This window comes from Nocardia paucivorans NBRC 100373 (genome assembly GCF_000308675.1).
GTDB lineage: Bacteria > Actinomycetota > Actinomycetes > Mycobacteriales > Mycobacteriaceae > Nocardia > Nocardia paucivorans.
In genome coordinates, this window is sequence record NZ_BAGE01000127.1 from 57672 (window position 1) to 101480 (window position 43809).

Here is a 43809-nt window from a genome sequence, read left to right on the forward strand (position 1 = left end):
CCGGGTCTCCCTACCGGATTCGACGTGGTCGAGGGGGTGGTCGTCCGATGGCGCGACGAAACGGGAGGATTTGTTATCCATGCGGATAACATTATCCACATGGATAATGTTCGACAAGGCCGTGAGCTGTCGCGGTCTCGGGTTGTATTCGTTCTCGGTGCTCCTCCGCTTCCGAAGCTCGGGAGGCCGGGGTGGATTCGTCGCTCGGACCGGATCGAAGGACGAGATGGGCCGGTTGTCGTCGACCTTCGACAGCAGGACACGCGCACTGCCGGCGGGTGCTTCTCATGGCCGCCTCGCCGCATCGGTGGGTCGAGTGGACGGTGCGCGGCGCGTGGTCGGACCTGTGACGTGCGGGGCGCGGGAAACGATCAGGGTTCGATCAGGCCGACCCGAATGGCGTAGCGGGTCAGTGCCAGCCGATCGCGCAAACCCAGTTTCTGCAGGATATTGGCGCGATGTCGGTCGACGGTCTTGACGCTGATGTACAAGGTATCGGCGATATCCCGCGCGGAGTATCCCTCGGCGATGAGTTTGAGTACCTCTTCCTCGCGGGGGGTGAGAATACTGTCCGGGGGTGCGTCACCGGACTGGGCGCGGTGCAACCATTCCCGGATCAACGAGGTCACCGCGCCCGGGTAGAGAAACGGCTCTCCTCGCAATGTTGCTCGGCACGCCTCGAGCAGATCCCGGTCGGCCACGGATTTGAGCACATAACCGGAAGCGCCGGCCTTGAGGGATTCGAAGAAATACTGCTCGTTGTCGTACATCGACAACATCAGCACCCGAACCTCGGGATGCTCCCGATTGATCTCCCGGGCCGCCTGGATACCCGTCATCCGTGGCATGGCGATATCCATTACCACCAGATCGACCGGTATCTCGGTCACCTGCCGAACGGCGTCGTAACCGTTGGCGGCCTCGGCGACCACGGTGAGATCGGGTTCGGCGTCGATGATCATCCGCAGTCCCGCGCGGACCAGCGTGTGATCATCGGCCAACAGAATACGAGCGGGCGATGCCGGACTGGTCATGGTCGGCTCCGTTGATCTTCTCGCGGTACGGTCAATTCCACGACGGTGCCGCGGCCGGGTGGTGAGTCGATGGTGAGGACGGCGTCGATGAGCAGCGCCCGTTCCCGCATCCCGCGGATACCGGCCCCATCGGTGACGACACCACCGCAGCCGTCGTCACTCACCCGCAGGACGAGTCGGTTTTCCCCGAAGCGCAGCAGCAACCGGGCATGGTGGGCGTGGGCATGGCGGACGACATTGGTCAGCGCCTCCTGGGCGACGCGATAACAGACCAGCTCGATATTCGGCGCCAAGCGGGGCAGGGTGCGGTCGATATCGCGGGTGATCTCGAGGCCGCCGGTGGCGGAGAACTCGCTGCACAGCTCGCTCAGGGCGCTGGGCAGTCCGAGGTCGTCGAGGATATCGGGTCGTAGCCGGCGCGCGATACCGCGAACTTCGTCCATACAGGCCCGTACGGTCTCCTGCGCATTGCACAGATCGTCGATCGCCTCGGCGGGAGCCTTGTCGAGGGCACGTTTCATCGACAGCAGTGCCACGGTGAGGCTTTGGCCGATCTCGTCGTGCAACTCCCGGGCGATACGCCGGCGTTCGCTTTCCTGAGCGGCCAGCGCCGAGGCGCTGGCGGTGGTCCGCTCGGACTCGAGCCGATCGACCATGGCGTTGAAGGTATCGATCAGATGAGCCATATCCCCTTGAACGGGACTGGCCAGACGTCCGTTGCGCCGCAGCAGATCCACCCGCTGCATCGAGGAGATCAGCGCCCCCAACGGAGCCAGACTCGAGCGCAGCAGCAGCGCGTTCGCGGTCAGGATCACCGCCAAACCGATCACCAACACCGGGATTTCGGCAGTTCGCACCCGGGCGGAAACCGTTGCCGGAGAAAGCGCCAACACCAGTGTTCCGAGAGTGAACACCAACCCGTTTATCAGAAAAATCCGCCGGAACAACATATCGGCCGGTGTTCGGGTATGCCATCCGAGGAGCCCGCCACTGTTCGCGGAACGGTCCATCCTGACAGTCTGGCCGCCGAACCCGATGGTGTCCATGAGGCCCGACCCTCATTTTCGGTGTCGGTCACTACACACCGCACTCCACCGGAAATGGGTGTCCGCGCCGATGGTGGGTTCCGGCGGCACGGACCAGACTGATAATCGCAACGGTTTCGAGCAGGTCGCGGGAGGAGTTCGGGTATGGACATCGACCGCAGGACGGTTCCCGGTCGGGGCGTTCTCCACCATTTCCGGACTCGCGGGGGCGGGCATTTCGCTCTGTTCACCGGTGCCGACCACGCCCGGCTCTACATTTACGACGAGCAGTCGCGCGATGACGACGAACAGCCGCGCGACGAACCGGCCTTGACCATCCCCTTGGACCCCGACGAGGCCGACCAGGTGGCCGATCTTCTGTACAGCGTCCCGTTACGGGATCGGGTGACGCGCCTGGAGCGCCGCGTGGATCGCCTGTGCGCCGAACGAGGTCGCTCATGAGCACCACCCGCCTCCTGTACGCGTACCGGGATACTGATATGCAAGCACGCGATATCGTGATCCAACTTCCGACCGTCCACGTCGACGACCCCGTCGCCAAGGCCATGCGGTTGATGGTGGTGAACCGTCTGCCGGGGATGATCGTCGTCGACGCCGCCGACCATCCGGTCGCCGTGCTGCCCGGCACCCAGGTGCTGCGCCTGGCCATTCCCAGCTCCTACCAGGACGATCCCGCCCTGGTGCGTACCATCGACGAACTTCATGCCGAGTTGTTCTGGCACGAGCCCGGTCGGTGGACGGTCGGTGACTGCCTGCCCGAGCGGGCCACCACCCCGGCCACCATCGGCCCCGACGCCACCCTGCTCGAAATCGCCGCCCTCATGGCGCAGAAGCACAGCCCGCTCGTCGCCGTGGTCGACTCCGAGCGCCGCCTGCTCGGTGCCGTCACTCTCGAACGTCTGCTCATCAGCCTGGCCATTGCCGGAAACAACGACTGAACGAGCCGGATCGGGTGATGATGAGCCAGATAGCCGCGCTGACAATTTTCGTCGGCGCGTTCTGGTTCATCGCCACCGAACGCGCGAACAAGGTCGCCACGGTCCTGGTCGCGGCCGCGCTGATGGCGGTGACCGGGCTGATTCCCGGCGAAGAAGTCTTCTACAACGCCCATGTCGGCATCGACTGGAATGTCATCTTCCTGCTGCTGGGCATGATGATCATCGTCGGCGTGATCAAACAGACCGGGTTGTTCGACTATCTCGCCATCTGGGCCGCCAAACGGTCGAGAGGCCACCCGTTCCGGCTGATGGTCATGCTCATGACCATCACGGCGATCGCCTCGCCCATCCTCGACAATGTCACCATCATCCTGCTGGTCGCACCCGTCACCGTCGTCGTCTGTGACCGGCTGCGTATTCCGGCGCAGCCATTCCTCATCGCCGAGGTGCTCGCCGCCAATATCGGCGGCGCCGCGACGCTGGTCGGCGATCCGCCCAACATCATCATCGGTAGCCGCGCCGGACTGAGCTTCAACGATTTCCTCCTGCACATGGCACCGGCGGTGGCCGTCATCTTCGTATTGTTCGTGGTGTTCACTCGGCTGCTGTTCCGGCGGCACCTGCGTGGTACCTCCGAACACGTCGACACCGTCATGGCCCTTCAGGAACATCGCGCCATCACCGACCCGCGTCTGCTGATCCGTTCCCTGCTCATCCTGACCGCTGTGGTGATCGGTTTCGCGTTCCACACCGTGCTGCACCTGGCCCCGTCCATCGTCGCCCTCCTCGGTGCGGGTGCCATGCTGTTGATGTCCGACCTGGACGTCGGAGAAGTGCTGCGCGAAGTCGAATGGAACACCCTGGTCTTCTTCATGGGTTTGTTCGTCATGGTCGCCGGTCTCGTGCACACCGGGGTCATCGACGCCATGGGTGCCGCCGCGGTGCGCCTCCTGGGGGACAGTCCGCTGCTCACCTCGGCCGTGCTGGTATTCGGCTCGGCGGTGGTCGCCTCCTTCATCGACAACATCCCCTATACGACGACCATGGCGCCCGTCGTCGAGGAACTCGTCGCCCAGACCTCGGACCCCACGACCGGCCGGGCACTGTGGTGGTCGTTCGCCTTCGGCGCCGACTTCTCCGGCAACGGCACCGCTGTGGCCGCCGGCGCGAATGTCGTGGCACTCGGACTCGCCCGTCGCGCGGGCCACCCGATCACGTTCTGGCAGTTCACCAAATACGGTGTTGTCGTCACGGCCCTGTCCAGCCTGCTCGCCTGGCTCTACATCTGGGTCCGGTACTTCTGAACGCGACGTCCGATTCTCGCCGGACTCCGCCGGCGGACCCTGTTGTGATGGATGGCGTAACAGTTCCCACGAAAGGAATCGCTTCGTGAAGATCGCGCTCGTCACCGGCGCCAACCGAGGGATCGGGTCGGCCACGGCCCACCGCCTGGCCCGCGACGGCGATCATGTCGTCGTCGTCGCCGCACGCAATGCCGAGGCCGCGGCGGAAGCCGCCGATCGGTTCGTTCGGGAAGGGTATTCGGCGAGCGGTCTGGCCATGGACGTCACCGACACGGCCCGCGTCCGGGCCGCCGCGAAGGAGGTCGGCGAACGATTCGGTCGCCTCGATGTCCTGATCAACAACGCCGGTATCCTGCCCGAGGCCGCCGACCCCGGTCCGCGGGAGATCGTCGATGTGGAGATGTTCCGGCGGACCTACGCCACCAATGTATTCGGACCGGTCGCCGTGGTGGAGGCGTTCCTGCCGCTGCTGCGCAAGAGTGCGGCGGGGCGGATCGTCAATATCTCGAGCACGATGGGGTCACTGGCCGACCAGAGCAACCCGGAATCGCCGTACTATTCGACGCTCGTTCCGGCGTATCAGTCGTCCAAGGCGGCCTTGAACAACCTCACCATCGCCCTGGCGAAGGCCCTCGCCGATACCCCGATCAAGGTCACCTCGGTCTGTCCCGGCTGGGTGCAGACCGATCTGGCGCCGGGCAATCGCGACCACGCGCCCACCACACCCGAAGCGGCGGCCGAGGTGATCCACCGGGCGGCAACCCTGCCCGATTCCGCACCGTCGGGGACCTTCGTCGACGCCGCGGGAAGCGTGCCGTGGTGATCTCCGGTATCCGATCCGGGCGCGATCGACCGCACAGTATTACAACGTTTTTGTCCCTACGGTAGAGCCGTCCGCCTCCGTTCGTCCTCCCTACGGCTGTCCAGGAGTCCGGCGGCACGTTCGGCGATGGCGGTGCCGACCTCGGCGGTGGTGGCCGCGCCGCCGAGGTCGGGAGTGCGGATATCGCCCTCGGCGAGAACCTCGCAGACGGCGCGGTCGACCGCGGCGGCGGCGCCGGACTCACCGAGGTGTTCCAGCATCATCGCGGCGGCGAGGATCTGCGCGACGGGATCGGCGATGCCCCGGCCGGCGATATCGGGAGCGCTGCCGTGTACGGCCTCGAACATCGACGGGGCGTCGCGGTGTGGGTTGATATTGCCGGAGGGGGCCAGACCGAGGCCGCCGGTGACGGCGGCGGCGAGGTCGGAGAGGATATCGCCGAACAGATTCGAGCCGACGATCACATCGAGACGGTCGGGGTGCAGAACGATTTCGGCGGCCAGCGCGTCCACATGCATCTGCCGGGTGCGCACATCGGGATAATCGACGGCCACACGATCGAAGACGCTGTCCCAATACGGCATCGAGTGAATGAGGCCGTTCGACTTGGTGGCCGAGCACAGACGTCCGGTGCGCTCCCGGGCCCGTTCGAAGGCGTAGCGGATGATGCGCTCACAGCCGGTCCGGGTGAACACCGACTCCTGCACCACGAACTCCTCGGGACGGCCCCGATTGTGGACGCCGCCGATCTCGGAGTACTCGCCCTCGGCGTTCTCCCGCACGATGAGCAGGTCGAGGTCTTCGGCGGTGCGGTCGCGCAGTGCCGATTCGGTGCCGGGAAGCAGCCGCACCGGTCGCAGATTCACGTATTGGCCGAATGCGCGGCGCAACGGAATCAACAGACCCCACAGCGAGATATGGTCGGGCACGCCGGGGAAACCCACGGCCCCCAACAGGATTGCGTCGAATCCGGCGAGTCGTTCGATCCCGTCCGGCGGCATCATCGATCCGGTGCGCAGATACTGCTCGCAAGACCAGTCGAATTCGGTCCACTCGATACCCGGTAGCACCGCGTCGAGCACCTTGACCGCCTCGACGGTCACCTCGACGCCGATCCCGTCGCCGGGGATGGTCGCTATGCGGTGGGTGCTCACAGTCCGACTCCGATGTACTTGGTTTCCAGGAACTCGTCGATACCGGTGAAGCCGCCCTCGCGGCCGAGTCCGGACTCCTTGACTCCGCCGAACGGCGCGGCCGGGTTGGACACCACGCCCTGGTTCAGTCCGACCATGCCGGTCTCGAGCGCCTCGCAGACGCGCAGCCCGCGTCGCAGGTTCTCGGTGAACACATAACCCACCAGGCCGTAGGGGGTGTTGTTGGCGCGTGCCACGGCCTCGTCCTCGGTGTCGAAGGCGGTGAGGGCGGCGACCGGTCCGAAGATCTCGGTGTGGCACATGCGCGCATCGTCCGGCACATCGACGAGGACCGTCGCCGGATAGAAATTCCCCGGTCCCTCGACAGGCGCGCCGCCGAGCAGTACCCGCGCCCCGCGCGCCCGTGCATCGGCCACCAGAGCGGACACCTTCGCCACGGCGTCGGCATCGATCAACGGGCCCACCACGACACCCGGTTCGGTGCCGCGGCCCAGCGGCAGCGCCTCCATACGCGCCGCCAGTCGTTCGGCGAACTCGTCGAAGACGCCACGTTGCACGAAGATCCGATTGGCCGCCGTGCACGCCTGCCCGATATTGCGCATTTTCGCCGCCGACGCGCCTTCCACGGCCGCGTCGAGATCGGCGTCCTCGAAAACGAGGAAGGGGGCATTGCCGCCCAGTTCCATGGAGGTGCGCATAACCGTCCGCGCGCACTGTTCCAGCAGTTGTTTGCCGACGGCCGTGGACCCGGTGAACGACAGTTTGCGTGAGCGTTCGTCGTGGATCAGCGGTGTCATCAGCGAGCCGGGGTCGGAGGTGGTGACAACGTTCACCACCCCCGCAGGCACCCCGGCGTCGTGCAGGATCTCGGCCAGCGCCAGTGTGCACAGTGGAGTCTGCTCGGCGGGTTTCACCACACAGGTGCATCCGGCGGCCAGCGCCGGGCCGATCTTGCGGGTTCCCATCGCCATCGGGAAGTTCCACGGAGTGATGAGCAGGCTCGGGCCCACCGGTTGGCGGGTCACCAGGAACCGCGACCCACCGGCCGGCGCGGTCATGTATCCGCCGTCGAGGCGTACGGCCTCTTCGGCGAACCAGCGGAAGAATTCCGCGGCATAGGCGATCTCCCCCCGCGCCTCGGCCAGTGGTTTGCCCATTTCCAAGGTCGCGATCAACGCCAATCGATCGGCGTCGTCGAGCAGCATGTGGTGCGCGCGCATGAGGATGTCGCTGCGTTCGCGCGGTGGGGTGCGCGCCCAGTCGGTCTGTGCGCTCGCGGCCGCGGCGAGTGCCGCCAACCCGTCCTCCGGTCCGGCGTCGGCCACCTCGCACAACGGTTGTCCGGTGGCCGGGTCGACCACCGGCATGGTTCGCGCCGTCGCATGCCAACGCCCGTCGATATAGAGCCGGGTGGGCACGCTGTCGACAGCGTCACGTTCGGCCGGTGTGTGTGCGGTTACCGTGAGCATGGTGTTCCTCCCTACCGGCGGACGGCGTGCCCGGTTCACCGCATGCTAACCAAATTGTCGACAATCCTACAATAGCTGCGGTGTGGATCCGGCCGCTCGATGAGCAGCCATATCGCCGGAGGGGATCGGATACCCCGCGCGGTGATCGTCGGACGGTGGAGGGTACGCGGATGGGGTCATATCGGCCAACGAGCGCGCACGACCCCATCGGGGTCGGGTAGCGCACCCTCGAGCAGTGGTGGTTTGTCCTCGGAAAAGTCCATCGGAAGCGCCGTTGCCGCGCGTGCTCCCGTCAGTCGCGCGGACAGTTGGGCGCGGTCCTCGTCGTCGACCCAGAGGTCGACGATGCGGCCCTCGTGATCTTCTCGAACGAGTGTGGCCGTCTCCCCCTCCGGAAATTCTTCGAGGACGGCCGACAGATCGGTGGACAGCTCCGGCCATACCCGTAGGAGGGAACGGGGCGTGAGTGCGGTGCGGACGGCCTCGATATTGTCCGGCACGAGGCGATGCCAGCGCGAGACGTCGCCGATATAGGTCTCCTGCAGTATCACCGATCCGTGTCGGGTGGCGAGATCGGCCACTTCGGCCCAGAACGCATTATCGGCGGGACGCTTCACGACGGGCTCGTCGAAACAGGGATCGTACGGTGAGGACTCCCGCGGCCGTGGAAACAATCCGAGCGCCCGAGTGCGCTGCACCGCCCGCGTGCAGGGTCGGTCACTGCCGATATACATGTACTGGTCGTATCCGATATGGATGAAGAACCTTCCCTCCACCTCCAATCGGCACCAGGCGCCATTGTCCCGAAGCATGACGCGCACGAGTTCCAGGCCCGTGTCCAGCGGCACCCATGCGCCGTCGTGGTAACCGGTGAGATCCGGCGGGAACAATCCGTGCAACCCGTGCCCCTCGATCGGCGCCTCCAGGCCGAAGTTGATCGGGCCGGCGACCTGGGGGTCGCGGATTTCGAGTCGGGTCACCCCGGTGTCCTCCGCGAAATACCGTGCGGCGGTGAGATAGGCCGCTTCCACCTCGCCGTGGTCGCTGAGGGTGTTCTCGGAGCCGTGGTAGGAGCCGCACTCGTCGCGATCGGCCGGATCATATTTGGTCACGTCATAGACGAAGGGGAGCACTTCACGACATTACAGCGTCCGAGCGTTCCGGTGGCCACTCGAATCGGACGGCCACGGAACGCTCGACTTCCGGTGTGCGAGTGAGCGTGTCGCTGTGGGCCGTGACATGGCGCGAGGGTTCCCGCCTCTCGGGATTCCGGGTCGTCTCCCGTGAAGTGCGCCTACGGTTCGGCATCGCTCACGGCGGGTGGCGCGGATTCGGAGCGGGTGTGTGGGCGCAGTCCTTCGAGAAGGATATGGAGACAGCGCGCGTTCAGGCGTTCGGCGGCCGGTCCGTTCGGTATCGCGGTCGGCTGCGGCCGAGCGGTCGCGAGTGTGAGCAGATCCGCGCCCGTCGGATTCGCGCGTACGACACCTTCGGTCCTGGCCCGGTCGAGTATCGCTCCGACGACGCGGGTGGCACGTCGGCGTTCCTGTCGGAACTCCGCATCATCGCGCGCGTTCTCGAGCAGATGCGGGAGCAGGATCGGCGCCGGGTCGCCGAGGCGGAGTTCGTATATTCGCCGAAGCACTCTGGTCGGGCGGTGACGACCGTCCGGCTCTTCCGACATCGCCGCCTCGGCCTCGGCCGCGCCGCGGATCATGTTCTGGAACGCGATCCCTTTCAGGAGGGCGAACCGATCGGGGGAAGTGTCGGTAGAGCGTGCCGATACCCACGCCGGCCGCAGCGGCGATCTCCTCCATCGGAGCCTGACCGCCGCGCGCCAGGAGGAGCTCGCGTCCGGCCTGAAGTATCCGGTCGTGGTTGCGGGCGGCATCGCTGCGCATCTCGCCTCCTCGGGCGTTGTATCCGACCACATCTTCCCGAGAAACGAGCGGAGTGGATACCCCGCTTCTCGGGGTGCGTCGAGCCGCGATGTCGTCGACGTGGCCGAGGAGTGACCGGCCGCCGAGGTGCGTTCGCCTACGTGTCGAGGTCGGACATGTCCAGCACGAACCGATAGTGAACATCGCCGGCGGCGAGGCGGTCCAGGGCGGTTTCGACCTTGCTCGACGGAAGTGTTTCGACATCGGCCGTAATGCCGTGCTCGGCGCAGAACCGGAGCATCTCTGCCGTCTGCTGTAACCCTCCCGTGCCGGAGGAGGTGAGCTTCTTACGGCCGGCCCCCAGTTCCCGGAGCTCCGGCCCGGTCTGTAGCGGGTAGCCGAGAACGCACAGGGTTCCGTCGAGGTCCAGCATGTCGATGAGCGGTGAGAGTTCGTGCTCGACCGAGATGGTGTCGAGAACGAGGTCGAAGCGACCTCGTGCGGCAGTGACCTGGGTGTCGTCGGTGGTCACGAGCAGTCCGGTCGCCCCCAGGCTCCGAGCGTCCTGTTCCTTGTCCGCGCTGCGGCTGAGGACGGTGACCTCGGCTCCCAGTGCCGCGGCGAACTTGACCGCGATATGGCCGAGCCCGCCGAGGCCTGCGACGGCGACGCGACTGCCCGGGCCGACGGCGGCGGCCCGCAGGGGCTCCCAGACGCTGATACCGGCGCACATGAGTGGCGCCGCAGCGGCCGGGTCGAGTTCGTCGGGCAGGTGGAAGGCGAACTTCTCGCGCAGGACGTACTCGCGGCTGTAGGCGCCCTTCGTACGGGTGCCGTCGATGCGGTCGATGCCGCCGTAGGTGTTGGTCGGGCGGTCGTAGCAGTAGTTCTCCTGTCCGGCCAGGCACATGGCGCATTCCCCGCACGAGTCGACGATCGTGCCGATGGCCACCCGCTCGCCTACGGCGAAGCGGGTGACGGCCTCGCCCGTGGCCACGACGACGCCGGTGGCCTCGTGTCCGGGGACGAGGTCCTCCTCCCCGAGCAGGCCGTGGATGCGGTGCAGGTCGCTGTGGCAGACACCGCAGTAGCCGATTCGCACGGCGATGTCGTCGGGTCGCAGATCGCGTCGCTCGATGGTGACGCGGGTCAGTGCATTGCCGGTGGGGTCGAGGCTCTGCCAGCCGATCGTGGTCCTCATATGTGGGTCCCTCCCATCAAAACGGAATCTGAATTCACCTTAACACGATGCGGAATAGAGATTCCGTTTTGGCTACACTGGTGCCGATGAGTCCGCGAACCAGCCCTTCGAGTGCTTCTCGCGCCCCACGTCGAGACGCGCTGCGCAATGACGCGATCATCATCAATGCCGCGCGAGCGGTTTTCGCCGAACAGGGACCGCAGGCGGGCATGGAGGCCATCGCTTCCCGCGCCGGTCTCGGTGTCGGCACGATCTACCGGCGGTTCGCGGGCAAGGACGAGCTCCTCGACGCCATAGCGCGGCTCTTCGTCGAGGAGATGGATCAGGCCGCCACGGCCGCACTCGAAGATCCCGACCCCGCCGCCGGTCTCGAGCGGTTTCTGGATTTCGTGGGGACCTTCAATACGGAGAAGCGACGATACGCAGGTTCCCTGACCGACCGGATTCCCGGTGACGACCCCACGAGGGTGCGGACGGAGGATCGAGTTCGACAGCTCGCGCAGAAGGCGGTCGAGGCGGGGTATCTCGCACCGGATGTGACCGTGGACGACCTCTTGGCGCTCATCGCCGCGATACGCGGGGTGGTCGCCGCTTCACTGGACGGAGACAACACTTCGTGGCGTCGTTTCGTTCGTATCCATCTCGCCGGGCTTCGCGCCGGTTGATCTGCGGGAGGACCTCGGGAATGCGTGGGTCGATGCCATTCGCCCGGCTCGCCTCCCGCGAGGTCACGACGGTCGCCGACCCGGGTTCCGGTAGTTCGGCGATGGCGTGCACCGGACAGTCCGGTAGCGCCCGCACGACCGCGTCCCGGCCGCCGCGGTGCGTACCCTCCCACCGGCCTTGGCGGAAACCCCAGAGATGGTCGTCTGGGCGGGGCGGCGCCGTTGGTCGGCTGTCCCGTGCACGTGGCGGGATACGAACCCGACTACCGGACGTCGCCACGTCTCGGCGGACACGGCGGCCTCCGTCCCACCTGACACCCCGACTCGGAGACGAGGCGCTCGGGGCCCAATGGTTTTCGTCGAGTCGCGATCACGGATGGATCTGCTCTCCCGGTGATCGTCGGTTACGTTGGTTTCGGGTCTCGGATCAAGCCGTGAGCGGCCGGCGCAGTATGGGGCGGAGCGTCGTGGCTGGATCTACTGGCGTCACCGATCCGAGGCCGCCGGCGTCGGTTCGGGCGTCCTGAGTGAGATGGATTCGCTGCTATCCCCTCCTATCGGCATGTCGTCGAGGGAACCCGGTCCCGACAGACGCTGAGGATCGATCGGGCGGTCGGCGAAAACGGTGACCCGGTGGTGACCGTGGTGCGCGCCGATCGAGAGGGCCCGCGCCGACCGGTGCCGTGCCGCACCCCGTATCGGCTACGGCGTCGGTAGGCGGCCGAAGAAATGGACTATCGGCCGGCCGGACGGTAGACGCTGCCGGAAACATCGGGCACCAGGCCGCTGGTATCGATGAAATCGGTCAACCGGTAGTTCGGCGTATGCACGGATATCCCACTGAATTCGGCATCCACCACCACCTGTAGCCGACCGAGGGGAACGAAGATGTGCTCGTCCTGGTCCACCTTGACCGTATTCACCTCACACCGGTCCAGCTCGATTGCGAACCGCACCGTTTTTCCGACCTGGCGCAGCGCATGGATGCGCGCATACTCGAAATCGCTGTGCTCGCCGTCGAAAAGATAGGGTTCGATCGGCTCGCCGAACTCGCTGCATTCGGCATACGAGCCTTCGAGCTCCCGCCACGACGACACCTCGAACGGAATCGACTCGATATTGAATGCCACCGAGGATTCCCCGTCCGGCCACCCACTGAAGTAGACATTCCACGTCAGTTCCGGCGCACCGGTCGCCCTGTCCTCTGACAGACTCCCCCGCCACAGCGCATTGGAGAACGGTAGGAATTCCCAAGACGAGTACTGTTCACAGGCCGATGCATCCATCCGTCCAGCATAGTGATCGACACGAAACCGAAACGGCCACGGTGGTATTCGTCTCCGCCGGCCCGTATCGTGTTCCTCGGGTCGCATGTGCTTCGGCCGTGGAACCACATCTCGACGGAGTTCACGGCAATGGCGCCGATGCGGACGCATGACGTTCGGAATGTCGCTCGGTCGGGTCGGACCGAAGTGCGTTCCGCTCACGATGAAGAAAAGTGTTCTTCACGGCAGGCCGACCTACCTAGGCTGCGTGGGCCCGGTCCGACCTGTCCGTTCATGAGGAAGAATTTGTCGTGTCTGCTCAGGATCCTGTTCGTCCGCTCCATTTCGCCGCTTTCGTCATGAATACGACGAGCCACATCGTCCAGGGGACGTGGCGCCGCCCGTCGTCGCGGTCGGTGGACTTCAACGATCTGGACCACTGGGTGAACCTCGCCGAAACGCTCGAGCGCGGAAAGTTCGATGCGATCTTCTTCGCCGACGTCGTGGGCCTCTACGCGCCCTACCGGGGGGACGATCGGAAGTACTTCGAGGCGGGGCTGCAGGTGCCGAGCAACGACCCGAGCGTATTGGCCAGTGCGCTCGCCTACGCCACGGAGCACCTCGGGATCGCGTTCACCGCGAGCATCCTGCAGGAACACCCCTTCAACTTCGCGCGTCGGATTTCGACGCTCGACCATGCGTCCAAGGGTCGCGTCGCGTGGAATATCGTCACCAACTACCTGCCCAACGCCAGCCGTAACTTCGGGTTGGAAGGACTCACCGCCCACGACGAACGCTATGCGTGGGCCGACGAGTACGTCGACGTCACCTACAAGCTGTGGGAGGGCAGTTGGGAGGACGACGCGCTGCTACAGGACCGTGAGCGTGGCATCCACGCCGACTACGACAAGGTCCACCGCATCAACCATGAGGGCAAGCGCTATCGGGTCGAGGGGCCGCACCTGGTGTCGCCGAGCCCGCAGCGGACCCCGCTGCTCTTCCAGGCCGGAGCCTCCGAGGCGGGCCGGAACTTCGCCGCGCGGAACGCCGAGGCGGTGTTCGTCACGCCACCGAACCGCGAGGCCGCTCGTCGCGATACGACCGATATCCGCAACCGTGCGGTGGCTGCGGGGCGTCGCGCCGACGACCTGAAGTTCTTCCAGGGGCTGTATGTCGTGCCGGCATCGACCGAGGCCGAAGCGAAACGCCGCGCCGCCGAACTCGACGAGTGGATCGACTACGACGGTCATCTCGCCCACCTGTCGGGTGGAATGGGTCTCGACTTCGGGCACGACGACCTGGACACCCCGGTGGGGGAGATCGAGACCGAAGGCGTTCGGTCCGCGATCGGCTGGATCAACGACCTCGTCACCGATCGTCCGGCCACCCTGCGCGACGTCGCCCACTACACCGCGACCAGCCTGCGTATCGTCGGCACCCCGGAGCGGATAGCCGACGAGTTCGCCGCCTGGCAGGCCAGTGGTATCGACGGCATCAACCTGATGAACTACGAGATCCCCGGTTCCTACGAGGACTTCGTCGATCACGTGATCCCGACACTGCGGAAACGGGGCCTCATCCAGAGCGAGTACACCCCGGGCACGCTCCGGCAGAAGATCTTCGGCAGGGGAGACCGCCTGCCCGAGCGTCATCCCGCGGCGCGATACCGGGGTGCCTTCGGCTCGAAGACCGCCGAACCGTCGCTCGCCGGCGCGGTCGACTGACGATCACGCCCGGACCGCCTGCCACGGACGTACCGACAGCAGCGCCGGTACGTCCGTGGTTTTCCTACCGCGGCTCCAATAGTCCCAGCAGTGTTTCGCGTCGCCGGGTGAGTCGGTCGACCGCGGCGTCGATTGCCCGCACCTCCCGACGCAGGATGTCGTCGACTTCCGTGCAGAGCTCGACCCGTGGTTCGTCACCGTGCACGCAGGGCAGCAAAGACCTGATCGTCTCGGTGTTCAGGCCGGCCTCGAGCAGGAGCCGGATTCTGCGGACCACCTCGACGGCCTCATCGCTGTAGTCGCGGTAACCGTTGGAGCGGCGGGTCGACTCCAGTAGTCCCTGCTGCTCGTAATAGCGCAGCAGCCGTGCCGGGACCGCGGTTCTTCTCGACAGTTCACCGATCCGCATCGTCTCACCCCTGGCACCGATTCCGAGTTGACCTTGACATGGATGTCAAAGTTTACGTTCGGGACATGACTGCTCGATATCCCACTCTGATGGACGGCGTCCCCGCCGACCCGGACACCCTGCCCGCTCTCGCATTCGCCGGATTCGCGCACTTCACGGCCATGCAGGTCCGTGCGGGCGGAATACGCGGCCTCGACCTACACCTTCACCGACTGCGCTCGGCCTCCCGGACACTCTTCGGTGCGGAACTACCGGACGAACACGTTCGACAACATCTACGGGAAGCATTGTCGACGGCACCGGCGGATCTGTCGGCGACGGTGACGATCTTCGACTCGAACGGCGAGTTCACCACCCCCGACCGGCCGCCGTCCCTGCACACACTGATTCGAACCGGACCCCCGTCCACCGGCCCGACCGGACCGTTGGCATTGGCGCTGTTCGAACACGAACGGTTCATGCCCGAGATCAAACACGTCGGTGAGGGCGCCAAGACATTCTTCATGCGTCGCGCCCGAGCCACCGGATTCGACGATGCCGCGTTCACGGACCGCCACGGCAGGCTCACCGAGGCATCCATCTGGAACCTGGCGTTCTTCGACGGCGACACCGTCGTCTGGCCCGAGGCGGAAATCCTCACCGGAACCACCTTGGGCATCGTGCGCCGTCGGCTGATCGAGATCGGTGTGCCGCAGGACACCCGACCCATCACTCCGGATACGGTGGGCCGGTTCGATGCGGCGGTGGTCATGAACTCCTGGACACCGGGCATAGCCGTCCACCGTATCGGCGACACCTCGTTGCCGGTGCGGCCCGACCTGGTCGGGATACTGCACGACGCGTATACGGCCGAACCACTCGTCCGACCATAACGGTGCCTCATCGATGCGGTGTCGCATCGACCGTTGCCATTGTTGCCGACAGCGAGGACGACCCCGTCGCTGCGCAACCCGAGGGTATGTGTCGATCCGGCGGTGACGGCCACGACGTCGCGCCATGTACTTACGCCGTACTCCGGTGTCGAGGGAATCCCGCCGTCACCACCGAACCATCAGGGCGCACGCCGACGGAGTGGCAACGGCCGGCGGCGATCGCCGATCGCGTGTACCCCGAAGCCGAAGGTGACGTGGTCGTTTCGATCATCGGATTCGAGTCCACTCGGAGATGTATGTCGGTTTCGCCGTCGCCGGTGGCCATCGCCGTATGCGTGGCGTGCGGAGATTCTCGGCTGTACTCGGTGACATGCCTTGTCAGCGTAACTCTGGAATAACTCTGGAATAACTCTGGAGTAACTCTGGATTGCCGGTGAAAGGTTCGACGCCGGTACCGGCTTCACCCTGATCGGCCCAACGCCTACCTGCGCCTCGCGACCGGTATCACCGACGACCCCGAGGGCGAGAAGCAACTCGTAGCCGAGTTCGGGTACCTACCCTTGGCCCTGGCCGCAGCCGCAGCGGCGATCGGGACTTCGACAGCGACTACGAGTTTCTGTCGACACCCGTTTCGAGTGTGACCACTGGACGTCCGTGGGGCGACGGTTGGTGGGTGAACGCCTTCCGGAGGGCGGCCGCTGCTTCGCTTCGCGCTTTCGCGCTGTCGTCGAAGGGGAGTCGGATGAATTCATGGATCATTCCGAGGTAACGGCTGACGGTAACCGGGACACCTGCCGCCTCCAACCGTCGGCCGTACTCTTCGCCTTCGTCCCGCAATGCGTCGTACTGAGCGGTTATGAGGAGTGTCGGGGGGAGCCCGGCCAGGTCGGGGGCGAGTAAGGGGGAGACTCGGGGGTCGAGCTTCTCCTCTTCGGTGGTCAGGTAATTGTCCATGAACCAGTGTTGGGTGGCCCTGCTGATATTGCCGTACTTGCCCGCGTACTCGCGGATGGAGTAATTCGTTCTCCGGAAATCGAGATCGGGATAGATCAACAACTGGAAGACCAGAACCGGACCGCCGTGATCTCTTGCCATCCGCGCGACAACCGTCGCCAGGTTACCTCCGGCGCTGTCACCGCCGACAGCGATCCGAACCGGATCACCGCCTATGTCGGCAGCATGATCGGCTACCCACTGTGTCGCGGCGAAGCAGACATCAGGTGCTGCCGGGAATTTTCGTTCCGGTGCTCTTGGGTAATCGACGGAAACCACGATCGATTCGGCCCCGTTCGCTAGGCCCCGACACAAACCATCGTGGGTGTCCAGATCGCCGAGCACGAACCCGCCGCCGTGAAAGAACATCAATATCGGGAAGGGATGCTCGCCCTCCGGGGTGTAGATCCGAATCCGGATATCTTCATCCGCCAGGGGGAGCATGCGGTCCTCAACGTGAGCAACGGTTTCGGGTTCGCCCAGTAGAGCGGTCCCTCTGCGCATCCCTTCGCGTGCCTGTTCGATGGAGAACGTATGTAGCTCACCGAAATTGAAACGGGCGAGTCGATCCAAATACGCCTCGACCTGCGGGTGCAACGAGATCCGGTCTTCTGTTTTTTCTATCACGCGCCTATGGTGCAACTTGAAGCACGGTTCAAGTCAAGGAGTAATCGGACATGACATCGTTGGATATCGCTGAGGTCGCCGAACGGACCGGGCTGGCCCCGTCCGCGTTGCGGTTCTATGAGAAGCGGGGGCTCATAAAATCCGACGGTCGTAACGGATTACGTCGGACATACCATCCGGATGTACTCGCTCGGCTGGCTCTGGTGACCTGTGCACGCTCGGCGGGATTCACCATCGCGCAGATTGCCAGGTTCCTGACTGCCACCCCCCAGGATGCCGAACTCCGTGCTCACTTGGCCTCCCGGGCCGAGCAACTGGATGAAGATATCGCCCGCCTGACCAGAATGCGAGATGGCTTGCGCCACACAGTCACCTGCACTCATCAACCGTTGATCGACTGCCCTGAATTCCAACGCATTTTCGCCGGCCCGAAAGCCGGGACAGCGGACACCTCCGCATAGCCGTGCTGTCGCGAACGACCCGGTGGTAGTGCCCACCGGCCTTTTGTCGAACATGCACCGATGCCGGCTCCTCGGAGGCCATCACGAACGGTCCCGAACGGCGGTGACGACTGCGCTGTGATTTACGTCGCCGGGGAGGCCGAGGTCCGTTCGGGCGAGGTCGACCGTTGTGGTTGTGGCGTTTCCGAATTCGCTCGCCAGGGATCGGGCCCGGTTCATATCGCGGGCGGCGAAGGTGGGGAGTGCGGGGTATGGTCGGCGCAGGGTGCGCGCTGCCTCCGAGCCCACCACACCGGAGCCGCCGACGATCGGCACCGATGATTTTTCGTGGGGCATGGCCGAGCTCTACCGGCGAATCGACGACCGCCGGACCGAAGAACTTCTTCGAGCCCTCGTCCACGCACCGCAGTGCCTGGACGCCATCGCCCGACTCGTCAGCGTCGCCAATCTCACCGCCCTGATCACCGACGGGGTCGATCCGAAGCCCGAGTGGGCTCGCCCCGCGAGCGGGATCGGCTCGGTCACACCGTTTTGTCGCCCGGCAGCGATATGGTGCCCGTTCGAAGGAGTCGTCCCCACCCTGCTGTGAAGGCGTTGTACGGATTGTCCCTGCCGTATGGCATGGTGCGGCGGTACGAATGCGGCACAGGGCAAAGCGAGGAGTTCGACGATGACGGGGGTCTGGGACGAGGTGGGCGTGTTGGAGCTCGCCCGAAAGTTGCGAGCGGCGAATACCGGGGGATGGCGTGAATCCGATCTGCGCACGGTCATCGGCGATCTCGGCCTGCAGTGGCACGACACCGACACCGGGCCCCTGCCGTCCCGGGGGGGCGGAACCGGAAACGGCGCGGAGCGCCCCACGACTGTGTCCCACCGGCCGCTTCGAGAAGGACTATGCGCACGGCGGCGAGGAGTACGTGGGACTGCATGTGCCCATAGCGTTTTCCGGAGACGGTCCCGCCGACAAGGCTCGGGCTTTCAGAGCAGCGGCGGCCGTCCTGACCGAGGAGTTCGGCGACGCCCCCATCATGGGTGTGTACGGTGATCCCGGCCCGTTCTACAACCCCCCGCCATTGTGGGGCAGCCCTTTCCTGCGCTGGCGCGATCAGGACAACTCCCTCGAACTGCACGCCGGGGAACACGGTCCCGAACTGCTTCTCCAGCCGACGGGTCCGGTGGAGAACTGGTTCTGGCGCCAAGGCCACGGCGAGAACTATGCCCTCGGCGGCTTCTTCGGCACGCGCCGTGATCCCGCCAACGCGGGCCTGGGTATTCCCGGCGGCCGGCGAACCGAGGACTGGGATGTCTTCACCATCACCCTCGGCAACTTCCTCCGCACCCTCCCGGCCGAAACCCATGCCCTGGGTATCGAACTCGGCTTGGGTATTCACGCTCGAGTGCCCGGCACCCACGGTCCGATCCTCTTCCTGCTCTCCTGCCGCGACCGATTGGAAATCGCCTACGACACCGAGCCGCTCGGCGAGCTCGACGAGAACGTCCCCGACCCGCTCACCTTCGGTTGGACCCCGTACCCCTCGGGTGCGGCCGTGGTGGACAACTGGTTCGACGCCACCCACCACTCGGGCTCCTTCGGCATCGGTGAGGTGGACGGTCGGGCGCTGGCGACCATGCTGGTCGACACCCTGCGCGCCCTGGGTGTGAGCTCCCCGAAGGATCTCGGTCTGGCCGACCATTCCCAACGCGTCGGCGATTATTACGTCCACTACTACGGCCTGACCCTCCGGGAGAACCCGTAGCCGCCCCGGCGGTGAAGATTGCTTCACAGGCGAGACGCGCAGCCGAAGATGGGTGGCCGATGACGATTGTTCGTGGGCGCCGATCTGTATACGGCATGGCCGGCGAACGCCGAGCTCCGAGGAGCAGATCTGAGCCGCGCCGACCTCCGTGAAGTGCGTGGACGTGGTTGTCGTGCCCGGTATGTGAGCTTCCGGGGCGCGGATTTGTGGCGCGCCGACCTGCATGAGGTTGCCTCCGATGTGGTCGGTTCGTGCTCGTGTCTCGATCTCCTCACCCGGAACGACAGATGGCTGTCGGTTCTGATCCGAGTTCGCGTCCGTCACACCGCGGCGCGGACATGTAGGTCATCACCTTGGTCCGGAACCCATCCGGCGGGTAGGGCGACCCCATCCGATCGTGCGACAGCCCATGTTCGGGTTGTTGTTTCCGTTTTCGGTCGGAGGGACACTTCAGGCATGGGTCGTGGATATCGCCTACCGCAGAGCTCACTCTGTCGCGTCGAGAGGTCCGTCGGGTGCTTCTTCCCGGTCGGTGTGGGGTGCCGCCCGATGCTCGACGGTGTCGTGCCGCGTGCCGCGGCGATGAATAATGCCGCGGCGACCGGCGGGGGTGACCGATGAACCCGAAGGCTCGTGCCTGGGACCTCGGGTACGCGGCCGGGTGGCGGCTGGTGCGCGTTATGCCGCAGCGGTGGGCGACCCGGCTGTTCGACCTCGCGGCCGATCGCGCGGCCCGTGACGGGGGGCCGGTCCAATTGCGGCGCAACCTGGCGCGGGTACTGTCCGTCGCACCGGAACAGGTACCCGATGATCTCGTGCGCGCGAGCCTGCGCTCCTACGCCCGCTACTGGTGCGAGGCATTTCGGCTACCGTCCATGGACCCGGCGTGGTTGACCGAACGCATCGAATCCTCGGCCACCGGCCTCGAACATATTCACGAGGCGGTCGAACGCGGACGCGGAGCGGTCCTGGCGTTGCCGCACAGCGGTAACTGGGACCTGGCGGGAGTCTGGCTGGTGCGGCGGGTGGGAACACCGACGGTGGTGGCCGAACGACTGAAACCGGAAGCATTGTTCCGGCGTTTCGTCCGTTTCCGGGAGGGGTTGGGTTTCGAGATCATCCCGCTCACCGGCGCTGCGACACCCCCGTTCCAGCAGTTGGCCGCACGGCTGCGGCAGGGGCGGATGGTCGGGCTGCTGGGGGAACGTGATCTGTCCGGCACCGGCGTGCCGGTCACTTTTTTCGGGGAACCGGCTCGTATGCCGGCCGGTCCGGCGCGGCTGGCCATCGAGACCGGGGCCCCGTTGCTACCGGTGCATTGCTGGTTCACCCCCGATGGCTGGGGCTTCGATGTCGGCGCGCCGATCGATACCACCGGCGGAGTGCAGCACACCACCCAGACGCTGGCCAACCGGTTCGCCGACGGTATCGCCGCACATCCGGCCGACTGGCACATGCTGCAGCCGGTGTGGACCGCCGACCACCCCGACAACCGACGCGACCGCGAGCGTGCCCACAGCGATCCGGCGCGCTGATCCGGAACCGAATCCGCCATATATTGTCGATGTGTCTCGTTGGCCGCAGACTGCTCCAGGTGTCCGAATAGGGCGTCCGGGGCAGTGATGTGAGGAGATGACACAACGATGACGTATGAGGACAACGACAACCCGACCTCTTCAACCGGACCGGCCGGTATCGATCTCGAGCCCGTCGCCGTTTGGTTCGTCGACCGGTGATGTCATGGCCGATATCGGTTGGTCCGCCGCCTGGCCCTCGGCCGAGACATTCGGTTGGGTTCCCGACCCGGACGATGGGTATCTCGACGCCGACGCGGAGCTGTCCCGCTACGCGGACATCACGGGCGGGGTCTCGACGATCTGCCCCACTACCAGGCCTTCGCTGTCTGGCGGCTCGTTTCCGAGCCGGGGCGATGGGGCAGCAGGACGTCGATCAGGACGTCGATATGGACGAGTTGTCGCGACTCCCGCGCGGCTCGCCGAAATCGCCCGCGAGATTCTGACCGGAAACAGGCCGATCTGAGGTCGCGGCCGGCGCTCCACTCCGATGTGGTGCGGATCCGTCGTGAGCGCACAGCTTGACCTTGACACTGTGACAAGGCCTTGAGTGGTCGACGAAGGAGGTGGTTGTCATGAATACGACCAACCACGATGAGCCGAATACGCGGCTCGTCGACGCTCTTGCCGGCCCCGATTCCTCGACTCGCCTGCGCGCGGCACTCTCGGCCGGCACATCGGGTGACCCGCGTCTGTTGGAGACTCTCGTCGCTCGGTGCGCCGTCGAACCGGACTTCTTCGTCCGGGACATGCTGACCTGGGCGTTGTGCCGGTTGCCGGTCGAGATCACGGTGCTGAGACTGCTTGCGGAACTGGGATCTGCCACGGCGCAGGCCCGCAGTCAGGCGCTGCACACCCTGTCCAAGATCGGCGACCGCGCCGCCTGGCCCGCGGTATCGGAGCTGCTGCACGACGAGCACGACGAGGTCGCGCTCAGCGCGTGGCGGGCCGCCGTGGTGCTCGTTCCGGATGGGGCGGAGGCCGGGCTCGCCGCCGACCTGGTCACCGCGCTCGGACGGGGCGACCACCAGGTTCGGCTCGGTCTGAGTCGGGCGTTGGTGGCGCTCGGCGAGGCCGCCGCACCGGTTCTGGAAATCGCGGCCGCGAGTTCGGACCCGCAGGTTCGCGCGCATGCGCAGGCCACCGAGCACCTGCTCCGTGACCCCGACAGCGGGTTCGCTCTCTCGGTCGAGACGGCCAAGGTGTCTCCGTGACCGGCCCGGACATATAGCAGGAAGGCGATGGAATGTTGATCGGCGAGGTTTCGCGACGCTCCGGCGTCAGCAGCCGCATGCTGCGCCATTACGACGCGCTGGGGTTGGTGAAACCGACCGGCCGCACGTCCGGCGGTTACCGCGAATACTCCGCCGACGATATCCGTCGCCTTTTTCAGGTCGAATGTCTGCGAACCCTGGGATTGTCGCTGCACGAGGCGAAGCGGGCCCTGGACGATCCCGATTTCGCGCCCGCCGATCTGGTGAAAGAGCTCATCCGACACACGCGCGCCCGGATCGCCGCCGAAACGGATCTGCTCAGGAAACTCGAGCGCGTCGATGTGGCCGCACCGGCGCAGTGGGAGGACGTCATGGGTATTGTCACCGTGCTCCGCGCGCTCGAATCGGACTCCGGATCGCTTCGGCAACAAGCGGTTCTGGCGCGACACGAGAGCGTGTCGTTGCCCGTCGAGGCACTGGTCGAAGCAGCGCTGTCGGAGGAGGATCCGTATGTCGCCGGAGCGCTGCGGTGGTCGTTGGCACGGGCGGCGGATGCGGCGTTGACGGACTTGGCCGCCGGTTTGGATTCCCCGACGGTCGAGGTCCGGCGTCGTGCGATCTCCGCGATAGCGGCGGTACCCGGTTCGGAGGCGACGGTATTGCTGAGGAAGGGTCTGCGGGACAGGGATGTGGGGGTGCGTGATCGGGCCGCCGTGGCCCTGGGTTCCCGACATGGCGTCGAGGCGATACCTGCTCTCCTCGAGATGGTCGTGGTGGGGCGATCCGATGTCGAGGCCGCCGAGGTACTGGGATTACTGGCCCAGGCCACAGAGGTGGCCGACGACATTGTGGGGGCCATGCTGGACAGGTTCGGCAGCACCGACGACGACCCGACGCGTTTGCGGATCACGCAGGCGCTCGCCGAGATTCCGGGCGTTGGGGCGCGGGAGGCCCTTGTCGGTCTCACCGTTGACGACGACCGGGTGATCGCGGCGACCGCGTCCGCGATCATCCAGGTTCGAGACCGCCGGAAACGGCGCGGAATTCGCGAGTGATCCGCGCACGATCACCGCGGATATCACACGCCTTGTTCGTGTCACGGCCACCCCGGGCCGGGATGGTGTCGATTCGCCCGGACCAGGGGGAGGAATACCAGGTCGACGATCTCGGTGATCGTCTCGTCCGTGACGGGGACCCCGACATTCATGGTGAGCTCATTGCGCAACAGTGCGATGGGGACGGTCGCGATACGGGGGATCAGTGATTCCGGGCGAGCTTCGCCTCGGGCGACGGCGCGGGCCAGGATGGTCGACATGATGCCGGGCTCGGTCTGGGTGAATTCTCGACGCAGTCCGGCGAGCAGCTCCGGTTCGTGTTGCGCGTCCGCCATCAGACCGTGGACGATGCTCGCCCCGACCGGTGAGCGCACTCGATCCGCGGCCGCGCGGAGCAGTTCGATCACATCCGAGCGCAGGTCGCCCGTATTCGGGATGGCCTCCGGGCGGGCGACCATCTGTTTGTAGGCGGCGAACGCCAGCGCCGTGCGGCTCGGCCAGCGCCGGTAGATCACCGTCTTGTTCGTGCCCGCGCGGGCGGCGACCCGGTCCATGGTGAACCCTTCGTACCCACGTTCCCGTAGTTCGTCCACCGCCGCATCGAGGACCGCCCGTTCGACTTCCGCGCTGCTGCGTCGGGGTCGCCGGGACTCACCGGTGGTGGGCCCTGCCTCGTCATTCGACGTCTGTCGCGAACCCATACCGATCCTCCGTGCCACTGGGAAACGCCTTATGGCCGTTTCCGTCAGCATCGTACTTGTCCACCGATAGGTACTTACAGTACCTTATCTAGGTACTGGGAGTATCTATCTGCTCGGATCGGAGAAGTTATGGCAGTCCGTCTGGCCCTCGGCGGCGTTGTCCTGATCGTCATCGGTGTGCTGGGTATCGGGAGATTCGGTGCGTACGCCTCCGTGGCCGGAGCCCTCGCGGTCATCGTGGCCTGCATCGCCTGGGGCGTCACGAGGAAGGGGGAGGCGTCGTGTACGCGCAAGTGACCCCGGGGATGCGGGCGCTGGTGCCGAGTCTCGTGCTCAACGGTGCCGTTCCGCTGCTCGTCTATTTGCTCGCCCGGCCTCATCTGGGCAGTGACGTCGTCGCCTTGGCCATCGCCATGGCAGTTCCCGTTTTCTGCACCATCGCCTCGTTCGCCCGGCGCCGCAAACCGGATGTCATCGGGATCATCGCTGTTGCCGCGTTCGGTATCGCGCTGTGCGCCGTGCTGTTGTCCGGGGGCGATCCGTTCGTGCTCGAACTTCAGGAGGCCGTCGTCACGGGACCGATCGGACTGGTCTTCCTGATCTCGGTCGCGCTACGCCGACCGGCGCTCCTCGCGATCGTGCGGCTGTTGAAGCGGCCGAGTCCTGGGGCGGTCGACGTGGTGACCGAACAGCGTCGTCACCACGTGTTCACCGTGCTCACCACGATCATGGGCGTCACCTTCGTCGTCCATGCCCTCGCGTTGACGGTTCTGGCGCTGCTGCTTTCCAGTGCCCAGGTCCTGGTGCTGTCCCGACCGGTGGGGCTGACGATCATCGGGCTGGGATTCGTGATCCTGCTCTGGTACCGCGGTCGAATGCCGCGCGATGTCGTCGAGGCCGGGTGAACTCCGGTCGCCCGCCGTACCCGAAATCTCCGGGACACCATGAGAGGCCACCCATGCCCGCATTCCCCCTCCCCGGCATCCGGCTGGGGCTCTGCCGAGGCGTCGGTTACGGGCTGCTGGACCGCGCCGAACCCATCATGCCCGCCATACGTTCGTTGGGAGCCCGACTGGTGCGGGTCAACCTGTACTGGTCGCAAATCGAGCCGGAACCGGGGCGGTTCACCTGGGACACCGTCGACACGCTGCTCGAACAGCTCGACGGCGACGAGGAGGTGTGGGTCACGGTGTGCTCGAGTTCGCCGTGGGCGACACGGCATACGACCCGCTTCCTGCCGTCCTCGCCGGCGGTGGAGCTCGCGGACTACCGGCGTTTCGTGCGAGCTCTCGTCCGGCGTTGCCGCGGCGCAGTTCGATACTGGCAGTGCGAGAACGAGCCCTGTGTGCCGTTGCTGTGGGCCGGTGAGGCCGAGGAGTACCTGTCTCAGCTCGCCGTTTTCGCCGCAGAGGTCCGCTCCGAGGCGCCGGATACGCTCGTCGTGCTCGGCGGTGCCGTCCCCACCGCGATATTCGCCGAGGAATCCGGCGGCAACGAACGGTGGGCCGAATACCTGGCCCGAATCGTTCGGGAGGGGGACGGTCTCTTCGACCTTTTCGACCTGCATCCCTATGGCGACCCCTACGCCATTCCGGCCCTGGTGCGGGCGTGTGAGAACTTCATGGCCACGCACGGCACCGTCAAACCGATCGTCGTCGGTGAACACAACGGGCCGATGCCCACCGCTTTTCCCGAGAACCGTCCCCATCTCGCCGAGGTCGTCACCGAATACCGGAGTACCTTCCTCGGGCACACGTCCTTGTCCAACGGTGGCCTGGACCCGGACCGAAAAGATCTCGGTAGGGAAAGTCCCGCCATGGTCCGGCTCTACGAACGAATGGCAGAGCTGCCACCGACCTTGCGGATGTTCATGGCCGGCCGCTCCACCGAGCTCGAGCGTGAGCTGCACCGGATTCTCCGCGAAGAGTTGGTGATCCGCACCGTGCTCCTGTTGGCGAGTGGGATCGGCCGTATCGCCTGCTATCAACTGGCGCCCGAGTCACGAGAGGCCGGTAGTCACCTGCACATGCGGTCGCTCATGTTCGACGCGTTCGCGTTGATGGACTACGAGGGCGACGCGATAGCCCGCCGCCGCCCCGCGGCCGAGACATTCGCAATGCCGGCGAGAGAATTGGGTGACGCCACCGAGGTTCGCCGACGATCCGTGCCGGATACGCCCGGTATCCATCTGTTCGAGGTCCGTCGCAGGACGCGTGGCCCGCTCCACGTCGCGTGGCGACGCGACAAGGGCACGGCGCCTATCACCTCGCGTTCCTCGGGCCCGATCACCGCGTTCGACGCACTCGGCGAGAATGTGCCCGTTTCGCGGCAGGGGAACGATTTCCGCATACCGGTCTCCGCCACACCGGTCTTCTTCGGCGGTGAAGTGGGGCGGTAGGTGGCTACACCTCGTGCTCGACCGTCACCGACGGGATATCCGGAACCGCTCGGCAGGTGATGACATGGCCGTCGACCCCCTAGTGGTCGGTGAGCGCCTCGTCGACCCACATGGTGGCCCTGTCCTCGGTCGGTTTTCATGCAGGTGACGCAATTGCCGGACTTGCAGCAGGACGGGGTATCCGGCCCGCTCCGAGGGCGTTTTCCAACAAGGTTTCGCCCTCGTGGCGGGGAATCGGCTTCTTCGTGCGGCCGAGCAGGATTGTCACCGTGCCCTGTGCAGACGTCGGGGGCCGGGAGCGCGGTGGTGAAGATGGCCGAGGTACGGTCGTGGTCGCCGCTTCGGGTCAGCGTCGGGCGTGTTCGCGGGCCAGGGCGCGATCGCGTTGTTCTTCGAACCGGGGAATCCGAACGTGTTCGAGGTCGTGCAGATAAGCGGCCAACCGGTCGCGGGCCTGTTCTCCACGCGGACCGAAGTCGTTGCGGTCGAAGATATTCCACTGCCGGATGACCGGCCGCAGGACTTCCTCCAGGTGTTGCCGCAGATCGTAGATACCGTGTTTGGCCATGAGGACCCCGTTGCGGCGGAAGTTCGGCATACCGGTGCCGGGCATACGGAAGTTCTCCACGATCACATCGATCGCCTCGATGGCCTGATCGGGCACCAGGTCGAGAGCGGCGCCGCACATGGTGCGATAGAAGATCATGTGCAGGTTCTCGTCGGCCGCAATACGTTGCAGCATGCGGTCGGCGATCGGGTCCTCGCATACTGCGGCGGTATTGCGGTGACTGATCCGGGTGGCCAGCTCCTGGAAGGACACGTAGGCGACCGAGTACAGAAACCCCGCCCGATCGGCCGCGGCCGATTGATCGTCCGGTGCGGCGAAACCGTTGGTCATATGCGTCATGCGGTCGTGCTCCAGGGCGACGGGGTCGACACCGCGGGTGACGACGAGATAGTCGCGTAGGACGATGCTGTGGCGCGCTTCCTCGGCGGTCCAGCGGCCGACCCACGACCCCCACGCTCCGTCAGGGGAGAAGTTCTCGCTGATCTCGCGGTGGTAGGAGGGCAGATTGTCCTCGGTGAGCAGGTTCGTGACCAGTGCCGCCTTGGCCACCTCGGACAGCCGGGATTGTTCGGGATCCCAATCGACACCGCCGAGCAGCGCGAAATTGCGGCCCTCGTCCCACGGCACATAGTCGTGAGGATGCCACTCCTTGACCATGGACAGGTGCCGGTCGAGAGCCTGTCCCGCGACGGGTTCGAGTTCGGTGAGGATCTGCAACTGGGTAAGGTCACGCGCCAATGTCGTTGTTCGCCTTTCTCGTTCGGAAAACTCGCGGGACATGCAGGGGCTCGGCGCCGGCCCGGCTCGGTCGGGCGGGTCACCGAGGGGAGATACCGATCAGGGGGTGGTGTCGCCGGTGGCGGGGGAAACGAGGGTGAGGTCGGAGTCGTAGCGGCGGTACAGCAGATGGCCACGGCCCGAGTCCGGGTCGGTATAGAAAAGGAATGGCAGGCCGTGCGCGCATACTCGGGCCACCGCTCGATCCTCGGTGAGCGCCGGGGCGGGACGGGGATTGATCGTCAACGGTCCCGGTCCGTCCGTGGCCGAACGGGGTGGGTGGACACTGTGTTGGCGGGCCAACCGCAGCCCGTGCGGCCCGGCCCGGTAGATGACGGCGTCCTCGCCGGTATCGGCATCGGTGAACAGGTGGGCGTCGTAATCCATTGCATCCAGCACTGTTGCGGCGGCCAACGGCCGTTCGACCGCCAAGGTAACCGATTTGCGGCGGGCCGGTTCTCCCGGTCCGAGAAAATCGAGGGGTCGTCGGGTCGGATCCGGCCATGGTCGCGGTTGCCACGGTGCCCGCAATGCCCGGATCTGCCGTTCCAGCCGTAGCACCACCGGTAGCGCATCGCCGGGACCGTGTGTCATCGTCTGGACCCGCGCCGGTGTCTCGTCGATACGTAGATTCACCTGGACCAGTAGGGGACCGTCATCGTGATCCGATCCGGTGATCCGCAGCCGGGCTCCGCCCGGGACACGCTCGCGCCGCAGTAGTCGACCGACCGCACCGGCGAATCGCTCCCCCTCGAGCGACGGCACCCGGTCGTCGGCGAATACGACCACATCGGGAAACAAGGTCGACGACCACGTCTGTGACGCCTGGGACATCCCACCCTCCACTGTTCTCGATACGCCGAGTCCTCCGCCGGCGGCCACATCACTGTGGTCGCCGGGTGCGGCGCCCCACCAGGGTCCAAGGTCACAAGAATGCGTATTTCGATCATTTCTGTATTTCGCAGCCAGTGGATCCGATGGGGTGGAGGTGAACCGGTGCCGATGCGTCCCACACGGAGTCGGCTGTCGAAACCCTCCCGGCCCGAGGCGTGGCCATACCGGCCGTTTGTGCTGTTTGCTAAACTCCGCAATCAATATGCCGGTACCGATACCGGCCGTCGGCGGAAGGGAGTGGCTCGTATGCCGGGACTGCCGCAGCCGCTCTATCAGATGAAGGCCGACTTCTTCAAAACACTCGGCCACCCGGTGCGAATCAGGGTGCTCGAGCTGCTCAGTCAACGTGAGCACGCCGTCTCCGAGATGCTCGCCGAGATCGGTATCGAGGCGGCCAATCTATCCCAGCAACTGTCCATCCTGCGTCGGGCCGGTCTGGTCACCGCCCGCCGGGAAGGATTGTCGGTGACCTACGAACTCACCACCCCCGAGGTCGCCCAACTGCTCGCGACCGCCCGCGCCATTCTCACCGGTGTCGTGGCCGGCCAGGCCGAAGCGCTGGAACGGCCCGCGTAACCGGATCCGCGTATGCGAAGGGGTGTGTGCTACGACACTGATTGCAGTTTTTCTAAAATGAATACCTCGTTATTTTCAAGAAGAGGAATACCGTTGTGATCACCTACCCCATCGGGCCTGCGCGGATGTCGACCGTTCGTGTGGACCTCCCGGCTCGAGTGGTCGAGGTCGCCCGACCCGCGGTGTCGAAGTCGGAACCGGTGAAAACCCGATGAGCGTGCTCGCGCTACTGCCCCACCGGTCGGACCGGCCGCTCTCGGTGCGTTCCTCCGGCAACGATCTGCTCGCGGGCGTGATCGTCGCATTGGTGGCGTTGCCATTGGCGCTGGGTTTCGGAATCTCCTCGGGTATGGGTGCGGCCGCAGGGCTCGCGACCGCGGTCGTGGCGGGTACGGTGGCGGCGATCTTCGGTGGGTCCCGGTTCCAGGTCTCGGGACCCACCGGGGCGATGACCGTGGTCCTGGTGCCGATCGTCGACCGGCACGGTGCGAACGGGGTGTTGGCCGTAGGGCTGATGGCCGGAATCGTGCTGGTGGTGCTCGCAGCCGCCGGGATCGGGCGGGCCGTGCGCTATATGCCGGTGCCGGTAATCGAAGGCTTCACCGCTGGTATCGCGGTCGTCATCGCACTACAACAGTTCCCGGCCGCGCTCGGTATCGCCCACGCCGAAGGCGACACGGTGTGGCGGGCGGCCTACGACGCGGTGCGGCAATACGTGGCACATCCACATCATGTGGCGCCCGCGACCGCTCTGCTGGTGGCCGCCGTCGTACTGGTAGGCGGTCGATATCTGCCGAAACTGCCGTTCGCGCTACTCGCCGTGGCCGCCGCGACGGTCGTGACGCGGGTATTCGATCTCGATCTCATCCCTATCGGCGCCATCCCCTCGGGGCTACAGGCTCCCACACTCGGATTCCTCCACCTCGACGAACTCGGCTCGCTGGTGGCGCCTGCCCTGGCGGTGGCCGCTCTCGCCGCCCTCGAATCACTACTGTCGGCCACCGCCGCCGACGCGATGGCGGTGGGTACCCGACACAACCCCGACCGCGAACTGTTCGGTCAGGGCCTGGCCAATATCGCTGCACCCTTGTTCGGCGGTGTGCCGGCCACCGGCGCCATCGCCCGTACCGCGGTGAACGTGCGCTCCGGCGCCCACACCCGACTCGCGGCACTCACCCACGCGCTCGTACTCGCGGCCATCGTCTACCTCGCCGCACCGCTCGTCGCCGATATTCCCGTGGCGGCGCTGGCCGGGGTGCTGTTGGCCACCACCGTGCGCATGGTGGAAACCGCGTCGGCGATCGCCATCGTCCGGGCCTCCCGCGGTGACACCGCGATCATGGTCGTGACCTTCGTCGTGACGGTCGCAATGGATCTGGTGACCGCGGTGGCCGTCGGTGTCGGCATCGCCATCGTGCTCGCATTGCGGTCGGTCGCAAAAGAGGCCCGCTTGCAGCGGATTCCGCTCGACGAGGCCGATCACCTGGCCGAAGAACGCGAGCTGCTGCACGACCATATCGTCGCCTACCGCCTCGACGGTCCCCTGTTCTTCGCCGCCGCACACCGATTCCTGCTCGAATTGGCCGAGGTATCGGACGTGCACGTCGTGATCCTGCGCATGTCGCACCTCACCGCCCTCGACACCACCGGCGCGCTCGTACTCGAGGATGCCATCCGCAAACTCGAACACCGCCATATCACCGTGCTCATGTCCGGATTGCGCGACGACCACCGCCGTCGTCTGGAGGCGATCGGGGCCCTGCCGAGTGGTGGTGAGCGACACCTCTTCGAGCACACCCCCGACGCCATCGCCCATGCCCGCGACCATGTGACCGGCACGGTGGAACGGCGGTACGCACAGTAACGGTCGGGCGGTGCCGCCACATCAGCCGCGACGACCGCGTGCACCTGCCGTGTGGTCCGATCCGCCCCGGCCGCCGGCTCGCCGACAACGGTCGAGTGGTCGTCGTATCCACCAGCCTCACCGGACTCGGTCTGCCGCACTACGGCATCTATTGCCGGGGCCGAGGCGGCCACCGAATTGATGGTTCGCTCGATGGCCGAAGAGATGGCGGACCGGGGCATCACCGTCAATGCCGTCACCTCCGGCGCCGTGGACCCCCCCTTCCTCCACGGCGAGGAGACACCGGAATCGGTTCGGGCGATCATCGGGTTCGCCCCCCATGGGCCGGTTCGATCAGGTGGTACAGGCTCTGAAGTCGGCGACGGGAGAAAGGTTGTCGTCACAGGCATCCTGGAAACGGCCGCTCCAGAAGAACACACGGTCGAGCGAGGGATCTGCGAAGGGATTGGCGGAAAGATCGTTCGGATCGAACTTCGGCTTGCGCGCGAACCCCGCGGAGTGGTGGGCCTTGGAGCCCCGGAGATAACCCATCAGTTCTCGGCGGAGTAGGACCGGAAGAGACGTTGAATTCGTTCGTTGTGACCTTTCGGTGAGAAGTGAGCGAGGAGCCGCCTGTGGTGACAGGTATCCACCGTGGTTATGAGATATCCGGCGGTGAGTGGTATTCGACTCGGCTTTCGTCGATGTGTATGCCTTGGCGGTTCAGGTTGTCGAGTACCTGGCGGGTGATGTAGCGGGGCGGTTGGTAATGGGTGCTGTGATCGGAGATCAGTTGGATCTTTCCCTGGACGACCTGCAGTTCGCCGGCGCCGGCCACGGGCATGCCGGCCAGGAGGCCGGAGTGGTGGAACTCTCCCAGGATGTGGTAGGGCGACGAGTAGATATTGCCCATGGCGTCCATGACGAAGATGGCTCGGCCTCCCCGGGGAGTCCACAGGGTGTAGGAATTCGTCGTGTCGAAGAGCAGCCCGTCGCTGCCGTAGAGGGTTTCCTCGTAGACGAAGACACGGAAATGCAGTCGTTCCTCGTCGTTGAGGTATTTCACCTGCTTGCCGTTCCATATCGGATTGCCGGGAAGGTGCTCACCCCGGAACTCCGGACGCAGTTCCGTTGTCCGGTACACCGGGTAGGGGTTGGTGGATACGCGGGGGTCCAGCAGTGGGGTGAACTTGTCTGCGGTGAGTGTAGTGTTCGCCACCAGTTCATCGACGATCTCTCGGAATGAAACTCTCTCGTCGGTAGTGACCAGCATCGTGTGGTGGCTGTCATCCCAGAAGGGGGTGAAAAAGCCGATTTCGACGCCAGATCTCATCCTCAGAAGAAGAAAGGAACCGTTCTCGGAGTCGTGGAAGAAGTTTCGTTTAACGCCGGATTCTATGCCTGGAAACGAGGTGTGCACCCGAGCTAGAGGTCGCGCGGATTTCACGAAATCGTCGACCTTGTCCCGGGGCAGCCTGAGGTAGGGGAGTTCCGGCCAGGGGCGGCGTTCGTCCATGCGCTGCACCACTCTGGTCAGAAAATCCCGGATCTCGGCGTCGGACCATTTGACCTCCACTGCCTCGGGTAGTGGTTCTCCCTGGAGTAGTCCGTTTTCGAGTGCCGAGTATTCCTCTTCGGGCGTGAGCTCGAAGACGGGTTCTACCAGTAGGGCATTGGATATTCTGTCGACGATTTTTTGATCCAATTCTTTTTCGAATTGGATGTGGTACAGGATGGTGTTGACCACACCCGGCCAGGTAGTGATCATGGTGTCGTTCTTTCCTTTGCTCCGGCATTCGAATCCCGGAAGCTGTGGGCTCGAGCGTGATCGGGGGCGAGTTGTCGGAAGGGGGTGTGGGAACAGCCGGGGCTTCCGATCGGGTGGGTTATCGGGGCATCGCATCAGTGGGTTCGGGCGAGTTGTCGTAGTGCAGTCAGGTTCGGTGCGGCGAGTTCGGGTGCGTTGGGGTCGATGGCGCCGGAAAGGAAGCCATGGGGGCCAGGGTTACGATTCATGAGCGAATGCGCGTGCGAATGCAGGTCGAGTTCTTCTGGACCGGTGTATCGCCACATCTGTTGTCGATGTCCATTGTGTTTCTCGTGAAGATCTCCAGATCGGCAAGGATCGGAATCCCCCGTTATCGGTGTCATGTCCCACCACGCCGTATATCGGGTCGACGAACGCGTTCCTGAACTGTTGGACACAGGTCGATGTGTGCTCTCCGTGGACATAAGCGCCACTCGGATGCACCTTCCGTGTTTCATCGGCGATGGCGCCCTCGTGTCCGGCATCCGTTAGTGGTGAATACCCGGCAGTGTCGCTGTCGACCGCTGATGTCCGCAGAATCCTCGGCGCCTCATCCCGCGTAACCGGCAGAAAACGGATGGGTGCATCCGTATGGTCGGGATATGCTGCGGGCGCAATGCTGACCATCGGGTCCCATCCCGGGGAACGGTCGATTGGGTTCCATCGAATTCTGTTGTATTTCTCCGGATATGGCCATCGACAGCATTCCTGGGCATCTTCCCTCCAGGTGATGGTGGCGATGGATGGAGTGGTGTGTTCGAGGAAGTACTGCTGTCGTACAGCCATGTGATCGGCCGTGTACCACGATTCGGCCTGATTCTTCGGATGATGGCAGAAATAATGGGACACGGCCGGTTGATCACTGGTTGTGTGCGAGTTCGAGTAGGTCGTTCAAGCTCGGAAGTTGTTGTTCGGGTGTGTTGGGGTCGATGGCGCCGGAAAGGAAGTCGGGTGGGTAGTTGCGGCAGCGTCGGATGGCTTCGAGGGCGGGGAGCCCGGCAGCATAGGAGTCGCTGAGGCGAAGCTGCCAGAGGCCCGCGGCAATGGTTCCTTGTCTTCCCGCGGCGGTACGGGGAAGGTATTGGGCCGCTTGGTCGGTGGGTGAGGCCCACAGATAGCCGACGACTGTTCCGTTGAGGGTGACCGGGTAGTAGTGGACAGCGGTGTCGGTGCTCTGGGCGTAGGTTGGCGGGACGACCGAGTGGGGAGTGCTCCATCCCTGTGAACGGTCCCAGGGGCTTCCGTCGGGAAGCTCGCCGTCCTGCAGCCAGGGGCCGTTGCCCAAGGGCGGGCCTTCCGGATTGATTCGGTCCCAGAGCTCTTGAATGGTGGTGGCTTCGGACTCGACGGCGTGGGGGGGTATACCACCGCATCGGGGGTCTTCGGGAACGCCGATCCAGCTTCTGATCGCCTGGAGGGGGGTGAGGCCCTGTCGATAGTTCCGGGTGAGTCGTTCGTACCAGAACCCCGGGCAGGTGATGTTATCCGGGTCGGCGTCGAGTTTGCGGTGATATCCGGCGGCTTTTCCACTGGTCGCGCCCCAGAGGACCCCGATCAGTTGGCCATTGCGCACGACCGGGAGGTAGCGTACGGGTCGTCGTGTCCACGGTGAGTATTCCTCGGGCATGACGGGAGGCGTCGGATGACCGGGCGGAGGCGGTGGCATGAGTTCGGCCGCGGGCGGCAGGTCGTTCTGTTGCCACCACTCGATTCCGGTGGGTCGGTTCGACGATGCCGGTGGAACACCGTGACCGGTCTGGTTGTTTTCGTGCATGGAACTCTTTCCGGATGGTTGTTGTGATGGCTCTCGTCTCGGGGATACGGATATTGTGCTAATCGCTCCCTGATGGGATGACCCTTGCTCGGATGAGGAATTGTACGCCCGCGTAGCGCTCGCCTTGTGGGTTGGGTATCACATCTACGATTTGATATCGCGTACCCCGGGGTAGTATCAGCTCCCGCTGATCGGGATAAGCGCTACGCATTCCCATCCATGCGCCGCGTGTGCCCGGTGGAAGGTCCAACTCCATTCGGAATGCATTGTTGAAGTGCGGCGGAGGGGTGGCTCCCAGGCTCGACGACATATAACCTGACTCCGTTTGAGTTGTGCCGATCAATTCTCTCGGGTCTCTATCGCCCAGTTGCGTGCCGTTCGGCAAGGTCATGAACGAGACGTCACGGAGGCCGCGAATTGCTTCCATACGTTCCGGGAGCTCTCTGCTCAGAGCTCGATCGAGTCCCTCTATGTGACGTCCGAGTACGTCGAGTGTCGGTGGCTCACCATATATACGCCACATATCATGGTACATGAAAGAGTGGTCCCATATTTCCCTTATCCGCTCATGAGGATTAGGGGAGGAAAGTATCGAACTCAAAATGTGGCGATGATAATCGGATAAATTGGGTATTCGTAGAAGTTGGTGCAATGTTTCCGCGGCGGGCATCTGATTGCTGCCCAAAATCCATGTCAGGTGTCGGTGTAAATCGTGGTCGCGGGTGATATCTTCCAGTAATCGTCGGGGATTTTCGTTGCGGAAGAAGTTGTTGATCCATGAATTCTGGGTGTAGCTGTGCAGTTCGCGGAATTCACTGGGAGGCAGGTTGTCTCGGGTTGGGCCAAGCCGTTGTTCGCCATACCAATGGCCCTCTGCATCGTTTGCGAAGCGACGCATGGGTTCGCCTTGGCGGTGGGGTCCATCAGGGGTAGGAGATGGCCCGGGCGGACCGGCAGGTGCCGCATGACGAGCCGGCATCGCAGGTCGAGGCGCAGGGTCGGCAGGTCGATGTGGGCTGGGCACGGGTCTCGGCCGAGAGGCGGGCGGTGTGCTGGTGGGGGGAGTCGGATGACGGGGCGATGGCGGCACCGACTCGGGAGCGCGATTGTCCGGCAGCGGTCTACCGGAAGAAGGCGGCGAATAGGGCGTGTGGGCCGGTGGGGGCGTGGCGGGGCGATGCGCAGGCGGGGTCGTCGGAGTGGAGCGGGTGTTCAGGTTCAGGTGGGCAGGCGGGCGGAGGATGTCGATATGAGCGGTCGGTGAATTGAGATCGACATCCGGACGCATGGGGGTGGTGCGGGTGGGGGGAGTGGTTCCGGTTGTCGGTGTTGCAGTATCGGTGGGGCGATGCGGTGTGTTTCGGTTCACCGATGCCGGGGAGGTGGCAGGGGAACGGTTCGAGGTAGTAGATGCGGTGCGGGTCGGGGATGGTGATGCGGAGTCGGTGTTGCGGTTGTTTCTCGGGTTTGTGCCGGGGTTCGGCGTCCGGTTGGGCGTATGCGAAGGGTGGTGGTTGTTCGGTCTGGTGGCGGTATTCGTGCTTGTCGGGTTCGGGTGAGAAGAGGATGGAACGCCGCTGTCACCGGGTGTAGTTGGTCGAGGGACGGTCTCGGAAGTCGACGGGGTGGCAGGAGTGGACGGGACAGTAGAAGTGGTTGTCGACGGGGTGTCGGTGGCCGTGGCCGCCGACGTGGTCGTGCTCTCCGACGGAGACGACGGAGTTTCGGGGTGACTCGATGGAGCGGTCTGGTTCGGTCGGTTCGTTCCGCCGGTGTCCGTTCCGCCGGTGACCGGGGCGCCCGGGGAGGTCGGAGAAGGTGGTGTCGACGAGGTTTGGGTGGGTGACCCCGAGTCCTGGGTAGAAGGCGTGGAGGGGGCCGATGTCGGGTGCTGCGCGCCGGGGACGGCTGGGTTCTGTTGCGAGGTATGGGATTCCGGAGTGGAGGGCGTGTCGCCCGCTTCGGTGCCCAGACGTAGCGAGCTCACCGGTGGCGTCCGAGTGCTGCCGGTGGTCGATTGTTGGTCTCCCGGCGAGGCGTTCGCGGTGGACGGATTGTCGGGTGTGGTCGTACCGGCTGGGCGGCTCGGAGAGCTGTCGTCAGAGGCCGTGGACGACTGTTCGGTGGGGTGGCCGTTCGAGGTGGTGGGGCCGCTCTGGTTGCCGGGGCCGTCCGTATGACCGGGGGAAGACGGTGACGAGGTGTCGGGAGTGGAGGGTTGCCCTGTCGATGTGGGCGCGCCGGCCTCGACGGTTTCGCTGGGGGCGGGTTGCCGGGGCGGGGTGTTCTCCGTGGACGTGGTCTGTTGTGGGGTGGTTGGAGTTTCGCCGGGAGGCGATTGTTGTGGTGTCGAGGTGCTCGGGGTGTTGCCGGGGTCGGGTGTGGTGGATGGTCGGGAGTTTCCGGTGTCGGTGCCGGTGTTCTCGGTGGGTGGGGAGGTCGGGGTTTGGGTGGAGGCGGGTTGGGTTGAGGTGTCCGGTGTGTGGGTGCCGGTGCTTTGGGGTGTGGTGTGGTTTTGGTTCTGGTTGGGGGAGTTCTCGTTGCCGGTGCTCTGCGGTGCGCCCTGGTTCTGCGTGCTCTGGTTTTGGGTGTTCTGGTTTTGGCCGGTGTTTTGGTTTTGTTGGTTGTTGTCGTTGGAGCTGGTGTCGTTGCCGGTGTGGCCGGCCGATTCCATGCCGCGTTGCACGCCGCCGACGGCGGCGGAGGTGAGGTTTTCCGGGCTCAGGGCGTTGGACAGGTTGAAGGCGCGGTTGTTGAGGGCGGCGTCGGTGGCCTCGCCGGCGACGTTGCCGGCGATCGAGGCGGCGGTTTCGGTGGCGGCGTCGGTGGCGGCCTTGCCGAGGGGGTTGCCGATCTGGTTGCGGGCCAGGCCGTCGGGGCCGAGTCCGCCGGTGACCGCACCGGTGGCGGCGGCGGTCAGGGCGGTTTTACCGACTTCTTTCCAGTCCTCGGCGGTGAGGCCCTCGCGCCGGCCGGTGGCCACCTGCAGTGCTTTGACGCCGATCTCGAGGCCGGCGTCTTCGAGGACCGACGACCAGGCACCGCGGACGGCGGCGCGGGCGGCGGCGGTGAGGGCGGCGCGGGAGGTGAGTCGGGTCAGCAGCTGTTTGATCAGCATGCGGACTGTCAGGCGGGTGGCGACCTGGGCGGCGGCGGCCTCGGCGGCGCCGGCGGGGGCGCCGACACCGGTGGCCATGGTGGCCAGGGCGGCGGCCATTTCGATGGCGAAGATGGCCAGTGCCGCGATGATCATGAGTTTGGCGTGTTCGATATCGGCGGCGCCGTTGCCGATTTCGTCGGCCACCGATTCGATATGGGTGATGAGGGCGTCGAAGGCGCCCTTGCCGCCGCCGAGGTTGTTCCAGTGTTGGGTCAGGGCCTGACCGGTGGCGGCGTCGAGGCCGGTCAGGACCTGGTTGATGGCGTGGGTGGCCTCGTCGTCGAGGTCGCGCAGGTCGTGGGCCAGGGTGTTCCAGGCGGTTTCCACGCGGCGCATGGCGGTTTCGTCTCCGTCGGGCCAGTCACCGGCCCCGACGACGTATTTGGCCACCCATTGCAGGGATTCGGGGATCTCGATACCCATCAGCGTTCACCCCGCACGGAGATCAGCGGGCCACGGTGCTTCCGCGGGGCATCGTCCTGGTGTGCGGCGATGCGCGCGACCGTGTGTCGGGTATCGGTCATCTGCTTCCCCCGTGTCGAGTTCGGTGCCATCACAGGTATTCGACGCGGCGATTCGCCGACCGGTTCCACCGAAGGCGAATTTCTTTCGGTGCGCTTCCGTCCATTGAGCCCGCGTTTGCGGAATATCCTGCCCGTATCCGGGGGATCTGGAGAAATGGCCTGGTCGCGAGCGGTCGGCGGTCGGTGGAGTCGGTCCGTGGCGACAAGCGCGGGTGGGCCCGATGCCGCCGTCGAGATGAGGTCGGCTCGGGCTCGCCGGTGGGAGACGAACAGATGTGCGGCGCCGAAGGGACGTCGCTTTCGAGGACATGGCCATCTCAGGGGCGCTTCGGCCTATCGCTTTCCTCGGAAGGGTTCCTGCCTTCCGGAGGCCGGGCTCGCCCCGAGCGCTACCCGCGGTATCGGAAGCCGCTGCGCGGGGCCGGTGCTTCGGGGCCGACCCGTCGCCGGCGGGTGTGTCGCCCTCACCCGAAAAGTAGGGGCTGTCGGTCGACGTCGAAATCCGCTATGGCGTAGTATCACCAACGCGGCCGGCCGCACATCCCCCCATGCGGGCCGGTCCCGTTCGGATCGTCGTCCCCCTGCCGGTCCGAACCTGAACAGGTGCCACCGGGCTTTCCCCCCGAGTCCGGTGGCACCGCCTTTTATGGCCCGCTGGTGGACCGGGATGGATCTGTCGACCTCGCCTCCATGCTCGGGCCGACGTCTTCGAAGTCGAGATTCCACGCTGTTGTGATTCCGTAACAGGTGTGCGGCCGGGAAGCGGCCGTGGGCGGGCGCGGGTGTGCGAGTATGGCTCCTGCTTCATCCAGAGTTTGTCCGTTCACATCGCATGAAGGGAAGCTCAGATGGCACAAGAATCCACTGCTGTCGCCAACCGCAACAACGTCCAGGAGTCTCAGGGCTTCGAGGTGCTGCGGATGGGCCTCGACGAGGCGCGGCAGGAGTTGCAGAGCGCTCGGCAGTACGCCCAGCAGGCGCAGAACCTGTCCCGCCAGGCGCAGCAGCAGGCGCGTCAGGTTCAGTACCAGGCCCAGGTGGCGCAGAATGATGCCAACCAGGCCGTTCAGCAGGCCCAGCAAGCGCGTCAGCAGGCGATTCAGTCGCAGAACCAGGCCCAGCAGGCCCAGAGCGAGGCCGATCGGGCGCAGAACCAGGCCCAGCAGGCCCAGAGCGAGGCCAACCAGGCCAACCAGCGCGCCCAGTCGGCGCAGGATCAGGCCGATCAGGCCGCTCAGCTGGCTCAGCAGGCGGAGGATCAGGCCAACCGTTCCCAGGATCGCATCATGCAGTGGGAGCTGCAGATGCATCAAATGCGTCAGCAGCTGCAGATGCGCTAGGAATGGTGCCATCGAACTTTTGTTCGATGACATTCCGAGGTAGATGCCACCAGATCCGTGTGATCTGGTGGCATCAACCGTTTCGGGGCACTGTGGGCTCCGGAAGTGCGGCCGGGGGTGTTCGGCGGGTGGTTCTCGCAGTCGTTCGCCGAGGCCGGAACACCGAGCAGGGGCGTGCCGGTCATCCGGGTTGATAGCCGAGTGCCTCCGTGTTCGGCTCCGTTCATCGGGGATGAGCGCATGGGTGCGGCGTCGTCCCGCGCAATGCGTTTCCGATGTCGTGGATGGTGGCGGAACCGGTGATGCCTGCCGCGGCTTGTGGGCGGGGTGTTCGAGGGCCGGTGGTGTCGGCGAATTTCGTTGTCTTATTGATCGATTCCGCGTCGGAAGGGCAGGATGGCGGATATGCGAGTCGTGCTCCAGCTCCGCCCCGACGCCGAGCTGATTTCCGCCCTGGCGGATTCCGCCACCGGCGTGGCCTCCTCCGATGTGGCCGGCGAGTTGCCCGAATTCGCTGTGGACAGCGCCTTTTCCCCCGTGCTGTTACCGGATGACGGTGTGCGGATGAGCGATTCGCTGCGCTCTGATGCTGCGTCGCTGGTGGTTCGTGGGGAGATACCCGATGATGATGCCGGGGCCTTCGCAGCGTTGTCCGATGCACCGGGGGTCGTGGGGGTGTTCGCCGACCCGATCATCCAACCGGTGCTCACCTGCGGCGGCGACGCCGCGGTCGGCGACTGGAAAGAGGTCGGCACCCTGTTGCGGCGCGATGATTTGCGCGCGGCCGGGCTCACCGGGGAGGGGGTGGCGGTGGCCGTCCTGGACACCGGGATCAACGCCACCAAGGTGACCCAGATCAGCGGTAAACAGATCACCATCGATGCCGCGCGTAGTTGGAATCCGGCCGGTGTCACCGGAACCGCGGGCAAGTTCGAGGTCGACCACGGCACCATGTGCGCGTTCGACGCGCTCATCGCCGCCCCCGAGGCATCGTTCATCGATATCCCGTTGCTGCGCAGCACCCGGGAGGGCGGCAGTGAGCTGGACGGTCTGCTGTCCGACGCGCTCGCCGCATTCGCCCATCTGCGCCGGGTTCTCGACGAGCAGCCCGCCGAGCGGCGGGCGCTGGTTATCAGCAACAGCTGGGGATCGTTCTCGCCGCGGTGGGACTTCCCGGTGGGGCAGCCCGGCAATTACTCCGACAACCCGAACCATCCGTTCAATGTGATCGTCGGCTCCCTGGACGCGGCGGGCGCCGATATCCTCTTCGCCGCCGGTAATTGTGGACGCGACTGCCCCGACGGGCGATGCGCCTACCCCGAGCGGCCGATATCCGGAGCCAACTCGCATCCGAGCGTGCTGTCCGTGGGCGGTGTCGACACCACCGGGCAACGGGTGGGGTATTCGTCCCAGGGGCCGGGTCGGCTCTCGGAGCGTAAACCGGACATCTGCTCCTATACGCATTTTCTCGGCTCCACCGCCTTCGGCGCGAACGAACCCGATACCGGTACCTCGGCGGCCTGCCCGGTGTTGGCCGGTCTGGTCGGTGCGATACGAACGGAATGGTCGGCGACGGCATTGCCGCCGGCGAAACTGCGGGAACTTCTTTTCCGCACAGCGACCGACAAGGGTGGCAATGGGTTCGACCACGACTACGGGCACGGTATAGCCGACGCCGGCGCTCTCCTCGCCGAACTCGAGGAAATCGGCAAGCGCGCGTAGCGTAGGAAGCATGCCGCTGCTCACCATCAGGCTCCCACGAGGCTCCGGGCTGGCCGACGCGTTGCGGAAACTGCGGCTCGTCGAAGAAGAGGTGGACGGTGATTACGGGTTGATCGAGGTCGATCCCGATTCGGGCCTGTTCGCGCTGCGGGTGAGTGAGGCGGCGGCGCACCGGCTCGCTGCGGATACTGCGGCCACGGTATTCGCCGACCCGCGGATCGAACCCACCGAGGACCCGGACTCGAAGTGAACCGGACCGGACGCGGGCGATGTCCTGGTCCGCCGATCTCGAGGAGGGCAATGGCCGAATATATCGATCCGGCGGCACGGTCCCGTCCTACAGTGGAGGCAGGCACAGGAGTGAGGAGCCTCATATGGGCGGGAATGTCCGGCCGTCGATTCTGGTGATCGGTGCCGGCTTCGGCGGGATCGGTGTGGCGATAGAGCTACGCCGTCACGGTTTCGACGACATCACAATCCTGGAGAAGGCGAGCGATCTGGGCGGGGTGTGGCGGGAGAACACCTATCCCGGTGCGGCCTGCGATGTCCCGTCGCCACTGTATTCCTATTCTTTCGAACCGAAACCGGATTGGCCGCAACGCTATTCCGGACAGGCAGCCATCCACGACTATCTGAAAGGCGTGGCCCGGCGGCACGGTCTGCTCGAACGAATCGAGTTCGGTGCGGAGGTCACCGAGGCCGGATTCGACGAGCAGACCGGACGCTGGGAAATCCGCACCGCCGACGGCGCCACCCGCACCGCGGACGTGCTGATCTCCGCGGTGGGGCAGCTGTCGCGTCCCGCCCTGCCCAGCATCCCCGGTATCGAGACGTTCCCCGGCCCCGCCTTCCACTCCGCGCTCTGGGATCACGAGGTGGATCTCACCGGTAAGCGGGTGGTGAGCATCGGCACCGGTGCCAGTGCCATCCAATACATTCCGGCCATTCAGCCGGAGGTCGGGCATCTGACCGTGTTCCAGCGCAGCGCGCCCTGGATTCTGCCGAAGTTCGACACCAACTATTCACCGTTGCAGCACAAGGTGTTCGCCAGGATTCCGGGGGCGCTGTCGGTGGAGCGGCTCGGCTGGTGGTTGGTCGCGGAGGTGTCCTCCCTCGGGCTCGTCGACGTCCCGTGGATTGCCAAGGCGGTGTCCCGGATCTGCGCGCGACACCTGCGCAAGAGTGTGGCGGACCCGCGATTGCGCGCCGCGCTCACCCCCGACTATCCGGTGGCCTGTAAACGCATCCTGTTCTCCAGCGACTATTATCCGGCGCTCACCCAACCGAATGTAACGGTGGAGACCACGCCGATCGCCGAGATCACCCCTCAGGGGGTGCGCACCACCGACGGTCGGCTGCACGAGGCCGATGTGATCGTCTACGGCACCGGGTTCAAGGGCACCGAATTCCTGTGGCCGATGCGGGTACGCGGTCGCGGCGGCCGGGAACTGGCCGATTCCTGGTCCGAGGGTGCGCACGCCTACTACGGGATGACGGTGCCGGAATTCCCGAATCTGTTCATGGTGTATGGACCGAACACCAATCTCGGTGTGGGTTCCATCATCTACATGATCGAATCCCAGGCCCGCTATATCCGTCAGGCCCTGCGCCTGCTCGTCGAACACCCCGGCCGGGTGCTCGAGGTCCGTGCCGATGTCGAGCAGGAGTTCAACGAGACCTTGCAGCAGCGGCTCGGCCGCAGTGTGTGGAACTTCTGCACCAGTTGGTATCGCAACGCAGCCGGACGGATCACCAACAATTGGCCGGGCACGGTCACGAGTTACCGTCGCCGTGTTCGCAAACTCGATCCGGACGACTACACCCTCACACCCGCGGCCTGACCGAAGTGGCATGACCTCCCCGGTGGGTGGGTCCGCCCCGCGTGCTCGCGGAGATCGGACCGGACGGCAGTATCGTCCACCCGCGCCGATCCGAGAGGATTTCGTTTCTCGGATAGCGGTGTATCGAGGTCTTCGCCGAGGGTGCTGACGAAATGGCAGGTGGTGGCCATGGTATAGGTATCAGCGTGTCATAGCCGATATGCGATACCGGCCGCCCGGCCGGGGGAACGGGATCGACCGGGATGGAGGTACTGGTGGGCGACACGACCGTGGTGACCGGTGGGTGCGATGGTGCCGTGCGTGGGGCCGCTCCTACCTGGCACGCCGAGTTGTCCGACCTCATGGTCCCGCTCGCCGAACGGCTTCCGATGGATGTCATGGTCGGGGTGACCGTGTGGCTCGACAACGAGCCCCGGGTG

At 65.3% G+C, this 43809-nt stretch carries 41 protein-coding genes and 4 pseudogenes (1 of these 45 cut by a window edge); 26 read left to right on the plus strand and 19 right to left on the minus strand.

The window, feature by feature from the left end; translation table 11 throughout:
* From ON32_RS25845 to ON32_RS25855, 3 genes are all read right to left on the minus strand, one after another.
* A protein-coding gene (locus ON32_RS25845; RefSeq protein ID WP_040793632.1) for a TetR/AcrR family transcriptional regulator crosses the window boundary here: on the minus strand, nucleotide 1 shows a 1-nt sliver of it. The gene continues 611 nt to the left of window position 1, outside the view; only 1 of the gene's 612 nt is visible here; the start codon is cut by the window's left edge — 1 of its three bases falls inside, at nucleotide 1; the stop codon falls past the left edge of the window.
* 370 nt (nucleotides 2-371) lie between these two features.
* Nucleotides 372-1034: a response regulator gene (locus ON32_RS25850; RefSeq protein WP_040793633.1), complete on the minus strand. Its 663-nt coding sequence runs from the start codon at nucleotides 1032-1034 to the stop codon at nucleotides 372-374.
* Nucleotides 1031-2044 (minus strand): sensor histidine kinase, encoded by a 1014-nt coding sequence (locus ON32_RS25855; RefSeq protein WP_051133701.1) that lies wholly within the window; start codon nucleotides 2042-2044, stop codon nucleotides 1031-1033. Before ON32_RS25855 ends, ON32_RS25850 begins: the two co-directional genes overlap by 4 nt.
* 180 nt (nucleotides 2045-2224) lie before the next feature.
* Here ON32_RS25855 and ON32_RS25860 point away from each other — a divergent pair, with 180 nt between their 5' ends.
* From ON32_RS25860 to ON32_RS25875, 4 genes are all read left to right on the plus strand, one after another.
* A complete protein-coding gene (locus tag ON32_RS25860) occupies nucleotides 2225-2521 on the plus strand; it encodes a cation:proton antiporter regulatory subunit (RefSeq protein WP_040793634.1) in 297 nt (98 codons plus the stop codon).
* Nucleotides 2518-3018, plus strand: a complete 501-nt coding sequence (locus ON32_RS25865) for a CBS domain-containing protein (RefSeq protein WP_245551295.1) — start codon at nucleotides 2518-2520, stop codon at nucleotides 3016-3018. The genes ON32_RS25860 and ON32_RS25865 overlap by 4 nt, the downstream gene beginning before the upstream one ends.
* A gap of 17 nt (nucleotides 3019-3035) precedes the next feature.
* Entirely contained in the window at nucleotides 3036-4322 is a 1287-nt protein-coding gene (locus tag ON32_RS25870; RefSeq protein ID WP_040793635.1) for an ArsB/NhaD family transporter, read from the plus strand.
* An 85-nt stretch (nucleotides 4323-4407) separates the two neighbouring features.
* Nucleotides 4408-5145, plus strand: a complete 738-nt coding sequence (locus ON32_RS25875) for an SDR family NAD(P)-dependent oxidoreductase (protein ID WP_040793636.1) — start codon at nucleotides 4408-4410, stop codon at nucleotides 5143-5145.
* Between the two features lie 56 nt (nucleotides 5146-5201).
* Here the strand turns inward: ON32_RS25875 and ON32_RS25880 are convergent, their stop codons facing one another.
* The 6 genes and pseudogenes from ON32_RS25880 to ON32_RS25905 all read right to left on the minus strand — a co-directional run bounded on the left by ON32_RS25880 (nucleotide 5202) and on the right by ON32_RS25905 (nucleotide 10849).
* Nucleotides 5202-6299 (minus strand): tartrate dehydrogenase, encoded by a 1098-nt coding sequence (locus tag ON32_RS25880; protein WP_051133691.1) that lies wholly within the window; start codon nucleotides 6297-6299, stop codon nucleotides 5202-5204.
* Entirely contained in the window at nucleotides 6296-7768 is a 1473-nt protein-coding gene (locus ON32_RS25885; protein WP_040793637.1) for an NAD-dependent succinate-semialdehyde dehydrogenase, read from the minus strand. Before ON32_RS25885 ends, ON32_RS25880 begins: the two co-directional genes overlap by 4 nt.
* Before the next feature lie 176 nt (nucleotides 7769-7944).
* Nucleotides 7945-8901 (minus strand): hypothetical protein, encoded by a 957-nt coding sequence (locus tag ON32_RS25890; protein ID WP_040793638.1) that lies wholly within the window; start codon nucleotides 8899-8901, stop codon nucleotides 7945-7947.
* Between the two features lie 161 nt (nucleotides 8902-9062).
* A complete protein-coding gene (locus ON32_RS30410) occupies nucleotides 9063-9485 on the minus strand; it encodes an SbtR family transcriptional regulator (protein ID WP_040793639.1) in 423 nt (140 codons plus the stop codon).
* 52 nt (nucleotides 9486-9537) lie between these two features.
* Nucleotides 9538-9912 (minus strand): annotated as a pseudogene (locus ON32_RS30715) (TetR/AcrR family transcriptional regulator); the annotation flags it as partial.
* Nucleotides 9806-10849, minus strand: a complete 1044-nt coding sequence (locus ON32_RS25905; RefSeq protein WP_040793641.1) for an NAD(P)-dependent alcohol dehydrogenase — start codon at nucleotides 10847-10849, stop codon at nucleotides 9806-9808. The gene ON32_RS25905 and the pseudogene ON32_RS30715, both read right to left, overlap by 107 nt.
* A gap of 86 nt (nucleotides 10850-10935) precedes the next feature.
* Here ON32_RS25905 and ON32_RS25910 point away from each other — a divergent pair, with 86 nt between their 5' ends.
* Entirely contained in the window at nucleotides 10936-11514 is a 579-nt protein-coding gene (locus ON32_RS25910) for a TetR/AcrR family transcriptional regulator (protein WP_040793642.1), read from the plus strand.
* 142 nt (nucleotides 11515-11656) lie between these two features.
* Nucleotides 11657-11829: pseudogene (locus ON32_RS30935) on the plus strand (CoA transferase); the annotation flags it as partial.
* 419 nt (nucleotides 11830-12248) lie between these two features.
* On the opposite strand, the gene ON32_RS25915 reads toward ON32_RS30935, so the two are convergent.
* On the minus strand, nucleotides 12249-12800 hold the full coding sequence (locus ON32_RS25915; protein WP_040793643.1) for a hypothetical protein: 552 nt from the start codon (nucleotides 12798-12800) through the stop codon (nucleotides 12249-12251).
* Nucleotides 12801-13090: 290 nt separating this feature from the next.
* On the opposite strand from ON32_RS25915, the gene ON32_RS25920 reads away from it, so the two are divergent.
* Nucleotides 13091-14503, plus strand: coding sequence for an LLM class flavin-dependent oxidoreductase (locus ON32_RS25920; RefSeq protein WP_040793644.1), 1413 nt, complete (start codon nucleotides 13091-13093; stop codon nucleotides 14501-14503).
* A gap of 64 nt (nucleotides 14504-14567) precedes the next feature.
* Here the strand turns inward: ON32_RS25920 and ON32_RS25925 are convergent, their stop codons facing one another.
* Entirely contained in the window at nucleotides 14568-14912 is a 345-nt protein-coding gene (locus ON32_RS25925; protein ID WP_040793645.1) for a MerR family transcriptional regulator, read from the minus strand.
* Between the two features lie 65 nt (nucleotides 14913-14977).
* Here ON32_RS25925 and ON32_RS25930 point away from each other — a divergent pair, with 65 nt between their 5' ends.
* Nucleotides 14978-15784, plus strand: coding sequence for an aminotransferase class IV family protein (locus tag ON32_RS25930; RefSeq protein WP_040793684.1), 807 nt, complete (start codon nucleotides 14978-14980; stop codon nucleotides 15782-15784).
* 41 nt (nucleotides 15785-15825) lie between these two features.
* On the opposite strand, the pseudogene ON32_RS30940 reads toward ON32_RS25930, so the two are convergent.
* Nucleotides 15826-15897, minus strand: a pseudogene (locus ON32_RS30940) (hypothetical protein); the annotation flags it as partial.
* Between the two features lie 493 nt (nucleotides 15898-16390).
* Nucleotides 16391-17404 carry a LipP1 family hormone-sensitive lipase gene (lipP1, locus tag ON32_RS25940; RefSeq protein WP_217998121.1) on the minus strand — a complete coding sequence of 338 codons (1014 nt, stop codon included), beginning with the start codon at nucleotides 17402-17404 and terminating at the stop codon, nucleotides 16391-16393.
* 50 nt (nucleotides 17405-17454) lie between these two features.
* On the opposite strand from lipP1, the gene ON32_RS25945 reads away from it, so the two are divergent.
* The 8 genes and pseudogenes from ON32_RS25945 to ON32_RS25975 all read left to right on the plus strand — a co-directional run bounded on the left by ON32_RS25945 (nucleotide 17455) and on the right by ON32_RS25975 (nucleotide 23465).
* Nucleotides 17455-17865, plus strand: a complete 411-nt coding sequence (locus ON32_RS25945) for a MerR family transcriptional regulator (RefSeq protein ID WP_040793647.1) — start codon at nucleotides 17455-17457, stop codon at nucleotides 17863-17865.
* Nucleotides 17866-18130: 265 nt separating this feature from the next.
* Entirely contained in the window at nucleotides 18131-18454 is a 324-nt protein-coding gene (locus ON32_RS25955) for a hypothetical protein (RefSeq protein WP_157224372.1), read from the plus strand.
* A gap of 328 nt (nucleotides 18455-18782) precedes the next feature.
* Nucleotides 18783-19622: an SAM domain-containing protein gene (locus tag ON32_RS25960; RefSeq protein ID WP_157224373.1), complete on the plus strand. Its 840-nt coding sequence runs from the start codon at nucleotides 18783-18785 to the stop codon at nucleotides 19620-19622.
* Nucleotides 19623-19694: 72 nt separating this feature from the next.
* Nucleotides 19695-20243 carry a pentapeptide repeat-containing protein gene (locus tag ON32_RS30945; protein WP_157224374.1) on the plus strand — a complete coding sequence of 183 codons (549 nt, stop codon included), beginning with the start codon at nucleotides 19695-19697 and terminating at the stop codon, nucleotides 20241-20243.
* Nucleotides 20240-21157 carry a phosphatidylinositol mannoside acyltransferase gene (locus ON32_RS25965; RefSeq protein WP_051133693.1) on the plus strand — a complete coding sequence of 306 codons (918 nt, stop codon included), beginning with the start codon at nucleotides 20240-20242 and terminating at the stop codon, nucleotides 21155-21157. The genes ON32_RS30945 and ON32_RS25965 overlap by 4 nt, the downstream gene beginning before the upstream one ends.
* A gap of 205 nt (nucleotides 21158-21362) precedes the next feature.
* Complete coding sequence (locus tag ON32_RS29790) at nucleotides 21363-21662, plus strand: hypothetical protein (protein WP_157224375.1); 300 nt, start codon at nucleotides 21363-21365, stop codon at nucleotides 21660-21662.
* Nucleotides 21663-21771: 109 nt separating this feature from the next.
* Nucleotides 21772-22427: pseudogene (locus ON32_RS25970) on the plus strand (HEAT repeat domain-containing protein).
* Between the two features lie 15 nt (nucleotides 22428-22442).
* Nucleotides 22443-23465, plus strand: a complete 1023-nt coding sequence (locus tag ON32_RS25975; protein ID WP_040793652.1) for a MerR family transcriptional regulator — start codon at nucleotides 22443-22445, stop codon at nucleotides 23463-23465.
* Between the two features lie 41 nt (nucleotides 23466-23506).
* Here the strand turns inward: ON32_RS25975 and ON32_RS25980 are convergent, their stop codons facing one another.
* Nucleotides 23507-24166, minus strand: a complete 660-nt coding sequence (locus tag ON32_RS25980) for a TetR/AcrR family transcriptional regulator (protein ID WP_051133694.1) — start codon at nucleotides 24164-24166, stop codon at nucleotides 23507-23509.
* Between the two features lie 129 nt (nucleotides 24167-24295).
* On the opposite strand from ON32_RS25980, the gene ON32_RS29225 reads away from it, so the two are divergent.
* From ON32_RS29225 to ON32_RS25990, 3 genes are read left to right on the plus strand one after another with little or no spacing between them, the layout of a single operon-like run.
* Complete coding sequence (locus ON32_RS29225) at nucleotides 24296-24463, plus strand: hypothetical protein (protein WP_157224376.1); 168 nt, start codon at nucleotides 24296-24298, stop codon at nucleotides 24461-24463.
* Nucleotides 24448-25071, plus strand: a complete 624-nt coding sequence (locus tag ON32_RS25985; protein ID WP_157224377.1) for a VC0807 family protein — start codon at nucleotides 24448-24450, stop codon at nucleotides 25069-25071. Before ON32_RS29225 ends, ON32_RS25985 begins: the two co-directional genes overlap by 16 nt.
* A gap of 53 nt (nucleotides 25072-25124) precedes the next feature.
* Complete coding sequence (locus ON32_RS25990; protein WP_051133695.1) at nucleotides 25125-26564, plus strand: hypothetical protein; 1440 nt, start codon at nucleotides 25125-25127, stop codon at nucleotides 26562-26564.
* A gap of 346 nt (nucleotides 26565-26910) precedes the next feature.
* Here the strand turns inward: ON32_RS25990 and ON32_RS25995 are convergent, their stop codons facing one another.
* A complete protein-coding gene (locus ON32_RS25995; protein ID WP_040793655.1) occupies nucleotides 26911-27870 on the minus strand; it encodes an acyl-ACP desaturase in 960 nt (319 codons plus the stop codon).
* Nucleotides 27871-27969: 99 nt separating this feature from the next.
* Nucleotides 27970-28743, minus strand: a complete 774-nt coding sequence (locus ON32_RS26000; protein WP_085995273.1) for a sigma 54 modulation/S30EA ribosomal C-terminal domain-containing protein — start codon at nucleotides 28741-28743, stop codon at nucleotides 27970-27972.
* A 306-nt stretch (nucleotides 28744-29049) separates the two neighbouring features.
* On the opposite strand from ON32_RS26000, the gene ON32_RS26005 reads away from it, so the two are divergent.
* The 3 genes from ON32_RS26005 to ON32_RS29230 all read left to right on the plus strand — a co-directional run bounded on the left by ON32_RS26005 (nucleotide 29050) and on the right by ON32_RS29230 (nucleotide 31792).
* Complete coding sequence (locus tag ON32_RS26005; protein WP_040793656.1) at nucleotides 29050-29379, plus strand: ArsR/SmtB family transcription factor; 330 nt, start codon at nucleotides 29050-29052, stop codon at nucleotides 29377-29379.
* Nucleotides 29380-29590: 211 nt separating this feature from the next.
* Entirely contained in the window at nucleotides 29591-31243 is a 1653-nt protein-coding gene (locus tag ON32_RS26010; protein ID WP_051133696.1) for a SulP family inorganic anion transporter, read from the plus strand.
* A 51-nt stretch (nucleotides 31244-31294) separates the two neighbouring features.
* On the plus strand, nucleotides 31295-31792 hold the full coding sequence (locus tag ON32_RS29230; RefSeq protein WP_157224378.1) for an SDR family oxidoreductase: 498 nt from the start codon (nucleotides 31295-31297) through the stop codon (nucleotides 31790-31792).
* Nucleotides 31793-31880: 88 nt separating this feature from the next.
* Here the strand turns inward: ON32_RS29230 and ON32_RS26020 are convergent, their stop codons facing one another.
* From ON32_RS26020 to ON32_RS30640, 3 genes are all read right to left on the minus strand, one after another.
* Nucleotides 31881-32990, minus strand: a complete 1110-nt coding sequence (locus tag ON32_RS26020) for an IQM protein middle domain-containing protein (RefSeq protein ID WP_040793658.1) — start codon at nucleotides 32988-32990, stop codon at nucleotides 31881-31883.
* Between the two features lie 898 nt (nucleotides 32991-33888).
* On the minus strand, nucleotides 33889-34803 hold the full coding sequence (locus ON32_RS27405; protein ID WP_051133697.1) for a hypothetical protein: 915 nt from the start codon (nucleotides 34801-34803) through the stop codon (nucleotides 33889-33891).
* Nucleotides 34804-34861: 58 nt separating this feature from the next.
* Entirely contained in the window at nucleotides 34862-38386 is a 3525-nt protein-coding gene (locus ON32_RS30640; RefSeq protein WP_040793659.1) for a WXG100-like domain-containing protein, read from the minus strand.
* 949 nt (nucleotides 38387-39335) lie between these two features.
* On the opposite strand from ON32_RS30640, the gene ON32_RS26035 reads away from it, so the two are divergent.
* From ON32_RS26035 to ON32_RS26050, 4 genes are all read left to right on the plus strand, one after another.
* Nucleotides 39336-39827: a hypothetical protein gene (locus ON32_RS26035; RefSeq protein WP_040793660.1), complete on the plus strand. Its 492-nt coding sequence runs from the start codon at nucleotides 39336-39338 to the stop codon at nucleotides 39825-39827.
* Between the two features lie 405 nt (nucleotides 39828-40232).
* Nucleotides 40233-41549, plus strand: coding sequence for a S8 family peptidase (locus tag ON32_RS26040; protein WP_040793691.1), 1317 nt, complete (start codon nucleotides 40233-40235; stop codon nucleotides 41547-41549).
* Nucleotides 41550-41559: 10 nt separating this feature from the next.
* Nucleotides 41560-41799, plus strand: coding sequence for a hypothetical protein (locus ON32_RS26045; protein ID WP_040793661.1), 240 nt, complete (start codon nucleotides 41560-41562; stop codon nucleotides 41797-41799).
* 124 nt (nucleotides 41800-41923) lie between these two features.
* Nucleotides 41924-43390, plus strand: a complete 1467-nt coding sequence (locus ON32_RS26050) for a flavin-containing monooxygenase (RefSeq protein ID WP_040793692.1) — start codon at nucleotides 41924-41926, stop codon at nucleotides 43388-43390.
* Nucleotides 43391-43809 lie beyond the last annotated feature (419 nt).

Excerpts from the sequence above, each read along its gene's own strand:
- ON32_RS25990 (WP_051133695.1), top strand. The coding sequence starts at position 25,125 with ATGCCCGCATTCCCCCTCCCCGGCATCCGGCTGGGGCTCTGCCGAGGC.
- ON32_RS26010 (WP_051133696.1), top strand. The coding sequence starts at position 29,591 with ATGAGCGTGCTCGCGCTACTGCCCCACCGGTCGGACCGGCCGCTCTCG.
- ON32_RS30410 (WP_040793639.1), bottom strand. The coding sequence starts at position 9,485 with ATGATCCGCGGCGCGGCCGAGGCCGAGGCGGCGATGTCGGAAGAGCCG.
- ON32_RS25975 (WP_040793652.1), top strand. The coding sequence starts at position 22,443 with ATGTTGATCGGCGAGGTTTCGCGACGCTCCGGCGTCAGCAGCCGCATG.
- ON32_RS25885 (WP_040793637.1), bottom strand. The coding sequence starts at position 7,768 with ATGCTCACGGTAACCGCACACACACCGGCCGAACGTGACGCTGTCGAC.
- ON32_RS25980 (WP_051133694.1), bottom strand. The coding sequence starts at position 24,166 with ATGGGTTCGCGACAGACGTCGAATGACGAGGCAGGGCCCACCACCGGT.
- ON32_RS26045 (WP_040793661.1), top strand. The coding sequence starts at position 41,560 with ATGCCGCTGCTCACCATCAGGCTCCCACGAGGCTCCGGGCTGGCCGAC.
- ON32_RS26000 (WP_085995273.1), bottom strand. The coding sequence starts at position 28,743 with ATGTCCCAGGCGTCACAGACGTGGTCGTCGACCTTGTTTCCCGATGTG.
- ON32_RS25850 (WP_040793633.1), bottom strand. The coding sequence starts at position 1,034 with ATGACCAGTCCGGCATCGCCCGCTCGTATTCTGTTGGCCGATGATCAC.
- ON32_RS25865 (WP_245551295.1), top strand. The coding sequence starts at position 2,518 with ATGAGCACCACCCGCCTCCTGTACGCGTACCGGGATACTGATATGCAA.
- ON32_RS26005 (WP_040793656.1), top strand. The coding sequence starts at position 29,050 with ATGCCGGGACTGCCGCAGCCGCTCTATCAGATGAAGGCCGACTTCTTC.
- ON32_RS25965 (WP_051133693.1), top strand. The coding sequence starts at position 20,240 with ATGAACCCGAAGGCTCGTGCCTGGGACCTCGGGTACGCGGCCGGGTGG.
- ON32_RS27405 (WP_051133697.1), bottom strand. The coding sequence starts at position 34,803 with ATGCACGAAAACAACCAGACCGGTCACGGTGTTCCACCGGCATCGTCG.
- ON32_RS25915 (WP_040793643.1), bottom strand. The coding sequence starts at position 12,800 with ATGGATGCATCGGCCTGTGAACAGTACTCGTCTTGGGAATTCCTACCG.
- ON32_RS25910 (WP_040793642.1), top strand. The coding sequence starts at position 10,936 with ATGAGTCCGCGAACCAGCCCTTCGAGTGCTTCTCGCGCCCCACGTCGA.
- ON32_RS25925 (WP_040793645.1), bottom strand. The coding sequence starts at position 14,912 with ATGCGGATCGGTGAACTGTCGAGAAGAACCGCGGTCCCGGCACGGCTG.
- ON32_RS25945 (WP_040793647.1), top strand. The coding sequence starts at position 17,455 with ATGACATCGTTGGATATCGCTGAGGTCGCCGAACGGACCGGGCTGGCC.
- ON32_RS26035 (WP_040793660.1), top strand. The coding sequence starts at position 39,336 with ATGGCACAAGAATCCACTGCTGTCGCCAACCGCAACAACGTCCAGGAG.
- ON32_RS29225 (WP_157224376.1), top strand. The coding sequence starts at position 24,296 with ATGGCAGTCCGTCTGGCCCTCGGCGGCGTTGTCCTGATCGTCATCGGT.
- ON32_RS30640 (WP_040793659.1), bottom strand. The coding sequence starts at position 38,386 with ATGGGTATCGAGATCCCCGAATCCCTGCAATGGGTGGCCAAATACGTC.
- ON32_RS25870 (WP_040793635.1), top strand. The coding sequence starts at position 3,036 with ATGATGAGCCAGATAGCCGCGCTGACAATTTTCGTCGGCGCGTTCTGG.
- ON32_RS26040 (WP_040793691.1), top strand. The coding sequence starts at position 40,233 with ATGCGAGTCGTGCTCCAGCTCCGCCCCGACGCCGAGCTGATTTCCGCC.
- ON32_RS25860 (WP_040793634.1), top strand. The coding sequence starts at position 2,225 with ATGGACATCGACCGCAGGACGGTTCCCGGTCGGGGCGTTCTCCACCAT.
- ON32_RS25905 (WP_040793641.1), bottom strand. The coding sequence starts at position 10,849 with ATGAGGACCACGATCGGCTGGCAGAGCCTCGACCCCACCGGCAATGCA.
- ON32_RS26020 (WP_040793658.1), bottom strand. The coding sequence starts at position 32,990 with ATGATCACTACCTGGCCGGGTGTGGTCAACACCATCCTGTACCACATC.
- ON32_RS29790 (WP_157224375.1), top strand. The coding sequence starts at position 21,363 with ATGGCCGATATCGGTTGGTCCGCCGCCTGGCCCTCGGCCGAGACATTC.
- ON32_RS25855 (WP_051133701.1), bottom strand. The coding sequence starts at position 2,044 with ATGGACCGTTCCGCGAACAGTGGCGGGCTCCTCGGATGGCATACCCGA.
- ON32_RS26050 (WP_040793692.1), top strand. The coding sequence starts at position 41,924 with ATGGGCGGGAATGTCCGGCCGTCGATTCTGGTGATCGGTGCCGGCTTC.
- ON32_RS25930 (WP_040793684.1), top strand. The coding sequence starts at position 14,978 with ATGACTGCTCGATATCCCACTCTGATGGACGGCGTCCCCGCCGACCCG.